General features: G+C 65.1%; 57 protein-coding genes and 7 pseudogenes (1 of these 64 only partly in view). 24 read left to right on the top strand and 40 right to left on the bottom strand.

The window, feature by feature from the left end:
* The 4 genes and pseudogenes from ACWEV3_RS33900 to ACWEV3_RS33915 all read right to left on the bottom strand — a co-directional run.
* Positions 1–1,629, bottom strand: a pseudogene (locus ACWEV3_RS33900) (hypothetical protein); the annotation flags it as partial.
* A 78-nt stretch (positions 1,630–1,707) separates the two neighbouring features.
* Entirely contained in the window at positions 1,708–2,226 is a 519-nt protein-coding gene (locus tag ACWEV3_RS33905; RefSeq protein ID WP_452617801.1) for a hypothetical protein, read from the bottom strand.
* A gap of 141 nt (positions 2,227–2,367) precedes the next feature.
* A complete protein-coding gene (locus ACWEV3_RS33910; RefSeq protein ID WP_452617802.1) occupies positions 2,368–2,640 on the bottom strand; it encodes a WXG100 family type VII secretion target in 273 nt (90 codons plus the stop codon).
* A gap of 75 nt (positions 2,641–2,715) precedes the next feature.
* Positions 2,716–3,147 (bottom strand): WXG100 family type VII secretion target, encoded by a 432-nt coding sequence (locus tag ACWEV3_RS33915; protein WP_452617803.1) that lies wholly within the window; start codon positions 3,145–3,147, stop codon positions 2,716–2,718.
* Between the two features lie 229 nt (positions 3,148–3,376).
* Between ACWEV3_RS33915 and ACWEV3_RS33920 the strand changes: the two genes are divergently transcribed.
* Together ACWEV3_RS33920 and ACWEV3_RS33925 are read left to right on the top strand one after the other, a co-directional pair.
* Positions 3,377–3,742, top strand: coding sequence for a hypothetical protein (locus tag ACWEV3_RS33920; protein WP_452617804.1), 366 nt, complete (start codon positions 3,377–3,379; stop codon positions 3,740–3,742).
* Positions 3,743–3,833: 91 nt separating this feature from the next.
* The gene (locus ACWEV3_RS33925) at positions 3,834–4,058 is read left to right on the top strand and encodes a hypothetical protein (protein ID WP_452617805.1); all 225 of its coding nucleotides are present in this window, start codon (positions 3,834–3,836) and stop codon (positions 4,056–4,058) included.
* An 888-nt stretch (positions 4,059–4,946) separates the two neighbouring features.
* On the opposite strand, the gene ACWEV3_RS33930 is transcribed toward ACWEV3_RS33925, so the two are convergent.
* The 3 genes from ACWEV3_RS33930 to ACWEV3_RS33940 all read right to left on the bottom strand — a co-directional run bounded on the left by ACWEV3_RS33930 (position 4,947) and on the right by ACWEV3_RS33940 (position 11,038).
* On the bottom strand, positions 4,947–5,489 hold the full coding sequence (locus ACWEV3_RS33930; RefSeq protein WP_452617806.1) for a helix-turn-helix domain-containing protein: 543 nt from the start codon (positions 5,487–5,489) through the stop codon (positions 4,947–4,949).
* A gap of 1,074 nt (positions 5,490–6,563) precedes the next feature.
* Entirely contained in the window at positions 6,564–8,888 is a 2,325-nt protein-coding gene (locus tag ACWEV3_RS33935) for a hydantoinase B/oxoprolinase family protein (RefSeq protein ID WP_452617807.1), read from the bottom strand.
* On the bottom strand, positions 8,885–11,038 hold the full coding sequence (locus ACWEV3_RS33940) for a hydantoinase/oxoprolinase family protein (protein ID WP_452617808.1): 2,154 nt from the start codon (positions 11,036–11,038) through the stop codon (positions 8,885–8,887). Before ACWEV3_RS33940 ends, ACWEV3_RS33935 begins: the two co-directional genes overlap by 4 nt.
* Positions 11,039–11,214: 176 nt before the next feature.
* Here ACWEV3_RS33940 and ACWEV3_RS33945 point away from each other — a divergent pair, with 176 nt between their 5' ends.
* From ACWEV3_RS33945 to ACWEV3_RS33980, 8 genes and pseudogenes are all read left to right on the top strand, one after another.
* A complete protein-coding gene (locus tag ACWEV3_RS33945; protein ID WP_452617809.1) occupies positions 11,215–12,768 on the top strand; it encodes an FAD-dependent monooxygenase in 1,554 nt (517 codons plus the stop codon).
* The gene (locus ACWEV3_RS33950) at positions 12,765–14,450 is read left to right on the top strand and encodes a (2,3-dihydroxybenzoyl)adenylate synthase (RefSeq protein WP_452617810.1); all 1,686 of its coding nucleotides are present in this window, start codon (positions 12,765–12,767) and stop codon (positions 14,448–14,450) included. The genes ACWEV3_RS33945 and ACWEV3_RS33950 overlap by 4 nt, the downstream gene beginning before the upstream one ends.
* Positions 14,451–14,652: 202 nt before the next feature.
* Positions 14,653–15,423, top strand: a complete 771-nt coding sequence (locus ACWEV3_RS33955) for a TetR/AcrR family transcriptional regulator (protein ID WP_452617811.1) — start codon at positions 14,653–14,655, stop codon at positions 15,421–15,423.
* A gap of 708 nt (positions 15,424–16,131) precedes the next feature.
* Positions 16,132–16,782: a VOC family protein gene (locus ACWEV3_RS33960; protein ID WP_452617812.1), complete on the top strand. Its 651-nt coding sequence runs from the start codon at positions 16,132–16,134 to the stop codon at positions 16,780–16,782.
* Positions 16,779–17,027: a hypothetical protein gene (locus ACWEV3_RS33965; RefSeq protein ID WP_452617813.1), complete on the top strand. Its 249-nt coding sequence runs from the start codon at positions 16,779–16,781 to the stop codon at positions 17,025–17,027. Before ACWEV3_RS33960 ends, ACWEV3_RS33965 begins: the two co-directional genes overlap by 4 nt.
* On the top strand, positions 17,024–18,280 hold the full coding sequence (locus ACWEV3_RS33970; protein ID WP_452617814.1) for an alpha/beta hydrolase: 1,257 nt from the start codon (positions 17,024–17,026) through the stop codon (positions 18,278–18,280). Before ACWEV3_RS33965 ends, ACWEV3_RS33970 begins: the two co-directional genes overlap by 4 nt.
* Before the next feature lie 475 nt (positions 18,281–18,755).
* Positions 18,756–18,950 (top strand): annotated as a pseudogene (locus tag ACWEV3_RS33975) (transposase); the annotation flags it as partial.
* A 134-nt stretch (positions 18,951–19,084) separates the two neighbouring features.
* A pseudogene (locus ACWEV3_RS33980) lies at positions 19,085–19,528 on the top strand (hypothetical protein); the annotation flags it as partial.
* Positions 19,529–19,608: 80 nt separating this feature from the next.
* Here ACWEV3_RS33980 and ACWEV3_RS33985 read toward each other — a convergent pair.
* On the bottom strand, positions 19,609–21,045 hold the full coding sequence (locus ACWEV3_RS33985; RefSeq protein WP_452617815.1) for a hypothetical protein: 1,437 nt from the start codon (positions 21,043–21,045) through the stop codon (positions 19,609–19,611).
* Positions 21,046–21,536: 491 nt separating this feature from the next.
* Here ACWEV3_RS33985 and ACWEV3_RS33990 point away from each other — a divergent pair, with 491 nt between their 5' ends.
* Positions 21,537–23,138, top strand: coding sequence for a benzoate-CoA ligase family protein (locus ACWEV3_RS33990; protein WP_452617855.1), 1,602 nt, complete (start codon positions 21,537–21,539; stop codon positions 23,136–23,138).
* Between the two features lie 917 nt (positions 23,139–24,055).
* Here ACWEV3_RS33990 and ACWEV3_RS33995 read toward each other — a convergent pair.
* The 3 genes from ACWEV3_RS33995 to ACWEV3_RS34005 all read right to left on the bottom strand — a co-directional run bounded on the left by ACWEV3_RS33995 (position 24,056) and on the right by ACWEV3_RS34005 (position 26,447).
* A complete protein-coding gene (locus ACWEV3_RS33995; protein ID WP_452617816.1) occupies positions 24,056–24,436 on the bottom strand; it encodes a cytochrome P450 in 381 nt (126 codons plus the stop codon).
* A gap of 365 nt (positions 24,437–24,801) precedes the next feature.
* A complete protein-coding gene (locus tag ACWEV3_RS34000) occupies positions 24,802–24,993 on the bottom strand; it encodes a hypothetical protein (RefSeq protein ID WP_452617817.1) in 192 nt (63 codons plus the stop codon).
* A gap of 620 nt (positions 24,994–25,613) precedes the next feature.
* A complete protein-coding gene (locus tag ACWEV3_RS34005) occupies positions 25,614–26,447 on the bottom strand; it encodes an SDR family NAD(P)-dependent oxidoreductase (RefSeq protein ID WP_452617818.1) in 834 nt (277 codons plus the stop codon).
* Positions 26,448–26,904: 457 nt separating this feature from the next.
* On the opposite strand from ACWEV3_RS34005, the gene ACWEV3_RS34010 reads away from it, so the two are divergent.
* The 3 genes from ACWEV3_RS34010 to ACWEV3_RS34020 all read left to right on the top strand — a co-directional run bounded on the left by ACWEV3_RS34010 (position 26,905) and on the right by ACWEV3_RS34020 (position 28,882).
* Entirely contained in the window at positions 26,905–27,039 is a 135-nt protein-coding gene (locus ACWEV3_RS34010; RefSeq protein WP_452617819.1) for a hypothetical protein, read from the top strand.
* A gap of 317 nt (positions 27,040–27,356) precedes the next feature.
* Positions 27,357–27,578, top strand: coding sequence for a hypothetical protein (locus tag ACWEV3_RS34015; RefSeq protein WP_452617820.1), 222 nt, complete (start codon positions 27,357–27,359; stop codon positions 27,576–27,578).
* A gap of 173 nt (positions 27,579–27,751) precedes the next feature.
* Positions 27,752–28,882 (top strand): IS30 family transposase, encoded by a 1,131-nt coding sequence (locus tag ACWEV3_RS34020; protein ID WP_452617856.1) that lies wholly within the window; start codon positions 27,752–27,754, stop codon positions 28,880–28,882.
* A 119-nt stretch (positions 28,883–29,001) separates the two neighbouring features.
* On the opposite strand, the gene ACWEV3_RS34025 is transcribed toward ACWEV3_RS34020, so the two are convergent.
* The 6 genes and pseudogenes from ACWEV3_RS34025 to ACWEV3_RS34050 all read right to left on the bottom strand — a co-directional run bounded on the left by ACWEV3_RS34025 (position 29,002) and on the right by ACWEV3_RS34050 (position 32,012).
* Positions 29,002–29,160 (bottom strand): hypothetical protein, encoded by a 159-nt coding sequence (locus ACWEV3_RS34025; RefSeq protein ID WP_452617821.1) that lies wholly within the window; start codon positions 29,158–29,160, stop codon positions 29,002–29,004.
* A gap of 152 nt (positions 29,161–29,312) precedes the next feature.
* Positions 29,313–29,657, bottom strand: a pseudogene (locus ACWEV3_RS34030) (1-deoxy-D-xylulose-5-phosphate synthase N-terminal domain-containing protein); the annotation flags it as partial.
* A 73-nt stretch (positions 29,658–29,730) separates the two neighbouring features.
* Entirely contained in the window at positions 29,731–30,021 is a 291-nt protein-coding gene (locus tag ACWEV3_RS34035) for a hypothetical protein (protein ID WP_452617822.1), read from the bottom strand.
* 139 nt (positions 30,022–30,160) lie between these two features.
* A pseudogene (locus ACWEV3_RS34040) lies at positions 30,161–30,638 on the bottom strand (4-hydroxy-3-methylbut-2-enyl diphosphate reductase); the annotation flags it as partial.
* Positions 30,638–30,961, bottom strand: a complete 324-nt coding sequence (locus ACWEV3_RS34045; protein ID WP_452617823.1) for a hypothetical protein — start codon at positions 30,959–30,961, stop codon at positions 30,638–30,640. The pseudogene ACWEV3_RS34040 and the gene ACWEV3_RS34045, both read right to left, overlap by 1 nt.
* A 10-nt stretch (positions 30,962–30,971) precedes the next feature.
* Positions 30,972–32,012, bottom strand: a complete 1,041-nt coding sequence (locus ACWEV3_RS34050; protein ID WP_452617824.1) for a family 2 encapsulin nanocompartment cargo protein polyprenyl transferase — start codon at positions 32,010–32,012, stop codon at positions 30,972–30,974.
* Positions 32,013–32,993: 981 nt separating this feature from the next.
* Between ACWEV3_RS34050 and ACWEV3_RS34055 the strand changes: the two genes are divergently transcribed.
* Complete coding sequence (locus ACWEV3_RS34055; RefSeq protein WP_452617825.1) at positions 32,994–34,178, top strand: ISAs1 family transposase; 1,185 nt, start codon at positions 32,994–32,996, stop codon at positions 34,176–34,178.
* Here the strand turns inward: ACWEV3_RS34055 and ACWEV3_RS34060 are convergent.
* From ACWEV3_RS34060 to ACWEV3_RS34070, 3 genes and pseudogenes are all read right to left on the bottom strand, one after another.
* Positions 34,144–34,350, bottom strand: coding sequence for a hypothetical protein (locus ACWEV3_RS34060; protein ID WP_452617826.1), 207 nt, complete (start codon positions 34,348–34,350; stop codon positions 34,144–34,146). The genes ACWEV3_RS34055 and ACWEV3_RS34060 overlap by 35 nt on opposite strands.
* Before the next feature lie 20 nt (positions 34,351–34,370).
* Entirely contained in the window at positions 34,371–34,931 is a 561-nt protein-coding gene (locus ACWEV3_RS34065) for a helix-turn-helix domain-containing protein (RefSeq protein WP_452617827.1), read from the bottom strand.
* A 152-nt stretch (positions 34,932–35,083) separates the two neighbouring features.
* Positions 35,084–35,193, bottom strand: a pseudogene (locus ACWEV3_RS34070) (IS5/IS1182 family transposase); the annotation flags it as partial.
* Here ACWEV3_RS34070 and ACWEV3_RS34075 point away from each other — a divergent pair.
* A pseudogene (locus tag ACWEV3_RS34075) lies at positions 35,193–35,327 on the top strand (1-deoxy-D-xylulose-5-phosphate reductoisomerase); the annotation flags it as partial. The pseudogenes ACWEV3_RS34070 and ACWEV3_RS34075 sit on opposite strands and share 1 nt — an antisense overlap.
* A gap of 396 nt (positions 35,328–35,723) precedes the next feature.
* Positions 35,724–35,825 carry a hypothetical protein gene (locus tag ACWEV3_RS34080; protein ID WP_452617828.1) on the top strand — a complete coding sequence of 34 codons (102 nt, stop codon included), beginning with the start codon at positions 35,724–35,726 and terminating at the stop codon, positions 35,823–35,825.
* A 243-nt stretch (positions 35,826–36,068) separates the two neighbouring features.
* Here ACWEV3_RS34080 and ACWEV3_RS34085 read toward each other — a convergent pair whose 3' ends face one another.
* Positions 36,069–36,704: a DUF305 domain-containing protein gene (locus ACWEV3_RS34085; protein ID WP_452617829.1), complete on the bottom strand. Its 636-nt coding sequence runs from the start codon at positions 36,702–36,704 to the stop codon at positions 36,069–36,071.
* Complete coding sequence (locus ACWEV3_RS34090) at positions 36,701–38,110, bottom strand: LVIVD repeat-containing protein (RefSeq protein WP_452617830.1); 1,410 nt, start codon at positions 38,108–38,110, stop codon at positions 36,701–36,703. The genes ACWEV3_RS34085 and ACWEV3_RS34090 overlap by 4 nt, the downstream gene beginning before the upstream one ends.
* Positions 38,111–39,115: 1,005 nt before the next feature.
* Here ACWEV3_RS34090 and ACWEV3_RS34095 point away from each other — a divergent pair.
* The 5 genes from ACWEV3_RS34095 to ACWEV3_RS34115 all read left to right on the top strand — a co-directional run bounded on the left by ACWEV3_RS34095 (position 39,116) and on the right by ACWEV3_RS34115 (position 43,246).
* Positions 39,116–40,084, top strand: coding sequence for a hypothetical protein (locus ACWEV3_RS34095; RefSeq protein ID WP_452617831.1), 969 nt, complete (start codon positions 39,116–39,118; stop codon positions 40,082–40,084).
* A gap of 11 nt (positions 40,085–40,095) precedes the next feature.
* Positions 40,096–40,776, top strand: coding sequence for an O-methyltransferase (locus ACWEV3_RS34100; protein ID WP_452617832.1), 681 nt, complete (start codon positions 40,096–40,098; stop codon positions 40,774–40,776).
* A 41-nt stretch (positions 40,777–40,817) separates the two neighbouring features.
* A complete protein-coding gene (locus ACWEV3_RS34105) occupies positions 40,818–42,260 on the top strand; it encodes a tryptophanase (protein ID WP_452617833.1) in 1,443 nt (480 codons plus the stop codon).
* Positions 42,261–42,787: 527 nt separating this feature from the next.
* Entirely contained in the window at positions 42,788–42,922 is a 135-nt protein-coding gene (locus tag ACWEV3_RS34110; RefSeq protein WP_452617834.1) for a hypothetical protein, read from the top strand.
* Between the two features lie 180 nt (positions 42,923–43,102).
* Positions 43,103–43,246: a hypothetical protein gene (locus ACWEV3_RS34115; RefSeq protein ID WP_452617835.1), complete on the top strand. Its 144-nt coding sequence runs from the start codon at positions 43,103–43,105 to the stop codon at positions 43,244–43,246.
* A 645-nt stretch (positions 43,247–43,891) separates the two neighbouring features.
* Here ACWEV3_RS34115 and ACWEV3_RS34120 read toward each other — a convergent pair.
* The 18 genes from ACWEV3_RS34120 to ACWEV3_RS34205 all read right to left on the bottom strand — a co-directional run bounded on the left by ACWEV3_RS34120 (position 43,892) and on the right by ACWEV3_RS34205 (position 54,138).
* Positions 43,892–44,023, bottom strand: coding sequence for a hypothetical protein (locus ACWEV3_RS34120; RefSeq protein ID WP_452617836.1), 132 nt, complete (start codon positions 44,021–44,023; stop codon positions 43,892–43,894).
* Between the two features lie 21 nt (positions 44,024–44,044).
* On the bottom strand, positions 44,045–44,659 hold the full coding sequence (locus ACWEV3_RS34125) for a non-canonical purine NTP pyrophosphatase (RefSeq protein ID WP_452617837.1): 615 nt from the start codon (positions 44,657–44,659) through the stop codon (positions 44,045–44,047).
* The gene (locus ACWEV3_RS34130; RefSeq protein WP_452617838.1) at positions 44,656–45,594 is read right to left on the bottom strand and encodes a hypothetical protein; all 939 of its coding nucleotides are present in this window, start codon (positions 45,592–45,594) and stop codon (positions 44,656–44,658) included. The genes ACWEV3_RS34125 and ACWEV3_RS34130 overlap by 4 nt, the downstream gene beginning before the upstream one ends.
* Positions 45,570–46,175, bottom strand: coding sequence for an AAA family ATPase (locus tag ACWEV3_RS34135; protein WP_452617839.1), 606 nt, complete (start codon positions 46,173–46,175; stop codon positions 45,570–45,572). Before ACWEV3_RS34135 ends, ACWEV3_RS34130 begins: the two co-directional genes overlap by 25 nt.
* Positions 46,162–47,091 (bottom strand): hypothetical protein, encoded by a 930-nt coding sequence (locus ACWEV3_RS34140; RefSeq protein ID WP_452617857.1) that lies wholly within the window; start codon positions 47,089–47,091, stop codon positions 46,162–46,164. The genes ACWEV3_RS34135 and ACWEV3_RS34140 overlap by 14 nt, the downstream gene beginning before the upstream one ends.
* Positions 47,091–47,804, bottom strand: coding sequence for a cytidylate kinase family protein (locus ACWEV3_RS34145; protein WP_452617840.1), 714 nt, complete (start codon positions 47,802–47,804; stop codon positions 47,091–47,093). The genes ACWEV3_RS34140 and ACWEV3_RS34145 overlap by 1 nt, the downstream gene beginning before the upstream one ends.
* A 304-nt stretch (positions 47,805–48,108) precedes the next feature.
* Complete coding sequence (locus ACWEV3_RS34150; RefSeq protein WP_452617841.1) at positions 48,109–48,354, bottom strand: hypothetical protein; 246 nt, start codon at positions 48,352–48,354, stop codon at positions 48,109–48,111.
* A 350-nt stretch (positions 48,355–48,704) separates the two neighbouring features.
* Positions 48,705–48,965, bottom strand: a complete 261-nt coding sequence (locus ACWEV3_RS34155) for a hypothetical protein (RefSeq protein WP_452617842.1) — start codon at positions 48,963–48,965, stop codon at positions 48,705–48,707.
* Positions 48,966–49,029: 64 nt separating this feature from the next.
* Positions 49,030–49,275 carry a hypothetical protein gene (locus tag ACWEV3_RS34160; protein WP_452617843.1) on the bottom strand — a complete coding sequence of 82 codons (246 nt, stop codon included), beginning with the start codon at positions 49,273–49,275 and terminating at the stop codon, positions 49,030–49,032.
* A 123-nt stretch (positions 49,276–49,398) separates the two neighbouring features.
* On the bottom strand, positions 49,399–49,794 hold the full coding sequence (locus ACWEV3_RS34165; protein WP_452617844.1) for a hypothetical protein: 396 nt from the start codon (positions 49,792–49,794) through the stop codon (positions 49,399–49,401).
* Positions 49,794–50,339, bottom strand: coding sequence for a hypothetical protein (locus ACWEV3_RS34170; RefSeq protein WP_452617845.1), 546 nt, complete (start codon positions 50,337–50,339; stop codon positions 49,794–49,796). Before ACWEV3_RS34170 ends, ACWEV3_RS34165 begins: the two co-directional genes overlap by 1 nt.
* Positions 50,340–50,436: 97 nt before the next feature.
* Positions 50,437–50,817 (bottom strand): hypothetical protein, encoded by a 381-nt coding sequence (locus ACWEV3_RS34175; RefSeq protein ID WP_452617846.1) that lies wholly within the window; start codon positions 50,815–50,817, stop codon positions 50,437–50,439.
* Between the two features lie 575 nt (positions 50,818–51,392).
* Positions 51,393–51,902, bottom strand: coding sequence for a hypothetical protein (locus ACWEV3_RS34180; RefSeq protein ID WP_452617847.1), 510 nt, complete (start codon positions 51,900–51,902; stop codon positions 51,393–51,395).
* A gap of 152 nt (positions 51,903–52,054) precedes the next feature.
* Positions 52,055–52,381: an RNA polymerase-binding protein RbpA gene (locus ACWEV3_RS34185; RefSeq protein ID WP_452617848.1), complete on the bottom strand. Its 327-nt coding sequence runs from the start codon at positions 52,379–52,381 to the stop codon at positions 52,055–52,057.
* Positions 52,378–52,797: a hypothetical protein gene (locus tag ACWEV3_RS34190; protein ID WP_452617849.1), complete on the bottom strand. Its 420-nt coding sequence runs from the start codon at positions 52,795–52,797 to the stop codon at positions 52,378–52,380. Before ACWEV3_RS34190 ends, ACWEV3_RS34185 begins: the two co-directional genes overlap by 4 nt.
* A gap of 86 nt (positions 52,798–52,883) precedes the next feature.
* Positions 52,884–53,006 (bottom strand): hypothetical protein, encoded by a 123-nt coding sequence (locus tag ACWEV3_RS34195; RefSeq protein ID WP_452617850.1) that lies wholly within the window; start codon positions 53,004–53,006, stop codon positions 52,884–52,886.
* Complete coding sequence (locus ACWEV3_RS34200; RefSeq protein ID WP_452617851.1) at positions 53,003–53,212, bottom strand: hypothetical protein; 210 nt, start codon at positions 53,210–53,212, stop codon at positions 53,003–53,005. The genes ACWEV3_RS34195 and ACWEV3_RS34200 overlap by 4 nt, the downstream gene beginning before the upstream one ends.
* A 650-nt stretch (positions 53,213–53,862) precedes the next feature.
* On the bottom strand, positions 53,863–54,138 hold the full coding sequence (locus ACWEV3_RS34205) for a hypothetical protein (RefSeq protein WP_452617852.1): 276 nt from the start codon (positions 54,136–54,138) through the stop codon (positions 53,863–53,865).
* Positions 54,139–54,557: 419 nt separating this feature from the next.
* Between ACWEV3_RS34205 and ACWEV3_RS34210 the strand changes: the two genes are divergently transcribed.
* Positions 54,558–55,988, top strand: a complete 1,431-nt coding sequence (locus ACWEV3_RS34210; protein ID WP_452617853.1) for a helix-turn-helix domain-containing protein — start codon at positions 54,558–54,560, stop codon at positions 55,986–55,988.
* Positions 55,985–56,288, top strand: partial view of a GNAT family N-acetyltransferase gene (locus ACWEV3_RS34215; RefSeq protein WP_452617854.1) — the 5' portion only. Its footprint extends 245 nt past the window's final position; only the first 304 of its 549 coding nucleotides appear in the window; its start codon is at positions 55,985–55,987; its stop codon lies off the right edge, out of view. Before ACWEV3_RS34210 ends, ACWEV3_RS34215 begins: the two co-directional genes overlap by 4 nt.

The following is a 56,288-nucleotide window of genomic DNA, read 5'->3' on the forward strand; positions in this document are numbered from 1 at the left end:
CTCCACCTCACCACCGAGCAAGCCCGACGCATCAGAACGCTCCGGCTGCCCGCCGCCCGCACCGGCCGGCGGAGACATCGGCGGCATCATCGGCATCCCCGGCACACCAGGCGAAGCAGTGCTGGTCTCCGACGAAGCCGACCAGTCTTGCGGCTTGCCTTCCGGCATGTCCGCGACGCCTTCCGGCTCACCAAGACCAGGAACGTCAACGCCCTCCCACGGCTCCACCTCACCACCGAGCAAGCCCGACGCATCAGAACGCTCCGGCTGCCCGCCGCCCGCACCGGCCGGCGGAGACATCGGCGGCATCATCGGCATGCCTCCGGGCATGCCGATGCCGCGCTGGTCGGGGGCACCGGTGGACTGTGTGCCCTCGCCCGCGGCCCAGTCGCCGGCGTCCGGCATCTCTGACATCGCCGGCGGCGCGGTTGGCGTGAACGGCTCGATGCCCGGCTTTTCGAGCTCGGGCATACCCACGCCGGCCCCGGTTCCTGGCTTCTGCGCCGACGGCGGTTTGATGCCGGGACCGCTGCCCAGCGACGGCGGCGAGAACGGCGGCACGAACGGCGGAATGGTGGGGACGTTTCCGGGGGTACCGGGCGGCGGTTCGAACGCGGGCGAGTCAAATGGGGGCGGGATGAGGGCACCGGGGTCGTTGGGGCTGACCGTGCCCGGGTCAAACTTGGGCGGGTCAAACGCGGGCGGGGTGAAAGCACCGGGGCCGTCGGGGCCGACCGTGCCCGGGTCAAACTTGGTCGGGTCAATCTTGGGCGGGTCAAACTTAGTCGGGTCAAACTTGGGCGAGTCAAACTTGGGTGAATCAAACTTGGGTGAATCAAACTTGGGTGAATCAAACTTGGGCGGCGGCGGCGCGTTTTTCAAGAAGTCCAGGGGCGACTTGCCGGGACCGTCGGGCACGTCGTCGAGCGCGTTCGGGGTGGGCACGGACATCAGCGCGGTGTCGAACACGGTCTCCTGGTATTGGCCAGCGAGGGTCTTCAACACCTGGCGCATGTCCCGGTTCATCGCCTCGACTACCTCGGGGAACATGCTGACCTGGACCAGGCCGTTATCCATGACCGGATCGGCGTGCACGGTTTGGCCGTAATATTCGTTGATCCTGCGAACGATCTCTATCGTCGCATTAGCGTAATAGTGGTCGATCTCGTTTACTGTATTCCGGGCCCAGTTGAGGTAATCGCCGGCGGCCCACAACTGCTCCGGAACCGGATTGATACGGGCCGGGCCGCCGTCGATCTGCTGCGCGTGATTGGTGAACGCCTTAGAAAACTGCTCCATCAGGCCGAGGAACGCCGTCGCGGCCCCGCCCTGCCACGGACTTCCCTCGCCCGCAAGAGCCCTCGCCTGGTCAAGGACGCTGCTACCGACCGCGCCCAGGATCTCCATGGCCGCGCGGAAGCTGAGCGCGGCCTGCCACAACGTCGTGGGGTCGGACGTTTCGTTAGTGGTGTCGACCTGATTGCCCTTGCCGACCGCAGCGGACCCCGTGATCGCCGCCTTGATGTATTTCCAGTCCCATGTGTTGTAATCTGCCCGACTCCCACCCGTTCCATCGCCGACCGCGATGACAGAGCCGTCGTCCCGGGTGACAATTTGCCCATCAGCCATTTCGCAAAGCTTTCGTGTTAGACGGGAATGATGTCCCCGACGGGGACGGTCCTGCGGCGAATCGAGGCGGAGACTGGCTCAGGCGACGCTGGTGGGGCCGTTGACCGCGGCCGTGATGTAGTTCTTGGCGTCCTGGATGTGCTCGCCGAGGTCCTGGCCAGTGGCCGCGTTGAGCTCCTCGGCAGTCTGGTACTCCGACGCGAGGCGCTCAAGCTCCTCGGCGGTCTTGGTGATCGCTTGCTGCGCGGTGTGGATGAAGTTCAGTGTGGTCGGCTGGATTCCGTCGCCCTGGCCACCGAAAACCCTGCCGGTCAATTCGGCGGCGTCAAAGAAGGTACCGGGCGCGAGCTTCACCGACTCGACGTGCCACTTGGCTGCGTTCAACGGCCCGAGCATCGAGCGAAGGTTCGTCGCGAAGGTCCGCAAGGCCTCGGTGCTGACGCGGACACCAGGCCCAGTGTTCTCGCCGCTGACCGGCACCTTCGGCCAGTCAAACTGGCCAGCGAAGAAGCCGTCGGCGGGACCGCCCCAGTCTCCGGTCACCGAGACGTCGGTTACTTCGAAAGGATCGACGTGCTCAAGGTCTTCCGGAAGCACGGAGAGTTTATCAGGCCCACCCATAGTATCTAGAGTTTCGCGGGTTCCCATTCAAGCTCCTTAACGGTCAAAACGTGGTTGCTGACGCATGGGGGGATGCCACCGGGCTCGCATGGCGTCCCGGTGGCACCGTCGGGCTCACTAGACGCCGTAGCCGCCCCACGCGTTCATGCCGGTGTGCTCAACCTTGAGGTAGCCGCCCGTGATCTGGTCGAGGGCTACCTCTGCGGAGTTCAAGCTCTGCCACATGCGCCGCGCCGCGGTGTCCCACTGCGACTTCGCGACCATGTACTGATCCTTCGCGCCGCCCTGCCAGTCCTGCAGGGTGGAGACGATCTGCTGGTGCATGTCGTCCAGCTCGGTTTGCAGGCGCCGGGTGACCTCGGCCATATGGTCGCGGACCGAGTCGGCCATGCCGCGGTCAAAGGTATAAGTAGCCAAAGCAAATGTCCTTTCAATCGCTCAGCTGAGGGGGCACATCGCGCCGGGTCACAGACCCTGCAGGCCCGGGCCGGCCGGAATGCGGGCTGCGGTCTCGACGTTGGCCTGCTCGCCGACCGTGATGGCCTGGCGGTTGCCGTTCATGATCTCGATCATTTCGCCGAGCTTGTTGACGATGAACTGGCAGTCGTCCATCCACGCCCTCATCGAGGAGTCGAACGCCATGGACGCGTCACCGGTCCACGTCGACTTCAGCGCGGCGAGTTCGTCACCGACGCTCTGCACACCTCCCTTGGCCACACCTTGAGTACTGGTGAGGCGGTCCGCCGCCTGCCGCATTCCCGGGGTTGTAGTCGACACTCCGGCCATTGGGCAACTCCCTTGTAAACGAACTACTCGTGTCACCCGGCAAACGAAGCTTGCACAGGTAAAATCCCTTCGGAGGCAGTTCACCACGAACAACGCTTCCGCACGACGCATTGGACGGTTGTTTGCCCTTCTACACACCCGTCATGGCACGCGCACGCTTCTCCGGCCACACAGCGTCGCACTTGCCGCGCCTTAAAAGGTTGTCCAGTAATCGCGACTCTGGGCGGTAATGGATCATGTACGGGCGCACGTGATCGGGGTTGACAGCCGGCGTGGATACCGACTTTCACAGGGCTGTCGGTGCGGCAGTTCGGCAAGCTGGTGGGCATAGTGCGAGGTCGTGGCGCCGAACAGACCGGTGCCGGTCGTCGGTGGGGTCTGTCGCTACGATCGGGTGCTGCTGGCGGCGGTGTGCTACCGCATCAACCTGACTCTTCGGCAGGGCATGTTGCTATTCGATGTCTCCAAGTCCGCGGCAGGGCGGGTCGTGGACCACCTTGACCCCTATCTCGCGTTGTCGCCGACCAAGCGCAAGCACAGCCCGGACACTGTGCTGATCGTGGACGGCGCCCTGGTGCCCACCCATGCCCGAAGCGTCAGTGCGTCGTCGAAGAACTACCGGTACTCCACCAACCTGCAGGTGGTCATCGACGCCAACACCCACCGGACCGTCGCGATCGGAAAAACCCTTGCCAGGCAACCGTAACGACTGCCTGGCCTACGCTGAACCCGGTATCGGCCAAGATTGCTCGGGCGTGCAGGTGATGGCTGACAGCGGCTAACAAAGCAACCGCGAGGTGATCACGTCGTACTGCAAACCCATTGACGACAGCAAGCTTCCCGAGTGCAAAGAAGAGCTCAACAGCGCTCACAAGTCAGTCCGTGCCCGCGTCGAGCACACCTTGGCGCACATGAAGTGCCTCGAACGCTGCGCGCAGTTCGGCCGGCATGCCCGGCAGATCCGTCTCAAGGTTGAGGTCGTCGACGTTGGTCCAGGCAAGCTGCGTCCGTCTACGGCGTAGGTGAGGCTGGCGTCGGCGTTGATGGAGAGCATGCTCGTGGCCGCAGTGGACCCGTGGGTGGACAGCTCCGTCGTATCGTCAGGCGAGGTCGATCCGGAGTCGTCGTAGATGAACGTCCACGCGCCGATGCATCCTGCCAGCTCATCGGCGCCGCGGGCCGCGGCTGGCAGGGAAGTCCAGTCGTCCGGCTATTCCTGGGCAGCTCGCAGGGCCGGAACAACCGTGGTTTAGCGCCTAACGCTTCCAGCGCGTCCGCTGGTTCGAGTTCGCGGACCACGCACACGGTGTCGTGCCTGTTGTAGCAGGCCAACTCGCTGGTCCAGAGGAGTCCAAGGAGCAGAGGCGGACCGGCCTGATCAGTTACTCTCTGCAACCTGCAGTTGGTCATCGGTGCCAATGCCTGCCTGACTGCCACCGGCAGGAAAACCGTTGCAAGGCAATCTAGATGACTGACGCGCCTGCCGCGGGTCCGGTGTCGAAGAATGTGCCGGGACGTGCGTGTGACACGCCGGTAATCCCATGGTGATCACGCCAGACCCCACGACGGCAGCGAACTTCCCGCCTGAGAGCAGGAGTTCTACACCGTTCACAAGCGTATCCGAGCCCGCGCAGAGCACGCTTTGGCAGCTGAAGCCCTGGAACTTCCTCCGCAACTGCTGGCGCACAGGCGAGGGCGTCTGGGATGCCGCCCAAGGCTGGCTCTCATGCGCAACCTCGCCATGACCCACCGGCGCCAGCCATCCCGCCAGAGATGCGCTTTCCTTATCTCGCACCACACTTGATCTTCAAGGGACAACTTCAGCTGGAAACCCGATCCGGGCCGGCCCCCACTGGCGGCCCAGCCGGATTTCAAGCATGGTCCCGCGCAAAGGTCACCGCGCCGCAGCGTCAGATCAGGCCGTGCCGCAGTGCATAGGCGACCGCGTGCGCTCTGTTGCGGAGGCCGAGTCTGCTCATCAAGCCATGCAACACGTTCTTAACCGTGCGCTCGGAATACATGAGCTTCTCCGCGATCTCGCCGGTGTCCAACCCATCCGCAAGTAGCCGGAAGACCTCGATCTCCCGCGAGGAGAGACCGCTCAGCTTCAGGTCGCGCGGACCCAAAGTGATTTCCTGCAACTGCTTCATCCCTTGCAGCACCGCACCCAACTGCTGGGCGGGCAGGTCACCGCGGCCCTCACACGCATCGGAGATGGCTTGCAGCAGCCGTGTTTTGGTCGTCATCTCCCTGCGCGGCACCAGCACGATCAGGCCGTGCTCGATGGCGGTCAGCAACTCGGCATGCCGCAGGTCGTCGGCGATGAGCACGAGACGAGAGACCGTGATGTTGCTGAGGAGATTGTGCAGGCCGGAGTCGTCGGTGACCGCGACGGTGACTTCGGCTTCCGCGCAATCGGCGACGAGATCGATGCCGAAAGTCGGACGGAGCATTGCGTGCAGGCCTGAGACTACGAGTGGATCGATAGCTCGTATGGCGACCCGAATACTCGTGCGGCGTGCCTGCGCGTTGGTAGCGACGGGGCGGGGGGAGCTTGGCCAGGCGGTGTGCGAAGTCATGTTCACAGGAAACCTCGTCGGTGTCTCGGCTACCAGTCTTTTAGGGAGGCAGCTTTCTGCACACTGAAAGCTGCCGGTTGAACGCCAATCGAGTCGCCCGTAAGCATCACATGCATTCGGTCGCAACCCTTTCAGCCAGTCGTCCACAACGGTGTGCCAGCGGCATTACTTGCAGACGAGCAATGCGGCACGCGCAGCGGATGAGCTCAATCCTTGTACGCGTCGTTGTCACACCCGAACCTGAAACGAAGCGCCGCACAAAAATACATTCATGGCCGCGTGAAAAAATCTATGGTGATACGGCGGACGTCATCCCGATTCCCCGAGCCCAGCAGGCCGGGCAGAACTCGGCGTGACGATGCCATTCGGCTCGAAGCGGAGGAGGCGAATGGGACGTGCTCCGAGCCGGCACACGCCGACAGCACTAAGGCTCTCGGCGTCGATCTTCATCTGCACGGCGTCATACTCCTTCGGCGTGGACTACGGAGCGGGTCTGCCACAATTTGTGGAACGGTGCAGAGGTGCGCTTCTCGGGGCAATCGACGCCGGGAACCCGGCGGTACCACCGACATCACCCAGCGTCGCGCGATGAACCGCACGTGCCGGGCTTGACACTACCAGGCCGCCTCGGCGAGGTTCAGCACCGCTTTGGCAATGCGACGAAGAACGTAGTCCCCGTCCAACGTGCTGAACATTTCTCCGAGTTCGCAACCGCTGCATAGTTCGTTGCCTCGCGCCCACGGGTCAGCGCGGAGGAGGATCTCGGATGCTGCGACGCGAGCAGGATGGGACATCGAGGAACAGGGATTCGGCGTAGTCACCGGATCGTACGCTGACGATGGATCGCATCGTTACATTCCTAAAATTCGCATTTCGGGATTCCATGATTCGCGCCTCGTCTGTCCACATCGGGCGATCGAGCAGGCGTTCCTGCCCGCCAACAGTTCCTCAACCGGACGAGCCCCGCGCGAGCAGTCGGGCGAGGGAGGCCGTGGTGTCCGCGTGGCCGGCTGGCACGACCGCCGAGTACAGGGCAGTCCAACAGGACGGACAGCAGTACTGCCGGAACACGACCGGCGCATCGACGTAGTCGGCGGGATCGGCGAAGATCTGCCGGCCCGCCTCCGTCGACGGGCCTTCGTAACGGGCGAGTACCAGCTGGTCGCTTGCGGCGGTGCCGCCGAGGATCTCGGCGCAGTGGCGGCACGCCACGAGGGTCTCGCCGTCACCGGGAACCTCGACCAGGTTGTCGTCGATCCGTTTGGCAGCGGTCATCTCGGCGGTGCCCCGCGTCGTGCCCGGGACCAGCGACCGATCCTTGCGCCGGGCTCGATGACGGTCGCGCTCCAGGGCAGTGGCGGCGACGTCGACGACGTCCTTTTCGATGACGACGCCGTAGACGTCGAGGGCGCTCGCCGCAGTGATCTTGTGTTCTCGAAGGTCGTGAGCGACTGCTTCGGGATCGCGTTTCAACGGGTCGCCGTAGCCTCCGCCGCCCTGCCAGGTCATCGCGAACACCTCACCGGGTGCGAGATAGCTCGAGGCGTAGTTCTGCCCTGGTTCGAGCGTGTCGCTGACTTCCTCCAACTCGGTCGGGATCCGTCCGGAAGCGAGAACTTCGGCGACACGGCTCTGCCTCGCGACCACATCGAGTCCGCTGTTGCCGGGGTACCCGCCGCAGAGTCCGCCGTTCTGAGCCACGGCCTTGCCCGCGGACGCCAGGACGAGCCCCATCGGAAGGCTTGTTCCGTGCGGGGTGATCGCGATCGACGCGCCGAGCCCGCCCCGGTGGCGCCCCGGTCCACCGGAGTCCGGCACCTCACGCCGCCATAGCGTCAGGATGGGATAGAGGAACTCGGTCATCTCGACGTCCGGAACGCGCCCCATGGGGATGCAGAACAGTCCGCCGGTGTCGATGCCGTCGGTGTGCGGCTTGGCGCCGTATCCGCCGGCCATCGGCTCCATGATGATGTTGAGGAACGGCACGGGCTGTTCGCCGCGCTCGTCGAGACCGGCGATGACGGCCGTGTCCCAGGTGCCACAACAGGTGGCCTGCACGTTCTTGCCGAGCTCGAGATCGCGGTCGAGCATCTGCGACAGGCACTCGGCGACGAGGCTGCCGGTGAGCCAAGCCGGGCCGATCGGGCCGCGGCCCACGGCCGCTGGGAACGTCGCGTTGTTGAGGGTGCCCTCCTCGGTGACCAGGTCGAAGCAGCGCATCAGCCCGCCCGCGGACCACGGGATGTCGTTGGCGAGGATCGGCAGCAGCGCGAGCATGACACCGCCACGCATTCCGGCGTAGGTGCAGTTGATGACGCCGGCCTGCGGGTCGGTGCCGCTGAAGTCGAACGTCAGATGGTCGCCGGTCTTGGTGGTGGTGACCGTGATCTTGTGCAGGTTCCGGTCGCCCTCGTGCGACTGGTCCTGGTAGCCGGTGGCCGACCAGCTGCCGTCCGGGAGCGCGGTGAGCTTGTCGCGCAGTCTCGTCTCGGCGTCGGACATCATGCGCTTCATGACAGCCTTGACCGTGTCAGGGCCGTACTGGTCAATCAAAGTGTGCAGGCGCTCGGCGCCCACGTTGTTGGCGCCGATCTTGGCGCGCAGGTCGAGACCGACCAGCATCGGCACGCGAGACCGGCGTGTCCACATGTCCGCGATGTCCCGCTGAAGTCGGCCTTCGCGCACGACCTTGACCGGCGGGGTGGGCAGGGACTCGGAAAACACGTCCTGCGCTGCCGGGGAGAACGAGCCGAGGCCGACGCCGCCCAGGTCGGGCTGGTGCGCGATGGCACTGGTCCAAGCGAAGAGCTTCCCGTCGTGGAAGACTGGCTGGTACACGATCACGTCGTTCTGGTGCAGCCCGCCGCCGACCCAGGGGTCGTTGCACAGGAACATGTCGCCCTCGGCGATGCCGGGGTTGACCGACCGGTGGCGCAGCGTCCAGTAGATCGCCAGGTCGACCGCGCCGACGAGCATGGTGTTGTAGAGACCGACCTGGACCTCCTGGCCGAGCTCGTCGGAGATGGCGAAGTCGAAGTCGTTGGCGTCGGTGACGATCGGCGAGCCGGACATGCGCTTGAGCGCCTCGCCCATCTCGTCGGTAACCGACCACAGCCGGTGTCGGATCACCTCGTAGGTCAACGGGTCGAGCGCGTCGACCTGGCCCTGGGCGACCGTGTGCACATCCAAAGTGGACGGCAGTGAGCGCCGCAACTCGGCGGGGTCGACTGGTCGGCTGGAGTAGACCTCCGAGCCGGGCACCGGCATGGTCACGACGTGCTCCCTGCGGTAACGGCGGTGCGAGCGGGTTGGATGGCGCGGGCAGCGTTGGTGCGGATGATCACGTTGCCCAGGTGGTCGACGCTAGCGGTGGTGCCGTCGGGCACAACAACGGTCGTGGTGGGCACCTCGACGATCGCGGGACCGGTCAGCACGTGCCCGGCGCGCAGCTCGCGGTAGTCGTATATCGGGGTTTCGACATATCCGCTGCGGATGTCGAGGCAAACCGGCCGCGTGGCGATCCAGGCGCCCGACGGGTCTGTGGAGTCCGCCGCAGGCACCCCAGGCAGCTCAGGACTGAACGGCAGCACGCCGGTGCCACGCACGCGGAAGGTGACGGCCTGGATGCCTGCCTCGCGGAATCCTGTGTCTTCGCCGTACAACGCCGCATAGCGCTCCTCGAACGCGGCAGCGGCCTCCTCGATCGCGGCCATGTCGAGCGGTCCGTTCGCGACCTGGGCGGTGACCTCGGCGAGCTGCATCGTGTAGCGCATATCGATCTCGCGGTGCAGCTCGATGTTCTCAAACCGGACGCCCTGGCGGCGGAGGCCGTCGAGAACCCGCTTCTCCAGCTCGGCGAAGTCGCGCTCGGCGCGCGCGGGATCGAACGGCACGATCGTCGGGTCGGATAGTTCCGCAGTGAGCACGATGTCGGACGAGGCGAGCCCGAAGGCGGAGAAGGCCGACGCGACCGGCCCGAGCGGAACGACGACTTCGCTGACCCCGATCTCGGCTGCGTAGCTCGCACAGTGGGCGGGACCCGCACCACCGAACGCGTAGAGCACGAAGTCACGCGGATCGTGCCCGGCACCGACCACGGTCTTGCGCAGCAGATCGCCGGTCTGGGCATTCTGCACCGTATAGATCGCGGCCGCGGCCTCCTCGACGGTGAGCCCCAGCGGCTTGGCGATCCGGGTCTCGATCGCTCGACAGGCCAGCTCGGTCGACAGCGGTTTGCGGCCGCCGAGTAGACCCCGCTCGGGCAGGATGCCGAGCACCAGGTTGGCGTCGGTGTTGGTTGGCTCGGTGCCGCCGTTGCCGTAGCACGCGGGGCCGGGAACTGCCTGCGCGCTGCGTGGCCCGATGCGCAGGTTGCCGCCGGCGTCGAGCCACGCGATTGCGCCACCGCCGGACCCGATCGCGTCGACCCGCAGGGTAGGCACGTTGATCGGGTGGTGGTTGATCACGGTCGTGGTGTCGCGGACCGGTTCGCCATCCACGACGAGACCGGCGAGGAAGGTAGTCCCGCCGACGTCGGTGGAGATGATGTTGCGGTGACCCAGCTGGCGGCCCAGCGCGACCGAGCCCACCACGCCGCCGGTGAGCACGGAGCCGACAGTGCTGATCGCGGTGGCCGGGGCCTCCTGCGCAGCCACCGCGCCTCCGTTGCTCTGCATGACCAGCAACGGCCCGGCGAGCCGGTTCTCACGCAGCGCAGCCTCGAGCGCGGTCAGGTAGTCGTGCAGGCCCGGCCCGATCTGGGTGCTCATGATCGTGGTGGCATTGCGGGAAAACTCGCGGATGCGGGGGCTCACCTCGCAGGACAACGCGACGAAGACGTCGGGGTCAGCCTCGGCGACCAGCTCCCGCAAGCGCCGTTCATGCACGGGGTTGCGGAACGACCACAGCAGGGACACTGCGATCGCACGTACGCCGTCGTCAAGGAGAGCGCGGATGGCGGCGCGTGCCCCGTCCTCGTCCAGGCCCACCACGACGTTGCCGTCCCGGTCGATGCGCTCGGTGACCTCGAGGGCATGCCGTTTCGGCAGCAGCGCGTGGTCTTTGGCCTGTCCGAGGACGTTCTGCAGCTCGTGCGGTGAACGTCCGAGGTAGCGGCCCTCGACGTTCATGATGTAGATCGAGTCCCGGTGCCCCTTCGTGGTCAGGAGACCGACCGGCGGCACGTTGCCCGTCACCAGCGCGTTCAGCGATGAGGTCGTGCCGTGCGCGATGTGGTGCGTCTGGGCGAGCATCTCCGGTAGCGACATCCCGAGCTGTTCGGCCAGTAGCCCGAGCACGTCCAGGACGCCTCGCGAGTAATCCGGCGGAGTGGACGGGGCCTTGGCGGCGAGCACGGTCCCGGCGTCGTCGAGAACGGCGTCGGTGAACGTTCCCCCGACGTCAACGCCGATGACAAAGGCCATGACACACGCTCCTTGCGACGACGGGCACCCTTACCAACGGGACCGTAGACTATTAAACACTTCGTTCGAGACATAGCCCCAACGTGACCAACCACCCAATTGGAGTCAAGGCCTTGACGCCGCGACTTCTAGTACGTCGAATAGTCGACTCATGCGTCAAGACACTGGAGGTCCGGATGCAACTACGTCGGGCCGCTGTACTGGGCGGGGGCCCCGGCGGGCTCTACGCCGCGCGTCTGCTCAAACTTGCGTACCCCTCCTGCGACGTCAGCGTGCACGAGCAGGGAACGCCGGACGCGACGTTCGGCTTCGGCATCGGTCTGGCCGCCGGAACGCAGCGCAACCTCAAGGAAACGGACCCAGACACGCTGCGCGACATCGTCGCGGTGGGCTGCCGCCACGACATGACGATGCAGGTCGGCGGACGCACCGCACGCGTGGACAACAACCGCCTCGTCGGCATCGCTCGTACGGAGCTTCTCTCGGTGCTGCAATCGCACGCGGAGAAAGTCGGCGTGCGGCTGGAATTCGGCACGCGGCGTACCGCAGACCAGCTCGACGCGGACATCGTGATCGCCGCCGACGGGATCAACAGCACGACCCGGGAGTCCGGGCCGTTCGGCACGCGGATCGACACGGGGCGCGGCCTATATCTGTGGTGTGGCACCGACTTCGCCCTCACCGACGCCATCTTCGCTCCGGTCCGCACCGAGCACGGCATCTTCGTCACGCACGCGTATCCCTATTCGGACGGCCGCAGTACCTTCTTGATTGAGACCGACGAGGCGACCTGGCGCCGCGCCGGTTTCGACGCCTCTACCGCGGAGACGCCTTCTGACACCTCTGACGAGAAATCGTTGCGCTACCTGCAAAAGGTGTTCGCCGAACAACTGCGGGGCTATCCACTGATCGGCAACCGCACCCGTTGGCTGCGGTTCCGGACCGTACGTTGTGCACGCTGGTCCGCTGGCCGCACCGTGCTGCTCGGCGACGCCGCGCATACGGCGCATTTCTCGATCGGATCCGGCACGAAGCTGGCGATGGAGGACGCGATCGGCCTGGTCGAGGCTCTGCGCGACGAACCAGACAGGGCCTCAGCATTCGCGCGCTATGAAGCCATCCGCCGTCCTGCTGTCGAGCGCCTGCAGGAGCTTGCGCGCCGCAGCCAGCTGTGGTGGGACTCGTTCCCCTCCCGACTGCATCTGCCGGTCGAGCAGCTGATGGTCGCCTACATGACCCGCGCGGGCAACGTGCCGCTCGACCGGTTCGCCGTCACGAGTCCCGACGTCGTCGCCGCCGCACTCGAGCAGTACGCGGGCAGCGCCGGCCCTGCTGACCCGGCCGGGGTCACGACGTGGGTACTGGACCGGCCGCTGATCCGCGACGGCCAGCACTTCCCTCGTCGCCAGATCGATCACCCCACCAGGAATCTCGTCACCATCAGCGACGTGCTCACCGATCCGTGGGGCGATACCGGAGATGCGGTGGTGGCGCGAGCGCGCCGCGCTCTCGAAGATGGGGCCGAGGGTTTCCGTGTCACCGGTCCCCCGGACCGGTCCGCCTTGCTGACTAGGCTGGACCTAGCCGAGCGGATCCGCACGGAGACCGGCGGTCTCGTCGTGGTGGAAGGGCCTGCTGAGCTGCGCGACGACTTCGCCGCCGGCCTGGTGAGCGCACGCACCGACCTGGTTGCGTTCACCGGTGAGCCGACCGAAGAGGAGAGTGCATGAACACCGCGCACTGGGGCGGCAAGGTCGTCGACTACCCGCCGGACGCGGTGCGGGCCTACCGCGATGCCGGGCTGTGGGGCACCCGCACGCTCGCCGACGAGCTGCACCAAGTCGCGCTCGCCCACCCGGACCGCGACGCGGTGGCGGCGCTGGACGGGCGGCTGAGCTACCGCGAACTCGACGAGCGCAGCGATCTGCTCGCCGCCGGGCTGCACAGAATCGGCCTGGCGCCCCGCGACCCGGTGCTGTTCCAGGTCACCAACCGACTGGACGCGGTGGTCGCTTGGTACGGGGTGCTCAAGGCCGGCCTGGTGCCGGTGTGCACACTCGCCGCGCACGGCGGCCATGAAGTCGGTGCGATCAGCCGCCGGGTCGGCGCCACGGCGCACCTCGTCGAGGCAGGCACCCGCGGGACCGACCTGGTCGACTTCGCCGTCGAGCAGCAACGCGGACACCCGACGTTGCGGCAAGTCCTGATACTCGGCGGCCGGGACGGCGACCCCCGCGGTGCGGCGATCGAAACACTCGGCCGTGATCTCGACGCGCAGACGGCCCGCAAGACCGTCGAGGGGATCCAGTCCGGTGTCGCCCCGGACGACGTCGCGGTGTTCCAGCTCTCCGGCGGGACCAGCGGCGTGCCGAAGATCATCCCACGGCTGCACGCGGAGTACTGGTACAACGCGGTGGCCTACGCCCGCTCGTGGGGCTGGGACACCACGACGCGCGTAGCTCACCTGATCCCGATCATCCACAACGCGGGAATCACCTGTGCCGTGCACGGCCCGCACAGCGTCGGAGCATGCCTGGTCCTGGGCACCCCAGACCTCGACGAGTCCCTGCCCCTGATGGCCCGCGAGGGCGCGACGCACGTGCTACTCGGTCACGGACACTTCAACGCCGTCGCCCATCCGGAGTTCACGGCCGCGACGACAGCGGTGAGCCAGGTCGTGCTGTCAGGAACCAAGGTGCCCCCCGCCCTATTCGACGACCTCGAACGCCGCGGCCTGTGGTCCGGACAGCTGTTCGGCATGGGAGAAGGCCTGTTCCTCACCACCCGGCCTGGTGCTCCCCGCGCCGCCCGTGCGACCACCGTCGGCACGCCACTGTCCGAAATGGATGCGGTTAGGATCCTCAAGCCTGGCACTGAGACCGAGGTGCCCGACGGCGAGACCGGCGAGTTGTGCTGCCGCGGCCCGTACACCTTGCGCGGCTACTTCGACGCCGCGGACCACAACGCGAAGGCCTTCACCTCCGACGGCTACTACCGTACCGGCGATCTAGCCTCGATCCACCTGGTCGAGGGCGAGCGCTACGTGTCCATCGAGGGCCGGATCAAGGACCTCGTCAACCGGGGCGGCGAGAAGATCAGCGCTGCCGAGGTCGAGCTCTTGCTCCTGCGGCATCCTCGCGTCACCGCGGCCGCCGTCGTGGCGATGCCCGACCCCCGCCTCGGCGAGCGAACGTGCGCGTACCTGGTGGTCGAAGGCCAACCACTCGATCTATCCCAAGTGCGGCAACACTTCGCAGACCTGCAGGTGGCGAAGTTCAAATGGCCCGAACGCATCGAGCATCTCGCCGAGATCCCGCGCACGCTCATCGGGAAGGTCGACAAGAACCGACTGCGGGCCGACATCGCAGCGAAGATCACCGCCGAACGTGAAGACTCGAGGAGGAACTCATGACCAGCCACCGAATCAGACTCGTCGTCCCCAGCTCGAACGTCATACCCTCCCCCGACCTGGTCGCACCGGTCGAGCAGGAATCCGGAATGCCGGCGGTGGCCTCAGCCGGCGCGTACAGCCTGCTGCGGGACCTGCGACTCGCGGCGGAGCTTCCCGGCGAAGGCAGCCTTCTCCCGACAGCAACACCTCTACCATCACAGCCATGAGCGGCGGCACATCCCGGGCAAATGCCCGCAAGAAAGCTGGAGAGGCGTCGTCCCAGCGCGGAAGCGACGGCGGGGAGCCCGGTGCGCGGGTGAACACGGCGCGACGCGAACTGGTGGAGAACGAGCTCTACGAGCACGCAACCCGGTTGTTCGCCGAACGCGGGTTCGCAGGCACGAGCCTGCAGGACATTGCCGACGCACTGGGCATCACGCGGCCCGCGCTCTACTACTACGTCAAGAGCAAAGACGAGCTGCTGGCCAAGCTCGTCACCGAGGTCACCAACGGGCCGCTGGACGAGCTCAGCGAGCTGGCCGCACGGCCGGAGCTCGACCCAGTCGCGAAACTGCGCGGCGTCGTCGAGGTCATAGTGGCGCGGCGGGCGACGCAGCCCGCCCGGTTCCGGCTGCTGATCCGCTCCGAGGCCGAACTGCCCGAAGAGCTCACCGCTGCCTACGCCGACAGCCGCCGAGCCGTCCTCAAGACGATCGCCGGCGTCATCGAGGCAGGCGTGCGCGCTGGACAGTTCCGGCCCGTGGACTCGCGCATCGCCGCGCTCGGCGTACTCGGCATGTGCAACTGGGTCGCCTGGTGGTTCAACCCCGGTGGCCGCGACACCACTGAAACCGTCATCGAGCAGCTCTCCGACATGGCCGTCGGCGCACTGCGACGCGCCGATCATCATGCCTTGGACGGCGCAGGTCCCACGGCCGCGTTGAAGATGCTGCGCGAAGACCTCGACTACCTGGAACGCATCCTCGACCTCTAGCTGGCACCTAGGAGGATCTGAGGAACGGTGCTCGGCGTGCCGGGCACCGTTCCTCGGCGGTTGAAGCCCAGGCGCCGTACGTCGTCGGTCTGCTCGCATTTCCTGACCTGCCCATCCCTGACGTCCCCAGCGACGCGCCAGGTGTTCTGGCCAATCCCATCAACTGCGAGCCCCCTGGAGCGCCAGGCAGTCCGGCCCCGCCGGACCACGGGCCTGTCCTGCCCTCGCCGGACGCATGACAGGCGGACAGGCGAGTTGGTGCTGGCGGGCCGGCCGCCCAGCAACAACTCATCCAGCTCATCGAGCCAAGCTGATCCGCCAGGCCGAGTCACACACGCCCAGGCAGACAATCAGCTGACCGGAACCGCAGAAGCCCCCAGCACTCGCCGAAGAACTTCCTGTGCCCACTGGTCAGAGACCGAGGAAGTGCGCCACGGCCTTCGATGCGGAAACTTGATCTTGCCCCCGAACGTGTTGCAAAGGCAGCGTGTCCAACAACGCTGCGACTGCCCTTTTCGTAGGTCCGGCCACTGTGGACCCCGAGCCGAACCGCAGGCCTGCCTGGCCTAATGCCCGGCTGGGTGTGTATTTCTTGCTCGCACATTGCGCACACGCCAAGTTCAGCTCTTCCGTTGAACCATTGACTCATTCGTTGAATCTTGCGTAAGGTCCAGGATGCCCGCATGCGCGACGTCGAGGAGGCAGCCAATGGCAGAGCTGGACCACCGGGTGCAGGGGGTCGATCATGTCGCGTTCCCGACGTTCGACCCGGCAGCCACAGTGCGCTTCTACCGGGACGTGCTCGGCTTCCCGGTCGTGCACTCGATCTGCGCGGCGGGGTGGGGGCCGGAAGACCACCCCGACTTCATCCACTTCTTCTTCGACATCGGCAACAACGACCGAATCGCGTTTTTCTACTACTTCGGCACCGGCACGGAGATCGGCGGCACCGCCGGAACGAAGGGCGACGTGTACGCCCGCTTCGGCGAAGAGGTCCCGGAGTTCTTCGTGCGCTCGCGGCACCTGGCTATCCACGTCGACAACGAGGAAGACCTGCTGGAGTACCGACGCCGGCTCGACGCGAGCGACTGGCCCGTGGAAATGCAGGTCCAGCACGAGACCATCGAGTCGATCTACACCCACGACCCGAACGGCTATATGTTCGAGATCACCAGGGCGCTGCGGCCGGTGACGCCACAGGAGGACCTCGACGCGAACCTCACCATCGACGCACTGCTCGACGTCGTCGGCGACCCGGAGCCGACGTTCAGCAAACTGCTGCTCCGCAAGGCGGAGCTGATCGTCGAACGCGCGGCGAACTGGAAGCAAGCACGCTACCGGCAAGAGGCCGGGCGATGACGACGCTCTACGTCCTCGACGTGCCTGAGAACACCGCACTCGCCGAGGTCGCCGCCGAGGATTCCGACGTGACCATCGGGCGGATCGGCCCGTACTTCGAGATATACGCGACTGGCCCGATCGTGATCGACCGGCGCGCCACCGGCTGCCGGCACGCGGTCTGGTACTCCGCCATCGGGGGCGTGGCCCGCAACAGCCGCATCACCCAGCACGACAAGAACGCGTTGCGAGTGGAGCCAGCATGAGCGACGGCGCGCCACCGACGCGGCTCGGTGCGGACCGCTACGTCGCCATCGAGGAACGGCCAGCAGCCACGGTCACCTCCGTGCACAGGCTGACCACCTCCGACGGAGCCACAGTGCATGGCGTGCTGGCCACTGTGCCCAGTGCACGCACAGTCGTATGCCTGATGCACCCGCGCCAGGACGTCACGCACCACCCATTGGTGCCGCTGCTGCTGCGCGCCGGAGCGGCCGTCTGGACCCAGCAGACCCGGTCGGTCAACAACGACCTCACCCTCTTGCACGAGCAGGCGCTGCTCGACGTCGCGGCCGGACAGGTGTTCCTGCGCGAGCGGGGTTTCGAGTCCATCGTCACGCTCGGCCACTCCGGCGGCGGCACACTGTTCGCGTTCTACCTCGAACAGGCCGCGCGCTCCCCCGGCGCGCGTATCGCGACCACTCCCGGCGGCCGGCCGGTCGAGCTTGCCGAAGCCATAATGCCTCTTGTGGACGGAGCGATATTTCTCGCTCCGCACCCCGGCCAGGGGCAGCTGTTGCTCGCGTGCATCGACCCGTCCGTCGCCGACGAGTGCGACCCACTATCCGTAGTCCCCGAGCTCGACCTGTTCCACCCGACGAACGGGTTCGCCGAGCCGCCGACGAGTTCCAGGTACAGCGAGGAGTTCCTCCGCCGGTACCGCGCCGCCCAACGCGCCCGCGTCGCCCGGATCGACGCCGTCGCCCGCGAACACCTTGCCCGCACAGCTGAAGCCCGCTCGACCTTCAAGACCAGCGGGCGCGCCGTAGACCGGCGCCGCTCACTGGCGCCCCGCATCATCACTGTGTTCCGCACCGACGCCGATCCGCGCACCGTGGACCTCTCGCTCGACCCGAACGAGCGCCCGTACGGCTCACTGTTCGGCAGGAGACCCGATCTGATCAACTACGGGCAGGTCGGGTTCGGCCGCCTCACCACCCCCGAGGCGTGGCTGTCGACCTGGTCGGGACTGAGCACGAACGCCGAATTCGTCCGCTGCGCGCCTCAGGTCACCGTCCCCACTCTGTTCATCGAACTCACCGGCGATCAAGCAGCCTTCCCCAGCGACTCCCGCCACATGATCGACGCGCTCGGCACCCACGACCTCACCACAGCCACGGTGCGCGGCCTGCACTTCGGCCGCCCCATCAACCCTGGTGAGCCCAGCGGCACCGAACTCGCCGCAGCGGAGATCACCACATGGCTGGACCAGCGCTTCCCGCTCACACCGCCGCGCTAACCCGGAAGAACTTCACGCTCCTGATGAAATCCATCACCGCATGCCAGGCAAGCTCGCCTTGAAGAACCGCTCGGCAAGCAACCTCGAAACACGTCCGGCTCAGTTCTCTCGTCTCAGCGTGGAGCTGCGGCGCCGCGGTCGACGGATCAACCGCAAAACGCGTCGAGCGGGTCATGCGCGGACGCGGGATCACCGGCCACACGCGCCGCCGCCGAGGAGCCCTGACCCGGCCAGACTCGGCCGCACCGCCGGCACCCGATCTCATCCGCCGGGACTTCACCGCCGGCGAGCGGTTCGTCGGTGACATCACGTGCCTGGCCACGAAGGAAGCTGGCTCTACCTGGCGACCGCACTCGACCTCTGTACACGAGAAGCGGCCGGGCACGCGATGGCCGATCACGTGCGCAGCCGATCTGGCCTGCGACGCGATCGACCTGGCCCAGGCGAGGAACCTGACCGGCAATGGCGCGATCTTCCCTGGCAACGCGGGACCAACGAGAACACGAATGGCCTACTGCGTCAGTATTTTCCAAAAGGAACCGACCTATCGCGGCATAGCCGCAGCGATCTCGACGCTGTCGCCGCCGCGCTCAACGATCGTCCACGTAAGACACTCGGATGGAAGACGCCAGCCGAAGAACTGAACGAGCTGCTACTCTCACATCAATAAGCCGATGTCGCGACGACCGGTTGAACCTGAGCAGTACACCTCGGCCCAGTTCCGTACCACGCTCACCAACACCGGTATACGCCCGCCGATGGGCAGGGTCCTGCTAGGGCAACGCCGTCGCCGAATCGTTCTTTGCCACACTCCAAACCGAGATAGGCACCCAGGACTTCGACACCCGAGAACAGGCACAACAGGACGTGCTCGCCTACCTCAACTACTGCAACCACGACCGTCTACGCTCGACCCTTCGGGTATCGAACACCCCACGAAACCCGCATCAGCTATCGTCAACCCGCCGCCCATGCGCCATAAAACCCCATGTCCGGTTCTCGGGGGACCTCACCGGTCCGGCACACGTACAGGATCGCGTTGACGATTTCACGAAGGTCGTGCACCCTCGCCGCCACGCCCAGCCGCGCCGCGCGTCACGCCAAGCCGTCAACGTCGGCTCGATCAACGCCATTGGGTATCGGACAGGTCGCTGGGGTACGCGCGCCGGGCACTCACAATTCGATCAAGATATCAGGCTTCATCCGAAACGGACAGATCGCCACCAAACAAGATCAAATGTCCTCTGAGGAGAGGCACCCGCAGTCCAGGGAGCGTCTGAGGTTCCGCCACCCACACCGCCACGCAATACGAGTTCCACGACAGTCCCTCAGGAGTCGAACAGAGCGCCGTTGGTCGGGATACCGCGGCTTTCCAACGCGTAGACCACGTCGAGCGTGACCTTCCGGTTCGAGGTGACGAAGACGGAGTCGGCCCGGAACCCGACAGCGGTCTGATAGGTCAGCGTGACCATGTCGGGCTTCTTCTCGACCGAGGTGTCGACGATGAGTGCGCCGGGTACGAGCTCGAAGATCTCATCGACCAGTTCGCCGCCGAAGGTTTCGCGCGGGTTGCGCGCCACCCACAGCAGTGCCGTTTCCAAGTGTGGCGTCGTTTTCACGCGGCCGATCACCGAGGTGAGGATCGGGCCGATGCCGCTGCCGGTCGCGACGAACAGGACTCGTTCGAAGACGCGCGTGATCCGGCCCAGCGCACTGATCGACGCCGCTTTTGTCCAGACATGCTCGGGCGGATTGTCGACGAACTTCGACGTCCAGTCGCCGGCCCGCGACAGCACGACCCGGTATCCGCTGCCACCGGGAGGTGGGTCGATGGCGGCGAAGGCATGCCATTCGCCTAGCGGACTGCGGCTGAACACAGTGCTGGAGCTGTTGAACGGCGCCCACCGGTAGTGGAAATTCACGATCGCGACATGCGAGGAAGGACGAGTGACGGAAATTCCGACCTTGCGCAGGTTCTGCCACGGTGTCAGGATGCATGCGCTCACCAGAATCAGGACCCACGGCTGCGGTTCGTCGAGCAGTTTGCCCCACGAGAACGCGCCGGACGCGTCTTGCGCCCCGACCGTGAGCGTCTGCAGCCAGAACAGCCCCAGCGTGAGCCAGCCGAGGTAACGATGGCTGTGTTCGAAAAGATTGTGGCAGGTGCGGCGGATCATGGGTAATGCCAGCAGACAGATCGTTACCAGGACAGCGGCGATCGCATAGGTGAGAAAATAGGAAAATGAGAGCAGAAGCGCCGCATTTCCCGCGGCGTCGGTAACCATTCGGACCAGCAGCAGGACATACCAGAGCGTCGCCGAAATCGCCGCGCCGACATGGATACCCCCCGCGTGGTAGACCTTGGACGCAGTACGCCGGGCCCACAACGGCCAGCTGGTAGGGATCCGCCGGACCAGTTCGAAAAGCGCATTCAGGACGTGCCGGTGCCGGATCAAGACGGCCGCGGTCAGGTTCACCAGCACCGCGTTGCTCGCGAACTCCGCACCGACGCCGTTCACGGCGATCGCGAGATTGCCGGCGATGATGAACACGATGAGCCGGTTGTAGTGAAAGAACAGCGGGCGCTTGGCGAATCGCTGCCAGCGCGAGGCCGGTGGGAGCGCCGACGCGTTGCGCCGTCCTGCGCCAGGCTGATCCGGAACAACCCCGGTCTTCGAGGCCGCCGGCGCTTTGACGGTCGCGGGGAGGACGCGGAGGCGCACCCTACTCTGCTCTTCGGTTACTGCTTCCTCATTCGTGGTCATCGGTGGAATTTCCTGTCACGAGCAACTGAACCGGACTCGATGCAGCGCTCCCGCAGAGGCCTGCCAACCGGATCTCGGGCGAAGGCCGCGCCGCACTGGACACGAGCAGCTTCAAGTGCCGCCCGCCAGCGGGCCACAGCACGCGCTATCGAACAGACGGACTGCATAATTCCCATTCCTGGACAACACTGGGAGAGTTCCGGACGACCTCTATGACCGAAAGTACTCTTAGTTGCGGTGTGCCTGCCACGCACTTTCCGTGCGGAAGTCTCTTCACGCAATGTTCTTTGCCCTAACCCACCTTGATCGACACCGTCGGCGCATTCGGCCACTACGGTGTCCCTGGGGCGGGCCATGTCACGGCCCGCCGTCGGCTGATCGACGCAGGTGCGGAAACGGTCATTCCTCCGGAAGCCCCGAGAAGGATCGCCTTCCACCGCGAAGTGAACCCAGCGACGCCGCATCCCGGACTGCCCGGACAAGGAGGCCTGATGCCAACCAACAGCAGCGAGGTGTTCAACGCAGCGGATTACCTGCTGAGCCAGGGAGATCCAGTGGCACCGGCGGTCTCTTCCCCGCGCCGGACCCTGAGCTACGCCGAACTCGCGTACGAAGCCTGCAGGTTCGCGTCGGGGCTACAGGCACTCGGCGTGCGCCCGGAAGAGCGTGTCGTCTTCTACATGGTCGACGATGTCGAACTGGTCACCGGCGTCCTTGGCACGATGCTGCTGGGCGCGGTTGCGGTTCCGTTGTCCACAATGGTTACCGTCCCGGATCTCGTTGCGATGCTTACGGATTCCCGCGCTCGGGTGTGCTGTGTGTCGAAAGAGTTCACGGAAACGGCGAAATCCGCGGTCTCTGCGGCTCCCGCTGTCACCGACGTGGTGCTGGACCGCGCGGACCCGGCCGGATTCCCCGTGTGTGTCCGCACCCACCGGTGGGCGGACGTCACCGCAGCGGGCGGAGACCACGTCGCTCCTGCCGCCACCGACGCGGACTCCCCGGCGCTGTGGCTATACACATCCGGCACGACCGGGCAGCCCAAGGGCGCGATCCACCGGCATGCGAGTATCCGCGCGGTGTGCTCGGCGTATGCACACGGCGTGCTGAGCGCCGAGCCGCGCGACCGGTTCTTCTCGATCGCCAAGCTGTTCTTCGCCTATGGAATCGGCAATTCGCTGTTCTTCCCCCTCGCCTCGGGCGGCACCAGCCTGCTGGACCCGGCCCGCCCAACCCCCGATGCTGTCGCCGCACGCGTACGCGCCGACCGGCCGACCCTGTTCTTCGGGGTGCCGACCTTCTTTGCCGCATTGCTCAACAGCGACATCCCCGATGACACGTTCGCGTCGGTACGCCACGCCGTATCGGCAGGGGAACCGCTACCGGTCGCCCTGCACAACAGGTTCCGCGATCGGTTCGGCGTCGAGATCCTGGACGGGATCGGCTCGACCGAGGCCTTGCACATCTTCCTGTCCAACCGTCCTGGCTCGGCCCGGCCCGGCAGCACAGGAACCCCAGTTCCAGGCTACGCAGCGGAGTTGCGCGACGAACGCGGCGCCGTGGTCGACGAGTTCGGCCGTCCGGGCGAGCTTTTCGTCTCCGGGCCGTCGATCGCGAGCGGCTACTGGTCGCGGTACGAGACCACGAAGCGGGTGTTCCAGGGCGAATGGCTGCGGACCGGTGACAGCTTCGTCCGTAATGTTGACGGCACGTTCACCTCCCTCGGCCGGCTCGACGACATGATCAAGGCGGGCGGAATCTGGGTGTCCCCGGCGGAGGTCGAAGAAGTCCTGCTGCGACACCCGGCCGTGGCACAGGCGGCGGTTGTCACGGCACCAGACGCCGATGGCCTCGAAAAACCGGTGGCTTGCCTCGTCGCCGCGGGCACCACGTCGGTCGAAGAGGCCGAGCTGATCGAGTTCTGCCGAGCCCAACTGGCGGCGTTCAAGCGACCGCGAGCGGTGCTGTGGCTCGACGAGATGCCCACCACCGCCAACGGCAAAATCCGCCGAAACGTCCTCCGCGAACGAGTACGCGACACCCTGTCTAACGTAGCTGAAAGCACTTCCCTACCGGAACAAGTACCCGCCTGAGCCTTGAACAATCGGCTCGACCCCGCCAAGACGGGACTTTCCGCGCTCTTCTCCGGATTGGGAAGCTTTCCCGCGTTGTAGTCCTCGATGAGGGTAGTCACCGTTTCCCGGACGCAGGATTTGTTCGTGCCGATGAAGCCTGTCGGGCCTCGTTTGATCCAGCCCGTCACATACGTACCCGGCACCGGGCGGCCGGTATCCGGGTCACAATGCTTCCGCCGTTGTTGGGTGCCTCGTCAAACGATAATTTCGGCAACGTTTTTTGTCGACGTCAGCACAAGTCCCGCCGCTACCATCTCATTCGGACCGGCCGGTTCGCCGATCGCCGGGCCGTCTCCGGCGTCGATGCGCTCGTTTCGCTCGAACTCGATCCCTACCACGCGGTCCGCGTGCCGATGATGCGCACCGGCGACAGCCGATACCTGAGCTCAATCCGGCGTGGCGATCGGACTTCCTGCGCAAGGCCTCGTGACAACTTGAGTCTACGATCCGCTATGGCCGCCGCGGACAGATCTTCCGGCCGGACCACGAGCTCACCCCCGCGCACCGATCGCAGGCCGACCACCTCCGGGAACGTGAATGCCGACTGCACCGGCCCCCGCGACCGAAAGGTCTCATCTTTTTCCGGTCCCGGAGTTGAACAGTCCACAGTGGCGTAGTCAGCTGGCTGATTGATTTCTATTGGAGCCGCAGCCGCGACGCCTCACACGACAACGATGTGATCTGCCGTAAGCACGCAGCGCTCATTAAACCCGAACCGATCCAACGTCTCACCCCAGTCTGTCAGGGAGGATCGGGCGAGCGACATCGAACACTCGCCGGGCGGCAGTTCGCATCTCAACGTTCCCCAGGCACCCGCGGCCGGAGTATCACCGGCAGCGACTGGAAACCACAGCCGATGAACGAGGTGTGAGGGATCAGCTCGTTGGGTGGGACAGCGAGTTCGAGGTCAGGGAAGCGGGTGACAAGCGCTTGAGCGCGATGGCCCCCTCGATGCGGGCCAACGGTGCTCCGACGCAGTAGTGCACAGCGTGCCCGAAGGCCAGATGGTCCTTCTCTCTGCACGTCAGGTCGAACTCGTCCGCGTCGACGTGCCAGCTCAGGTCTCGTCCTGGCGCGCCGAAGGCCAGGATGATCGCTTCACCTTGCTTGATCGTCATGCCTTCCAGGCCGATCTCCCCTACGGCGAACCGCAACGGCACATGCATGACCGGACCGTCCCTGCGCAGGGACTCCTCCACCACGTCGTCCCACCCGACCTCGCCAATGACGGCGAGCCGACGTTGAACCGGATCCACCACCAGCGCGTGGGCGGCGTTGGCGACGTGGTTGGAAGTAGTGTCGATGCCCGCACGAGCATCGTGATGAGGGTGTGGATAAGGACTTCGTCGGTCATCGACGGATCAAATTCCTGGCCCTCCAACAGATCGAAAGCCAAATCTTGCCCGGGAAGAACCCGTTTGTCCGCAAGCAGTTCCGCCGCGCAGGAGACCATCTCGGTGAAGGCAGCCCCGGCTTCCTCAGGCGTCGCCGCGGTTTTGTAAACATGGGCAAGCCCGACGAGAACCTTGCACGCAATGAATCCGGCAGGCCGAACAGATCCCACATCACCTCAGCGGGCACCTGCGCGAAGTGCTCGCGAAAGCAGATCGGTGTTCCCGCGTCAGCGTCCATGTCCGTCGATCAACCGGTCGACGATCTCCTCGATGCGCGGGCGGAGCAGTTCGAGCCGCCGCTGGCCGAAGGTACTACTGAGAGGCTTACGGAGCCGTCGATGGTCCTCGCCATAAGCGGAAGTCAGCGACTTCAGCTGCACAAACGCGTTCAACGGCCAGTCAGCCGGAACCGTCGCCATAGCCGGCCAGTGCCGTCGCGGGTCTCGCGACACTCGTGGGTCGCCAGCGAGCCTCTTGATCAGATCGGGGCGCGTGACCGACCACGCCCCAGACCTCACCGGGCAGCAGAACCAACGTCGCCGGACCGCCCTCACACAGCCGGGCGACTTCCCCGTGCACATCACGACCGGTGGGATCGAGTTCCGTCACAGACACTTCAGCCACAGCGGGCATCCTGGCTGACCAACGAAAACAGCAGCGCTTCTCGCCTTCAGATGTACCACGTCTCGAAAGACGGACCATCCGGCGCAAGGCCAACGCCAAGCCGCTCCGCCTGCACTAACGTGTCGAACATTCTGCGCGGCCCGTCATTCACCGCAACGCGAGGTCGCACGACCTTCGGAATTCCCGATTCCAGAACTCCTGCGACGGCATCACGATCCCTGATTCCCGGCTCCTCGGGAACTCGGGAACTCGGGAACTCGGGAACTCGGGAACCAAGCGTCGATTGCAGGCAGCGGCGGCGTGGTGACCGGCATGCGGAGAACGAGGCCGCTGCCGAGATCGGCAAAAACGATCACGACGACGTACGCGGCGGCGACTAACAGCGACCAGGCATTTCCGTTTCCTACGTCCGGAGTCAGTCCAGCTCGTCGGGTACGGCCGCCCTACCCAGGTCACGCATGTCAGGCACAAAGGGTTGCTGCGCCAGCATGCCGTTGTCCGCTCGGACGTGTTCGCCGTTGATGGAACCGGCGTCATCCGAGGCGAGAAAACAATAGAGTTTGGCCATCTGCTCCGGACCACTGAGCTGAGGCGCAACGACATGCCGTCGGTAGATCGCCATCATCTCCGCGGGCAGTCGCAACGCAGGAGGCGTAATGGTGACGCCAGGGCACACCGCGTTGCACCGGACGCCCTCCCGGCCATATTGCGTGGCGGTGTACGCGGTCAGCGCCAAGATGGCCGCCTTGGTCGCGCCGTACGCGGTAAGGCGGCTGTCACCGGCGAACGCGTGCGTGGACGCGGTATTGACGATCGCTCCACCGATCTCGCGCAGGTGCGGAAGCGCATATTTCGTGGCCAGCATCGTGCCGCGCAAGTTCACCGCCATCACGTCGTCCCACACATCGACCGACATGGACGCGAGATCGCCGTCACCGACCGGGAAGATTCCCGCAACGTTGATCAACACGTGCAACCCACCGAACGCACTGACCGCAGTGGCCACCAAATGCTCGACCTGGTTCTCGAAGCGGACGTCGGTCGCGACGGCGAGCGCGGTGCCAGGACCGTGCTTCTCGTTCAACATGGCCGCAAGCCGTTCCACGTTCTCAGTGGTGCGGCTCGCAACCACGACCCGCGCGCCGCGCGACGCCAACTCGGCCGCCGCGGCACCTCCGATGTTCACTCCGCCCGGTTCCACACTAGTCGCCCCGGTGATGATGGCCACCTTGCCGCCGAACGAACCCACGCCGACCTCCGAACGACCTTCGTGCCTGCGATCGGGGACACTACGCCCGCCACCAGCCGCACCGCGTGAACGGCTCGTCAACGCTGCTCGCACGACTTCTCAACGCTGCCCGTTCGCTCATCAGTCCGACGACACATCACCAGATAACCGCGCGATGGAGTACGGTCCGCTCGGAGAACTCGCCCGGACGCCGAATCCATCCATAGTGGACAAGAATGCTCCTATAGATCGTCAAGTAGTGCGAGAGGTGACGGGGCTGCTGGTTGGCTGGCAGAGGATTGTGTAGATCTCGCGGGCGAGGTAGCACTCAGAGAGGCCACCCCGAGGTCGGCCTCCGGGCCTCGCCCGGCCCGTCCCTCTGTCGGCAAGCGTCCCGCCTCCCATGGCGACACGCCTGACAGCGCCCTGGCGCCGGCTTGCTCGCGGAAGCGTCAGTCGATCTCGCTACCGTGCGCGCATGACAACTTCGCGCCGTCAGGGCACCCCGATGCCCGACATCGTGAAGAAACTGATCACCAAGGCCGACAAGAACGCCGGCCAGCCCCCTTCGGTCGCCTCGCTCTACCGCGCCCTCGCCGACAACGACGCCTGACCAGGCCCTATCCGACCACTTGGCAGTTTCCCCTATCCCTGCGATGCCCCCGCTTCGGCCGGACTGCGTTGAGGATGCCCACGCCGTCGTCGGTGGCGGTCCTTGCGGACGACCGCGTTCCCGGCCTTGGTGGCGATCAGGTCGACTGGCGTGCAGCGATGCATTCGTGCACAACGGAAGCGCCAGTAGGGCAACTTTGCAGAACATGGATTGATCCGTACGAGAGTTCACGGCAAGATTCGAGATGCCAACTTGGCTACTAGCAATAAACGTCAGCATTATGACCATAAACGAATTATGGAAAATTAAGGAGTCTCATGATCAAGAAGCTTGCGGTCGCCGCCGCGATCGCCGGAGCCTCGATTGCAACTGCGGCGCCGGCCTCATCCGCTGCCACCAGGGATTTTGGTGGAGTGCATCCGAGTCAGGCTGCCGCAGAGGCTTTTTGTAAGGCCGGGCAGCAAGACGGGCGCTGGAACAGCTGCTCGTACGAGAGGCGTATTGGCGGCGGCGGCGTCTGGCTCTGGGTCTACGCGTGACGTGATTTGTCATCCCAAGAGCCCCGCGCCAACGGCTTGGGTTCTAGGAGTCGTCGCAACACCCCAGCTCAAGGGGTGCGATGGACTTCGAGATCCGGAAGGGGCGTAAGCCGCAGGGGCCGAGGAAGCTCGTCCGTGAACGCGAGGCTTACTTTGATCTTGTGCGTCAGGGTGTGAGCAACGCGGAAGCGTGCCGGATCGTCGGGATTAACCGGCGGACAGGCAAGAAGTGGCGCAACGGCCACCACTCGCCGGGCAAGGGCCTGAAGCCGAGACCTCCCGCTAACCAGGAGGTTCCGCCTTCAGGCCCTTCTCGCTACCTGCGGGAAGAGGAGCGGATCCACATCGCCGACCGGCTACGGGAAGGAGCAGGGATTCGTACCATCGCGGCCGAGCTGGGCCGCGCGCCGTCGACGATCAGCCGTGAGATCCGCCGCAACCGGCATCCCGGCGGTGCCTACCGGCCGCATGCCGCGCAGGCCCGCGCCAACGCCCGTCGACCCCGCCCGAAGACCGGCAAGATCGCGGGCAACGCAGACCTGCATCAGGCCGTCCAGGCGCTGCTCGACAAGAAGTTGAGCCCGGAACAGATCGTCTGGAAACTGCGCCGGGACTTCCCTGGCCGGCCGGACATGCATGTGACCCACGAGACGATCTACCAGGCGCTTTACCAGCAGGCCCGCGGTGGACTTCGGCGCGAGCTGGCCAAGGTGCTGCGGACCGGGCGGGTCATGCGCAAGCGGCGCCGCCACGCCAACCAGCGCATCTCTCGCTACACGCACCCGATGGTCATGATCACCGAGCGACCCGCCGAGGCCGTCGACCGTACTGTCCCCGGCCACTGGGAAGGTGACCTGATCATCGGCAAGGGGCACAAGTCGGCCATCGGCACGCTGGTCGAGCGCTCCACCCGGTTTGTGAAGCTGGTCCACCTGCCCGAAGGCCGCACCTCAGCGCGGTTCAACGACGCCCTGACCAAGACCATTACGCCCCTACCAGCTGAGCTGCGGCGGTCGCTGACCTGGGACCAGGGCGCTGAAATGGCGGCTCATCACGCCTTCAGCACCAGCACAGGCATCCCGGTCTACTTCTGCAACCCGGGCAGCCCCTGGCAGCGCGGCTCGAATGAGAACACCAATGGCCTGCTGCGCCAGTACTTCCCCAAGGGCACCGACCTCGCCCGCTACGACCGCGAACACCTGAACCAGGTCGCCGCCGAACTCAACACCCGACCACGAAAAACGCTCGGCTGGGATACCCCAGCCGAGCGCTTCGCTAGGCTCCTAGCCGCCAGCAGCAACTAGCCGCCGTGTTGCAACGACCCCTTGAATCCGCCCGGCTGGCGCGGGGCTCACTACTTTGCGGCTCACAGTAGACTGACACAGACGCCGCGTACTGATCAGGTGTGGTGGGTTCCATGAAGTCAAGCGACTGGCCGAAGAGTCCGGCCGGTGAAGGAGTACTTGGCGAACTCGGTGGCCTCCACCCGCACCTGCAACGCCACGTAGTCCACCGCGGCGGCCGGGATCTCCACTGGATAGGCCGGAAACCGGGCCTCGATCTCGAAGAACTTCAGCAGCAACGGAACCCGAGCCGAGTCGCGCCGGTCTTGTTGCCCACCAGACGCCAGTTCTCACCGACCAGCGTCCACAGATCAACCAGCTCGTCCGTTTCCCAGTTCTGGCGCACACGCGGACGCTAGCGCCACCTCCCCCCAGACACGAATGGGTGATCACTCGCTACTTTGCGGCTCACGGGACCTTCGGGAGAACTGGGCCGCGACGGGTAGCCCGACAGGCCGCCGTACTGCCGCAGCGAGGCGAACCCGGTGGCGCGGCCGGTGACGAGCTTGTGCACGTACGCTTGGTGCCCGATGTCGAACAGGATGCGGTCCTGCGGCGAGCGGAACACCCGGTGCAGGGCCAGGGTGAGCTCCACGATGCCCAGGTTCGGCCCGAGGTGACCACCGACCGCGGACACCGAGGTCACCAAGAACTCACGGATCTCGGCGGACAGTTCGGACAGGTCGGCATGGTCCAGCCGACGCAGGTCGGCGGGCCCGGCGACGGTTTCCAGCAGCGCCGTGCGCTGCCGTGGCACGGGAACCGACGCGATGAAGTCGCTGACGATGGTCACGGTCGCTCCCGAAGGGTCAGGACAGCGAGCGAACGGCGCTGAGAAGTCCGAAACGGATGATTTCGGTCGTCGTCTCAATCTGCCGCACGTCCAGCGGGCCGAACCCGCCCAGTGCGCGCACGATCTCGTCGATCAGGTTCGGTGGCGCGGACACGCCCGCGGTCAGCCCAACCACACTGGCCTCCGCCAGCCACTCCGGTCGGATGTCGCTGACGTCGTCGATCCGGTGCGCCGGGGTGCCGCCGCGCTCGACCAGTTCCACCAGAAGAACCGAGTTCGACGAGTTGGCGGAACCGACCACCAGCACCAGGTCGGCCTGATCGGCAACCGCAGCGAGCTCTGCCGGTTCGTCGTCGCGTAGCAGATGTCGTCGGAGGCCGCGCCACGCAGCGCGGAGAACTTGGCGCGCAATGCCGCCACCACGTCGGCGTCTCGTCCACCGCGAGCGTGGTCTGGGTCAGGTAGGAAACCCGTGACGGGTCGTCGATGTCCAAATGCTCCACATCGGACATCGTTTCCGTGATCACGGTCTGGTCCGGCACCTCGCCAAAGGTACCCTCCACCTCCTCGTGGCCACAGTGCTCGATCAGGAATACGATGTCACCGCGACCGGCGTGCCTCGGAGTGCACTTTGGACACCAGCGGGCGGGTCCCGTCGATGACTCGCAGACCCCGCTGGTCGGCCTCGTCGCGGACAGCGGGGGGCACGCCGTGCGCGTAGAAGACGACCGTCACGTCGTCGGGCACCTCGTGGAGCTCGTTCACGAACACTGCGCCGCGCTCCTCCAGGTCCCGCACGACGTGCTTGTTGTGCATGATCTCCTTGCGGACGTACACCGGGCTGCCCTCGGCCTGCTCGAGCGCTCGTTCGACGATGCCGATCGCGCGCTCCACGTCGGCGCAGAACGAGCGCGGGCTGGCCATCAGCACCGTGCGGGGCGCGGCCACCGACACCAACTTTTGAGCACACTGTCCACTATGGTCCGGCTGCGCTGGTCGGCGCCAATGGCGAGCAAGTCGATATCGCCACCACGCGGCGCCGACGCGATCTGCTCACCGACGCCCACGTCCACATGGGTCGACACAGCGCTGATACCGTGCCGGCGCAGCTCACCGACCAGCAGCGGTGCCGCCGCGCAGTCCGACAGCAGCCGGTCGGCGAGACTGTAGCTGCTCACAACGAGGACCGCGTCGCTCGGCGCCGGATCGGCGGGCGTTGCCCTGATGTGCCAGACGAGTGGGTGCACGACCTTCTCCTCAGCTGTTGCGACGGGTGACGAGTTCGGCGAGTACAAGCAGTTCCGATTTGGCCTGCTCGTCGAGGTGGGCTGCCTCCAGCGCGGCGAGGGCATCGGCGAACTGCTCCCGGGCGTGGCGCTGGGTCGCCTCGCGACCGCCGGCCCGTTCCACCAGCAGCGCCACCTCGGTGACCTGCTCTGGCGTGAATGCCTCGGGCTGGGCGTAGCGTTCGGCCAGTTCGGCGGCAGCCGGGCCGCCCGCGCGCAGCGCGCTCACCACGGGGTAGGACTGCTTGCGCCGCACCAGGTCCGCGCCGGCCGGCTTGCCGGTGACCGCCGGGTCGCCCCAGATGCCAAGTAGGTCGTCGATGAGCTGGAACGTCAGGCCCAGGTGCTCGCCGAAGTCCCGCAACGCCTTCCGCTGCTGCTCGTCCCCACCGGCGAGCATCGCGCCCAGCTCGCACGAAGTGCCCAGCAGCGCGCTCGTCTTGCCCCAGGCCATGGTCAAGTACTCGCCGGTGTCAACGTCGTTGCGCTCCTCGAAGGACAGGTCGGCGCTCTGCCCCTCGCACAGCGCGCTCACGCACTGGGCGAGCACGTCCACCGCGCTCGCGGTGCAGGCGGGAGCCCCCGTGGCCGCGAGCGCCTGGAACGCGGCGGCCAGTATCACGTCGCCGGCCAGGATCGCCTGGTTGACGCCGAAGACAGACCAGGTGGTCGGCCGGTGCCGACGCATCTCGTCGGCGTCCATCACGTCGTCGTGCACCAGTGAGAAGTTGTGCACCAATTCCACTGCGACAGCCGCGCCGACCGTGGCCTCCGGTGCGCCACCGACCGCCTGGGCGGACAGCAACGTCAGCGCCGGCCGGATCGCCTTGCCAGCCGGTGCCCGACACGGCTCGCCAGTCGCGTCCCACCACCCGAGGTGGTAACCGGCCAGGTGCAGCATGGAGTCCGGCAGCCGGCGCACCGCGGCACGCAGTACCGGTTCGATGGTGGTCCGGCTCCACCCGAGGACCTCGCTGGCTGATCGGTGTGCCGATGTCGTCGCAAGAGTCACGGCATCCTCCTTTCGCAGAGCTGGTTGGAGTGTGGCCGCCGTCTCGCGGCGACACCGAAGAACTCGAAGCAGACCGGGGCTGCCATATCAGTACGCGATACGTACGCTTGTACTGATTCTGGTCATAAGTTCGCGGTCGCGGAGGTTAGCCCGGACATACGTAGGTGAGCGCAATTGCCGAACTACTCCCCGAACCAGGTGAGAACCCTCCACTCGAGGCAGGTCTAGGTACTTATCGAGGCTATCGCTTTTGTGATCAACGAATGTGACCAAGCCAGACTGTGTGCCAGCTGGGTATTTCGCATTGAAAGTGTCAACAGGTCCAACCAGGACAGAACGGGCTAAGCGACCAATTGCAGAGCCCAATGTCCACAGTGGCTTGACGGCCCGCTGTTCCGGAGGAGTCGTGCGGGGTCGTTCTCGTTCGTGATCCGCTCGTACATCTCGAAGAGGTTGCCGTACTTGGCCTTCACCGCAGCCACGCCCGACCCCGCGGCCCTAGTCGCAGACGTTCTTGGCGGCCCGCGAGGCGATGCCCCTCGGCACCAGGTTGCCGAAGTTGGCACCCACACACCCTGCCGTCGTTGCGCAGTGACTCGCTCATCAGGGTGAGCTTGGACTGGTGTTCCCCGCTGACCGGGATGCGCGTGGGATGGATCTCGCTCTCGCCGCCGACCTGCTTGAAGAAGCTCAAACAAGCCAAAAGAGACGCGCCTCTAACCAGCTCTCTGCGTAGATATACCCCCTTCCAGCCACGGCATCGCTTCGTCGTACTGCGAGTTGCAGCGTTGCGAGGGACTCAGTGCAGTAGACTGCAAAAGATAGCGGAATGCCTTTTGAGCAGACTGACTAGCCTCAGGGCGCCGTCGAAGTCGGGTTTGTGTGGTGTGGCCTGGGGTTTCGTAGGTGTGTGAAGCGGGCACGGCGTGATCAGAGATGATCTTGGTTACCACACCTGATCGTCTATGAAGGATCGTCGCCGTGCCCGCACGCTCATCATCTCGTGTCCGCATCGTCGGTGACCAACCGGCCTCGCTCGCCGGGGTCGGCGGTGGTGTTTCGGCCGGTCAGGCGCTGGCATCAGCCGGCGTGCTGGGCGCGTTGACGAAGGTCGCCGATCCGCGCAAGCCTCGAGGGATCCGGTACCCGCTTTCCGCAGTGCTGGCCGTGGCCTTCGCCGCCGCGATCACCGGAGCACGTTCGTTCACCGCGATCGCCGAATGGGCCGCCGACGCACCCGTGGAATCGTTACGGCGCCTGGGAATCACGCGGCGCGCACCGTCGGAGCCGACGATCCGGCGTCTGCTCACGCTGCTGCCGGGCGACGCTCTTGATGCGGCGATCGGGGCGTGGATGTGGCTGCGCACCAGCACCATCGACGGGCGCCGGGTGATCGCCTTCGACGGCAAGACCCTCCGAGGAGCCCGCGACACCGCGGGCAATCTCGTACACCTGCTCGCCGGACTCTGCCAGCACACCTCGGCCGTATTGGCCCAGATCGCCGTCGGCGCGAAGACCAATGAGATCCCCATGCTCACCACACTTCTAGACACCCTCGATCTCGACGGCGCGGTGGTCACCGCTGATGCGCTGCACTGCCAGCGCGACACCGCCCAGCGCATCCGCGACCGAGGCGGCCACTACATCCTCACCATCAAAGGCAACCAGCCCAGTCTCCGCAAACGCGTGAAAAGCCTTCCCTGGAAAGACATTCCCCCGCTCGCGGTCTCCCGCGAACGTGGGCACGGCCGACAGGACACCCGCACCCTCAAAGCCACCGAACTGTCGACGAGTATCGGATTTCCCGGTGCGGCCCAGGTTCTACGGCTGACCCGCACCCGCACGATCCGCGCCACCGGCAAACGTACCCGCGAAACCGTCTACGCCGTCACCAGCCTCACCCTCGCCGAAGCCCGCCCCGAGCAAATCGCCGCCTGGATCCGCGGCCACTGGCTCATCGAGAACCAACTCCACCACGTCCGCGACGTCGCCTACGACGAAGACCGCTGCCAAATCCGCACTGGATCAGCACCCCAGGTCATGGCCACCCTCCGCAACACCGCCATCAGCCTGCTCCGCCTCACCGGCCACACCAACATCACCGCCGCCACCCGGCACCACGCCCGCGACTTCAACCGCCCCGTCGAACTACTCCTGACATGCTGAAACACAACTTTGACGCAGCCCTGTGACTAGCCTCCATTCGGATCGCATCCAAATTCATCGAATCGACCGGGCCCGCGACGGATAACCCGGCCACAATCCGCCTATCCGCCCCAAGGATCGGGACCGCAACCTCAGCTTCCCCGCGAAGGTATTCACCATGTGAGTACGCCACGGATTTCCGGCGAACATTCGTCAGCTCACAGCTGAGATGCCAACCTTTGTAATCGTCATTGCCGTGAACCTTTTCAGTTCCCGTTCGGCGAGCCCGGCGATGGCGTCACGATCATGCGCGAGGAGAAGTTTGCCCACCGCACTGCAATGCGCCGGCACCGGCTGCCGGAAGCTGTCGTCATGCCACTGACGATGCAGTCGATCCGAGTAGAACACGTAGCCCCGGTGCAACACTCCAATGCTCACCGCACAATGCGTCCGCTCGTATAGCGGCAACAGTAATGGCATCAGCTTCCGCTGCAGTGCAGCAGCCCGAATTACCTCCGGTCTCAGCTGCAGCATTTGGTTACCGAGCGTGTAATCATCACCTGCTCTTTCCGCAAACCCTCGCGCAACGAGCGTGTTCAATATCCGGTGCACGGTTGCCTTGGAGAGCCCAGTAACACGAGCAAGGCCGGACAGGCTGGACGGCGAACCGTGTGCTGCCAAAGCCTCCAGAAGCGACAACGCTCGATCAACGCTGCGCGTGAAGCCTCTTTGCGTCTCTGCATGACCCGATGCCTGGCATGGCTGTCCTCTCATCGTCACATGCTCCTCGTTTGCAGGATTGAGGGAGTTACAGGCTTGCCCAGACGCAGGAGCCGCAACAGGCCTAGATATAACTCCGTGCCCTTTTGGTCCCCCTGATGGGGCCGCGCGGACAGATTAATGATCTTCGTGAATAGAGACGTATCTTATTTCGCGAGTTTCCTGGAGCAGGTGAGCGCGGCGGCGAGGATGAGGAAGTGCAGAAGTGATTGGTATAGCGTTCGTAGCGGATCGTCAGGCGTCGGTAACCGGCCAGCGCGTGGCCAGCTCGTGCAAGCGGCCGCCGCACCCGGTCAGCTGGTGCCGGTCAACTCGGAACACGCGGCAATGGCTCAATGCTTGCGCGGAGGCCGCGCCGAGGAGTTTGCCCGCACTCACATCACCGGCACGATCGAGCGCGTGTGGACCGAAGCTGATGACTGGCACGCCGAACCCACGGCGCTAGCAAACGTAGCTGGCCGGAGAGCGTTGGACGCGTGCTCGTACGACCGAGCTGCTGGCGGCCAGCCGTGCCTGACGTCACGGTCCCAGCCAAATTCAATCTCCAACTGGCTGCCGATGACTTGCGCAGCAACGGTTTCCACGACCTGGTCACGGTCTGGTCTTCCACGCCATACCGACCCTACGACGGGCGTTACGCTCAGCACCACCTGCTTCGACATCACCGTGTGTGGCGAGGGCAGCGACATTGTCCCAACAGCACCGGGCAAGCTTGCCGCACGAGCGGTGTCAGTGCTCGCGTGCCACGCTGGCATTCCGTCCTGAGTAGACTCTCCCGGTACACACGTGGCGCTGCACAGGCGCATCCCGGTCGCCCGCGGCATGACGAGCGGCAGCGCCGATGCAACGGCCACCCTGGTCAGGTCAGCTGATCCGTCACATGTGTGACCCGACGAGAGGATGCGGAGGAACAGCGGTCTCACGGTTGCTCGCGATCGAGTTGAACGGCCGGATGCGGCGGAGGCCTAGGAGCACTGCTGCATGGGCGGTCGCGTCCAGCGGCTCGTTCCGGGGTGCGGTCGGCTGCGGCGACTTCCGCCGTAGCGTGCCTATGGGCGTTGCATTGGGGGCAAGGCCAGGACGCTCACCGTCGCAATGAGTCGTCGCAGCCAAGACACCACGCTTCTCTCCTTATGGGACGCGTTGGCTGAGGAAGGCAGTCAACTGCTGGCTTTCCTTGGACTGTTCGACGGCTATGCGTTGGGCGAGTGCCTTAACTTGAGGGGTAGCGGCGTGGGTGGCCGCATAGTCCGCCATGTGCACGCCGCCTTGGTGATGGCGCACCATGAGTTGCAGGAAGTAGACCTCTTTCGCGCTACCGGCGAGTTCTCCCAGTCGGTTCAGCTCGTCCTGCGTTGCCATACCGGGCATCGCACCGTCCTGGCTACCGTCGTGGTGGGCTTGGTGGCCTTCGGCACCGCCAGGCATCCAGCCCATCGGTGCGCTCGAAGAGATGAGCGGCTTGTCCCATACCTGCAGGAAGCCCGTCATCTGGCCGATCTCCAGGAGTTGGTTGCCCCGCAACACGTCGGCCAGGCCGGCGATCTCAACGCCCGCCCCGCTACGAACCATCTCGCTCATGGTCACGGCCTGCTGATGATGGACGATCATGTCCTGCAGGAATCCCACGTCGACAGCGGAGGGCATGGTGCCGCCGCCTGACTCGTGGTGGTGGCTGTTTGGAGGAGCGGCCGACGCAGCACCGATGAGCGCTGCGCCGACCACGAGCGCGAGCCCGCACAGCGCGAGCAACAAGCGCCGGGTCATCCTTGAGCACCGTTGGTGAGTTGCAGAGCCAGGAACCCGTTGTCCTGGCAGGTAACCCAGAGCTGATCCGAACCGGCGAACCGCGGGGGCGAGCTGCACCAGTCGGCGGTCAAGTTGGACCCGGTGAGGCCGCCCCCGATGGGCGCGCCAATGCCGTAGGCGTGTTCGGACCCTTTGAGCTTCGCCTTGTTGTCGGATTGGGCGGGTGGGTTGTAGTAGGCAATCTCCTTGACCTGGGAAAGATCACGGATGTCGAAGACCCGCACGCCGGACTGGAACCAGCCACAGGCGAGCTTGCGCGGCTCATCGGCACGGTCCACCGAGCAGTAGTGAGCTTCGTAGCCGAAGAAGCCATTGCCGATGGTGTCCTCGATTCGCTCGGCTGCGTGCTCGGGAGCATTGATCCCGAGCTTCAGCTGATGGGTAACCTTCGGGTTGCGTTCGTCGCTGATGTCGATGAACCGGACGCCGCCGTTGTTAAATTCATCGACTGCGACGAGGTAGGGCTTACCTTGGTACGTGATGGGGATGGTGTGTTGCGTGAACAGGCCGTCGCTCCAGGACACGCCCCCGATCTGAATGATCGCCGGGGCCGGTTCCCTGTTCTGGATGGCGCTGACGTCGAAGATGTCGACGCCCGGAGGAGCGGCCCGTGTCATGTACAACCTGTTGCCGTCGGCGCTGAGAGAGAATCCGTGGTTGGCCGGGATACCGGCGAGGCCAGTGAAGACCATGCGTGGTTTGGTGGGATCGGAGACGTCGATCGCAGTGAACGAGCCCCCGACGAGGCCGCTGGCATAGTAAGTATTGCCGTCAGGGGCCCACTCGCCCTCGTGCCCGAGCACGTTCGCCGGCATTGTCAGGTTGGTGCCGTTGGCGCCGTTGAGGATCCGCGGCCTCGCACAGTCCTGGGAGATGTCGTAGACGTCGAAGAACAGCGCCCCCAACGCCCCTCCGCCCGACACTCCGGCCAGCAGCCCACGCTTCTCGTTCACCTTGAGGCTTTCCCAGGGCGAGGTGAACATCGCAGGACTGGTGAGGTTGGTGGAGAGCCGAGGATTCCGCGGGTCCGAAACGTCGACGACCTGCGTGCCCTGCGACCGCTTCCCCAGTGTCCCAAGGAACGCGGTCGCCATGTACGCGCACGTGTCGTAGGACGGGTTCACCCACGCCGCGCCTTCGCCCTGATAGCCACCCAGCCTAACGAGATTGCACCAGTAGCCCAGCTTGTTCCGCCCACTGTCACGGTCAGCCTTGGGCACCTGCCCCTGAACACCTGTCTCCGGCCGCGAGCCGGGGCCGCAGTCGGCTTCGGCGACCCGGCTCACCAACAGGGACTCTGGCTCGGCAGCAGCGCTCGAGGCCGGTAAGCCGACCGTCGCGGTGGCGATCGCCACCCCCAGCACGACCTGCCTGCTCCACCACTTCGGTGTCGTACCCGACCGGAATCGTCTTCGTACCACTTCGTACACCCTTTCCATGACGCATTCGCACGGATATGCGCGCCGTTCTGCACACCGCGGTGGCCGGCAGATTCTGCGCTGAACTCGCTCTTGACTCGGCTCGATCGGCCGGACATGAAATCTGGATTGCCGAAGTTTGCCGATCGCTTGGACGCACTGTCAAGACGGCTGTCACTGCACTGCGACTAACAAGTACCAATTCCGGCTTCGGAGGCGGTAGATCGACCTCAAGCTCGCCGAACCGATCCCGAAGACGGGAAGGAACGACGTACCGATCAAACCGTCGGGTCGGTGCCGAAGGTTATCAGTTCACCGCGATCGACGACTGCACCCGACTGCGCGTCACGAGACTTACCCGCGCAACGACCAGAAGACCGAGATCCAGTTCCTCGGCTGCGTTCTCTCCCAGCCGCCGTCCGCCGTGGAGCACGTGTGGAGCGTTCCTGCCGCAAGGTTTCTACCGACTCCTGGACAGCGTTGTCAACGACGTCGACTTCTTCAACGCGCGCCTCAAGGAGCCGACACCCATCAGCGGCACACGCGGCAACGCCGCCGACAGCAGCACATCGCCTCCCTGTCAAGTCCAGACGGTCACTTTGTGATGACCTATCGGGCATCCCTTGTGGAGGGATGTTGCTTCGAGAAAGGCGGCCAGGAAAGGATCCGGACGTGCCGCGGTCCCCGATGCGATCGCTCAACGACCCAAAACTCGGACACATTTCGGTAGATATTACTAATAGTACTTTTGCGTCATTATGTTGAAGGGGCCCTTGCAGATGTGGCATGTGTTGACACACCAAGCTACTCGGCTATCGGAAGCATCGACTTCCGCGAAAATGGTCGTATCTATCGATCCTGACTAGGCACGGGACAAGTAACTCCACCGCATCGTTAGGGGCTTCGACCACAGCAACGGTGAGCCGTTTGCCTCGCACCAAGGAGCAACTCATGAGATCTTCCACCACCAGCGACGTGTGCTTCCGCGTTTCCGCTCCTACCGCGCACGGTGACGTTGCCCCCCTTGTGCTGACCATGCCGGAAGAGGAGCCCTCGCCCTGCCCCCACGCGGCAGAGGGCACGTCAGGGTGCACCCAGCCAACCGAAGAAGATTTGCGCACACTACGCCACGCTGCACACGGTGGACAGCCTTCCGTTCTGCAGGCCCCGCTCGACCTGGTGGAACGGATCCGCTACCGATGGATGGTGGGGCACCACGCAGCGTTCGGCGTCTGGCAGATGCAGACCCGATGTTTGCAAGCAATTGCCGATAATCCCGCCCCCACGACTGATGACGTCCATACAGCGGCGCGACTGTTCGACGCGTACTCCTTGTTGTTCCTCTACACAGGAAGCTGCTCGGCCAAGCACTACGCCGCGACTGTGCGGGCGGACATGATGGCCTGCAACGCGGCTTTCAGCGGCAAGTGGGCTCGCGACTACGAGCCGATTACGCTAGCCCTGCGGGGGATCCGAGACAAACACCCTGAATCTGTCATCGCGCCGCTGACAAACGCCGCCAGGCGCAATCATCGGCTGCACATGGCCGTCGCCAAGAAACTTGTTCCGAATGGCGCCTCCCTCTTGCGGAAGGCTGGGCACCACCCGGGGCAAGCACCGACCGGGGCCGAACGTGATGTCTTCGATGCTTTCTTCCAGGTCCAGCGACGTCCCTTGTGCCGACGAGCATTCGCGGCGCAGCTCGTCCGCCGCTTTGCCCAAGTGATGTGCGACATCGCCGCCCACAGGTTGAGCGGTCCAGCTTCTGCCCCCGCCCGGCAGGATGCTATACCGACGCCGCGCGACGCGGCGCTGCGGGATGCTTTCGAACAATTCGAGGAAGACGCCGGAGACCTACTGCTGAGAATCAGCGAAAACGTCATCTCACAAGAGGTCATGCTACCTCGACAGCGCCGATGAAGGGACTGCCCATGAACACCACCGCAAACGATATCAAAACGCTTCAGATCACTCCCCCTCTTTATCAGTACCTGGTGGAACAAGCCCAGCCTCCCACACCAGCGCAGCAGTACTTGATCGACCGGACTCGTGCTCTCGGTGGCTGCGCCGAGATGCAGATCCCGCACGAACAGGCAGTGTTCTTGAAACTGCTCACTCGCCTGATCGACGCCAGGTGGGTCGTCGAAGTAGGAACCTTCACCGGTTACTCCACCCTCGCCTTCGCCCTGGGGATGCCTAGCGTCGGTCGAGTGACAACCTGCGACCTGTCCGAGGAGTGGCTGAGGATCGCGCAGGACGCCTGGGAACAGGCCGGCGTCGCTGACCGCATCGAACCTCTGATCGGGCCCGCGGCGGAGACCCTCGAAACGTTGCCCACCGGCCAGATGATCGACTTGGTGTTCATCGATGCCGACAAGCCCGGGTACGAGGCCTATTGGGAACTGCTGGTTCCCCGAGTGCGCCCCGGCGGGCTACTACTCGCGGACAACGTCTTGTATTACGGCGAAGCGGCCAACCCGGACGCCACCGGTAATGCCCGGGCTATCCGGGCCTTCAACGACCGGGTGCGAGACGACGAGCGCGTCGAGTCGGTCCTGCTTCCGATCGCCGACGGACTAACCATCGCCCGCAAGCTGCCCGAACGCCGATGACCAGCGCAGCCCCATTCAACACAAGGACAGAGGAGACGAACGTGACCGTGCCCTATGCAACCGAGCCCTGGCGGATCAAGGTCGTCGAGCCGATCCGAATCCCTGCCCGCGAGGAACGCGAGCGAGCGATCCTGGCCGCCGGCTACAACGTCTCGCTGCTGCGCTCGGACGAGGTCTACATCGACCTCTACACCGACTCGGGCACCAACGCCATGTCCGACCGGCAGTGGGCTGGGATGATGGTCGGTGACGAGGCCTACGCAGGATCGTCCAGTTTCTACCGCCTGGAAGCTGCCGTCCAGAAGTACTACGGCTATCCACACGTCATTCCCGTTCACCAAGGCAGGGGTGCGGAGAACATCCTGTCCCGGTGCCTGGTTCGCCCTGGCAGCCACATCCCAGGGAACATGTACTTCACCACCACCCGCGCCCACCAGGAGCTCAACGGCGGCTCCTTCCACGACGTGATCGTCAGCCGGGCACACGATCCCTCCTCAGAGCATCCGTTCAAGGGCGACGTAGACCTGGATGCGCTCGAGCGGCTCATCCACAAGGTTGGCGCAGACACCATCCCGTACGTCAGTGTGGCCGCCACGGTCAACATGGCCGGTGGACAGCCGATCAGCATGGCCAACCTGACGGCGCTACGCGAACTGACCGCCCAGCACCGGATTCCGGTCATCCTTGACGCCGCCCGCGCCGTGGAGAACGCCTGGTTCATCCAGCAGCGCGAACCAGGCTGGGGTGAACGCAGCATCGCCGAAATCCTCTGGCAGATGTGCGCGCTGACCGATGGCGCCTGCATGTCGGCGAAGAAGGATAGCTACGCCAATATCGGTGGCTGGCTGGCCGTGCGCGATCCCGGGCTCGCAGAGCAGGCCCGCAACCTCGTCGTGGTGTACGAAGGACTACACACCTACGGCGGAATGGCCGGGCGGGACATGGAGGCAGTGGCCCGCGGCATCGAGGAGTCGGTACAAGAGGACAACATCCGGGCGCGGATCCAGCAGGTCGCTTACCTGGGGGAACGGCTGATCCAGGCAGGTGTGCCCGTTGTACGGCCGATCGGCGGGCATGCAGTCTGCCTAGACGCCGCCGCAATCATGCCTGCAGTCCCACGAGACCAGTTCCCCGCCCAGACCCTAGCGGCCGCGCTCTACTTGGACTCCGGCACCCGCGGCGCCGAACGCGGCGTGGTCTCCGCCGGCCGCGACCCGGTCAGCGGCGAAAATAGGCACCCCCGGCTAGAGCTCGTGCGGCTGACCATCCCGCGCCGGGTCTACACCCGCAGCCACCTCGATGTGGTCGCGGACAGTGTCATCCGCACCGCCGAGCGCAGCGCGGCCGTCACCACCGGCCTGTCCTTCACACACGAACCCGAGACCCTGCGCTTCTTCCAGGCACGCTTCGCACCAGTGCCCGCGGGCTCGGCCGACGGGGCCTCCGGACCGTACACCGCGCTGACAGCGGCCCAGAAAGGCTGACCATCTGCAGCACGCCCATCCAGGAACACCAGGCGCAGGGCAAGGCAAGCACCTTTTCTACGCGCTGCTGGCAGAGACCGGCGTGTTCGGTCCGAACGCGCCCATGCGTCTGGAGGCGGTCATGCTGCCGGGCCAGCTGCCCCCTGCCCAACTCGTCGTCCATCGCCACGTCGCCTGCCGGCCGCCCCGCGATCTGCTGGTTGACTACCTCACCGAACGCGCCGCCGAGCTGGACTACGCCTCCCTCGACGGGCTGGCCAGCAACGTCGTCGGCCTGTTCTGGCGAGACCTGAAAAAGCATCACCCGGGCATTGAGTCACTGCGGCTGGCCCCGGAAGTCGCGGCCGCATGGAAGGACCGCGTCCGGATGATCTGGGACAAGGCGGGACGCCCGCTGCGGCCCAGAGTGAACATCCACAGCGGCTTCGCCCATGTGCGGGCGTTCTACCAGGATCAGGCCAGATGGGCCACCGAGAATCCCGCCAGGCGAATACAGCAAGGCGGCTCGTTTGCGGAGCAAAGCCGAGATGGGTCAGCGCACCCGCACCCTGCTGCCAACGCTGCCTGTTCTGGTGGACACGGTCGAACGCCTGCACCAGCAAGCCCAGCGGCGGCTCACCGCCGCTCGCGACGTCCCACCCGGCGGCGCCTTCACCACCTGAACCGGACGGCTGAAACAACCCACCACCCGATCCAGGTGAACGCTGCCCCCACAGGCGCTGCCTGGGGCCTGCAGCAACTACCGGGCCGGACTTCCGAGCAGCATCCCCGGTGCCCGGCCCCGCCCTTGGGGCTGGGTCCACACACGATCGCCCCCGGGCCTCCCCAGGAGGCGAGGTCAGATGATCGTGGAGGCCGCCAGCGCTCGCTGCGACCGTCCGAAGCTGCGCACCGCCCTCGGCATGCTCAAGCCTGGCGACAAGCTGGTGCTCTACAGATTGCTTGTCGAGGCGTGTGATCGACGTTGTTGGGCAAGGCTGGAATAGTGAGGCGTTGCCCCTGCCGCCCAGCTCTATCCAGTAACGTCCAGAAGCTAGGGAAACCGGTGACGACTCCGCTGGAAATGCGGTGCCTTCACGAAGCAGGGAGATCGCCTGCTTCTGGTCAGCGACAGCGTGGCCCCGCTCGGCGAGCAGGCAACGAGCGACGCCCAGTCCTGCCATGTCCGCGCTCAGCCACCCCCATGGGCGGGTGCGGCCCGACCGCGACCGTGATCTGGGCCTCGATGAGGTCAGCGAGCAAGCTGGATGCCTCGGCCGGCAGCGTCGCTCCGGTCCGCAGCGCGTTGATCGCACTGTCTATGTCTTCACCACTAGCCAAGTCGATCTCCCCACCGTCTTCGAAGGCTTCCGCCAACGCATTCTCCGCGTGTCCTATTGCGACACTCCGATCAGGACCGTCGTAGCGACGAGCTCACCAGGAAACATCGGGGCGTATATCTCTGGCCACGGGCCGTCACGATCCGGCCGGGTCGCCGCACTGTGCCTTGTGGCTGTGGGGATGTCCAGCAAAAAGCGCTGGACATCCCCACAGCCACAAGGCTTTCGCATTCGGCGAGCACGTGAAAACCTGCCAGCTCGCGCCGGTTCGGTGCAGGCTGGCAGGTTCGGTTCCGGGAGCGCTCCGCGGTGTCAGCCGGGCACGGTGCCCAGGTTCGTGGTGATTTCCCGGGCAAGCCGGACGGTGGTCTCCGTCGCTTGCTGCCGCGAGATCTGCACCAGTTCGCCTGCGCGGTCGGAGTCGTGTCCGGAGTATGTGATCACCCAGTGTTTCAGACGTGAGGGTCATCGGTCGGCGGGACGATCCCACCCGTCGCACTCATCCGCAGGGCTCGCCGGTTCGATATCGGGGAAGACGTCGATGAGAACTTCGCGGAGTTGGTCAACAGCCTTGCGGCGATGTGAGATCTCATTCTTATAGGCCGGGTCCATTTCCGCGTAGGTGAGGGGTTCACCTTTGGGCTGGAAAATGGGGTCGTAGCCGAACCCATTGCTGCCGCGGGGCTCGGTGGTCAGTGTTCCATCGAGCGACCCGACGAACACTTGGATGCCGTTCGCGTCGGCGTAGCCGATGGCCGTGGTGACAGTGGTCCGCCGGTCGGTCACGGTTGCGGCCATGTCCAGAAGTCCCTGCGCTCCCACTTCCTTGATGACCCATTTGATCAACGCGCCGGGGTACTCACCCCATGCATGAAGGTACAGCCCTGTGTCGTCAACCAGTACGGGAGATCCAACGGTGTTATAGGCAGCGGCGGCTTTGCTTCGGACGACTTCAGCGACGTCGAGGGATTGGATCTCGACTAGGTCGGTTTTGAACGTGGCGACATCGATCCCCAGGATGTCGGTGAACTCGCGCGCTTTGTTGGCGTTGCCGGTGATGAGCGTCAGGGTGCTGGTCATCGGGTCTCCGCAGGTTCGATGATGGTGAGCCAGTGTCGGGTGAAGTGTGTGAGGCGAACCGTACCGGTAGAGGGTAGGAAGCTACCGCGCACCGACACGCGATCACCGAGGCGGACTGGGGTGGTGAACTTCCACCAGAACACGACGACCTCGACGGGGCCGGCGTCACCGTGGATGGTGAACGCGACCGGGAACAGCGCGCTGTGATCGACGTCCGTCACCTCTCCGGTGAGAACAACCTCGGTGAGGCTCGTGGCCGGCGAGGCCACCAGGTTCATCGGCACGGTGCGCGCTGGATCTCGTAGGCGAATGGTGGTCACCACCTGTGGGGAGAGCTGGAGCGCGGTCCACCGTCGAGAGATGACGGTGGACAGTGAGTTGTTGGGGTGGCGGAACACCTTCTGGTAGCGGACGAGCTGCCGCTGCTGGCGATCAACGGTGACGTCGGTGAACCCCAGCTTCGACCGGATTTCAGGCAGCCGTTCGGCAAGGACGGGAACCGTGTCCGCCGTGTTGCCGTGGATGACGAAATCGACGTCCTTGCGGATGCCGCCGTGCTCAGTGAGGTGCATCCCCAGCATCGCGGACCCGAAGACACCAACAGCGTCCTCGCCAAACACGCTGGCCAGCTCATCGTAGAGGTCTGCCCACACCGTGGATCCCAGCTTCGCGCGGCGGTATCGCGCCGCTGCTACGGGGTCGTGATGCTGGGCGACGTCATCGGCGGGAAGCAGCTGGTAGAGCCGGAGTACATCGTCCGCAGCGGCGGTGTCCTCGAAGTTCTTACGGTACTGCTTGCCCTGGTACGCCCGGTCTCCGTCAGGGTGAGGCGAGTAGACGTTGTAAGCCAGGAAGCGGGTCGCGTCATCCAGGGTTCCAATCACCCGGTGGATACGCCCGTCGTAGGTCACTACGTGATCGCAGTCGATGAACATGACCACTCCTCGGTGGTGGTGATGGGGATGCCGTGCTCGCGGGCGTCGCGGATCAGGTAGTCCTGGATCACGAGCAAGATCTCAAAGTGGTCGACCCAGGTCTTCCGCTCAGCGAGGGATGTTCGTTCGTTCTCCTTGCTGTGTATGCGTTTCCGAAGCTCGTCGGCAGGCTCGGCAACCAGCAAGCCCGCGTGGACGCGGGCATCTTCGAGGGAGGAGCGGAGCGCGCCGATGATGCCGCTGTGGAGGTGAGCCCCTTCGATCACGGCATCGAACCCGTCTCGGGCGAGTTTCGCCGCCACATGCCGGATCGCCGGCGCGACCGCATCAGCGTGATCACGGAATCCCGCTTCGATATTGACCCGCGTGGGTGGCCCGTGTAGTTGCCACGCAGAGTGTGTCACCTCGAACAGCGCCGGATGCTGATGCGGCGAGGCGAACGCTCGCTGTGTTTCGCGGAGACAATCCGTGGGCACCACCGTGCGAATGCCACGTTGGTAGGCGAACTCTATTGCCGCCGTTGACTTCCCCACACACGGGATGCCGTACAGGAGGTGCAGGTCAACTTCACGTCGCGTCATAGCGGTGCTTCCGTCCGTAGGCGACGACCTGGTCTAACTCGGTGTCGTTGAGTCCCGAGAGACGGAGTTCGCGATCCAGATCGGTGCTGAACAGCATCGGGTCATCGGTATTGATCGTCACGGGAATACCGAGCTCCAACGCGCGGCGCGCTGGACTGGTCCGGTGCCAGTTGACGATCCCGAGCGTGGTGTTGCTGGTGGGGCACATGTCCAGGCAGATCCCATGCTCGCGCACCAGGGCAACAAGGCTCGGGTCTTCCAGGAGCAGGACGCCGTGCCCGATGCGGTCCGGGGTGAGCCGGTCCAGGAGGTAGCGGGACACGGTGTTGTCGAACAGCTCACCCAAATGCATGTTGATCTTCAGGCCATCGTCTTGCAGGGCGCACAGGGCCGGAAGGTACCGCTCGAACTTCGGCAAATCGCCTGGTAGGAGGTTGATGTCGATCCCAGCCAGGCGGCTCGCCACGTCACCATCGGTGGTCAGGACATCGATGGTGCGGTCGAGACGATCCTGCGACCTCGTGAGATCCACACCAGCGAGTAATGACACCGAAAGCCCGCCATGCTGAGCAAGTTCGTCCCGGAAAACGTCAATGCCGTCAGCGGCGCTACGCATCCACACCCACCTGCGCATGATCGGCCCGATGCGCAGGTCGACGTGCTCCACGTGCGATGCGGTCATCTCATCCAGGAACCGCCGAACGACCGACCGGAACACCTCTTCGGTGAAGAGGTGTTCTTCGCCATCAGTCAACCCCTGCACGGTGTTCCACAGCAAGTAGAGACGATCCGCTGGGCTGACACGGTCATAGAAAGGGGATGCGACGACGGTTTCTAGGTGCCTGACTTTGCGGGACCGCACCAGGGCGATGGCGCGGAGCGCGGATTCGAAGTGGCAATGCAGCAGGCTGTACATCAGCACCGTCCCATGGTCGACGTGTCCGGTACCGTGATGCGGTGGATTTCTCGCGGGTGTGCGCGAGCCAGCACCCGCGCGCTCGCGGTGTCCGCGGTCAGCACGGAGGTCACGGCAGCGTGGACGATCGGAGCGAATGCCTCGATCCCTGCCTGGGCGGCGGTGTCGGTTGCACGGGGAATGAGGTGGCTGTTGCAGAGGATCACGTCGTACCGGTCTCGGTCGGTGAACAGATCGAACCCGTGCCTCTGCGTAAACAGCTCGCGGTTAAAGCTATCTTTCTCGCCGAGCAGCTTCCTGCACTCACTAATACCGAGCTGCTGACTTTCCTGGGATATCAGGCATTTTCGCGCTCTGGATTCCACATCGGACTCTAACCAGAGGCGAACCAGCGGGGCGTCTCCGATCCACGCCAACGCCCATGTGTCGAACACCGTTGCCTGGCGTGTCCTGTTCGACTCCAGAAGCCGCTGTTCCAGCTCGGCGTCCACCGCGCCATCTCCGCGTGCTTCGTTGATCTCCTGGAGCCGGGTAAACCACACCTGGTCACTAGGGGTGTCGACCCCCAGCATCTCTAACAAGATGTCCGTGGCGGACACGTACTCGTATCCCAGCTCAGACGCGAGCAGCCGTGCGTGAGTGGTCTTTCCCGCCGCGGTCAGCCCTGCGAACGCGATATTGCGGGTGAACGACATCGTGATCATCAACTCCATCAGTCATCAGCGATCTTGAGCAGTTCTTGGCGATCCCGGTCTTGGCCTGCGGTGGTGGTGTACCTCCACGTTGGTGGTGTCCGGCCGCCCAGCTCTTGGGGAGTCGGCCGCTGGGCGGACGGAGATCACGCGGTGGGTCCCTGCGGCCTGACCGCAGGGACTCATCCCGCTACCGTCACTGCTTCTCAAGCACGAGAACCGTTTTCGGTCGATGGACGGCGCGGAGCACTGCGTCCGCTCCGCACCGACCGGCCCGACCTGTCCGCACACAGGACTCGCGATGGGGCCGCCGTGGCTCCGCGGGTCAGCCGGGCACGGTGTCGAGCTTCGTGCTGATTTCCCGGGCAAGCCGGAGTGTGGTCTCGATCACCTGCTGCCGTGAGATCGGCACCGGCTGCCCGGCGGCCAGGTCGCGACCGGAGAACGTCAGCCACACCAAGAGGTTGCCCGAGCGGAAATGCACCTCGGCCTGCCCCTGCGTGCCGCTGAACATCGCACTGTCGCCGACGTCAACCATCTCGGTGAACGCACCCGGTGCGGCGTCGGCCATCAGCCGCCGATGCAACTCCGCGGTCTCCGCCCCAGACGACCTGCTGGTCCCGCGGTGCACAGCCACATGCAGAGACACAGCCCGTTCGAACGGCTTGGCGTTTTCGGCGTCGAAGTCCCGGTGGGTCCAGGCGCAGTACCCAACATCACCCGGCACAAACGAGTCAGTCCGGGCGGGTTCACCGACGAATGCATGAATCGTCGCCGGCGAGACCAGGCCGCAAATGTCCGGTAGCGCGGTGAACCGGTCTCCTGCCGGATCAGCAGCCGGGCTAGTGCACCCCGCGGCCGCGGCGGCAAGTAGCGCCAGGCTCGGAAGCCATCCGTGCCGGGTATCTCGAGGCGCCATCGTCACAGCCTGCCCGCATAGCCCTCGGTGGCGTTGATCGTGGCACTGATCTGCGCCTGCACGCTGTTGATCACGTGCTTCACCTCGGCGAGCGAGCCGTGCGCGTGCTGTATCTCCTCCTGCGTGCTGCCCTGGGTCGCCGGCACCAGGGCCGCCTGCGCCTCTTCGAGCGCGAGGTTGCCCTGTTGCAGGGCGGCGATGCTTTCCTGCATCTTCTGGTTCGCCAGCACGATTCCCGCACGAACTTCTTCGACGCCTGCCATCGTTCTCCTTCTGTCGTCGCAGAGCCCGTCCTCTGCGGGTAGCGGATTGGTGTGGAAGTGCTGTCTACGTTCGGATTGCGGTGGCTTTGTCCCGCAACTGCGCAGCCAGCGCACCGAGTTGGGTGTTGATGTGCTCGGCAATTTGCGTGCCGGTGTTGGCGATGACGCCGACGACATCTGCGTGGCCGGTCTCGGCGACCAGGCTGCTGACTTGGGCCGCGATCGACTCCAGCTCGTTGGACACGACTTGTGCCGCCCCGTACGGAAGGGTGTCGGCGAGAGCCTCCAATTGGGCCGCCGCTTCACTCACGTCTGACATATGGCTTTCTTCCTGTGCTCGTAGCTGACAGGCAGCGGGACTTGCGCGTCACCTTGAGTCGGTAACTCGCCGGATGCTGGGGTACGCGCTGCAGTCGCTCGCGGTGCGAGCCGATCACGGCTCGGTGGTCGTGGCGTACTCGCGTTCAGCCCGGTAGGCAGCGTTGCGCTCGGGCGTCGTGTGCAGGTACGCGGCAACGCGGTCATCGTCGGGGACCACGTCCATCGACCACCTGCCGTCGAACCGGACGCCTTCCACACCGAACGAGGAAGCGAGGAGGCGTAGTGCTGCACCTGTTGCGATAGTGACGCCGATCTCGTGGTCCAGGTGCACCATCTCGAGTCTGATCAGCTGCTCTTCCAGATCGACCCACGATCCGTGATCGTCGATGCCGACCAGGCCGATCCACTCCTCGGTGACACGCTCGACGAAGATTTCCAGGTCCTCGCCGGTGACCGTGTCGACGGTGTAGTGGAGCACCACCGCAATAAACACTGGGGGCGAAGTCATTAGCGTCCTCCTGAGCAGTCAAGTCGCAGCGCGGCGTTCGCACGGTGCATGTCTTTCTGGCCTGAAGGCGTGGAGCTGAAGCCGGTTCGATGCTTTCCACAGGGACACCAAGCCGTCCAGTGACTCGTGGTCTTCTGGATGGCCCAGCCCTTCGCCTCCAACGCGACGAACGCCCGCTCAAGGTCTTTGCGGTTGTGGCAGGGCCGCTTCACGCCTTTCAGCTTGTGCGCTTTCGTCGAGCTCGCCGGCGGCGCCGGTTGGCTGGGCTGCGAGCCGGCGCGGTTGCTCACGTTCCGGATCGCTTGTGCGGTGTCCTGCAACGCCTTTCGCGCGCTGTCGAGCCCGCCGATCCCCGTGTCCACGATCTCGGCGCGCGCGCTGAGCACCACCGGCAGGAGATCGGCATGGGCGGTGTCGCCGACGAGCTCGTTCGCGAGCTCCGCAACGGTCTCCAGCTCGCCAGCGACACCGTGCACCACGGCGTAGGGCAGCTGGTCGGCAAGTCGCTGCAGGTGTGCGGCCGCCTCATCAAGTCGACTGCTCACCCTGACGGCACCTCGGAGCCGGGACAACGCCGGATGGCATGCGAGCGCTCGCACGCCGGCGGGTAACGCCCCGGCGGGCATGCCCGAGCACCGTGGTTCACGCTGTGCACCCCGCCAGCTCGTCAAGGAGCTCGCACACCTCTTTGGAGACCTCGGCGTCCTCCGACCGGCAGAGTGCCACGTCGATCGGGTCCCAGAACTCCAAATCGTCACGCAACACGCTCACAGGGAAACGCACGTACCCCCGGCCGTCCCGGAGTACCATGCTGCCCCGGACGACATCCGCTGAACGCAGGTCGTCTAAGGCGACAGCACGCAACCCCCGTCGAATCCAGTCACGACCGATGGCGTAGGTGCGCGACTCAACGAGGAAGACCCCGTGCACGACAGCGACAGCCAGGAACGGAACCACGAAAAACGCGGCGATCTCACCCTGCAGCGCCAGAGCAAGCCCCACGGTCACCTCGACGCCGACCACAGCGAACGCGAGCGCGAGCCACCGTTGTGGCGGTCTTCGCACATGCACGGGCGGCGTCGTATAGCCACGAGGGGAACGCGTAAAGAAACGAATCATGAAATCCCTATCCGCAAACTCAGCGACATTACGGCCTCAACGGCACCAACGGCCGTGATCTCGGCGCGGCTTCGCTGGGGTAATAATCTCGACCGACCAGAGGCGCGTGGACGAACTCAGCAGCGGAGGCCCACCCGGGAACTATCAATCCCGTTTCGTAGGCAACGACCACAAGCTCCGCACGACTACGGAGGTCGAACTTTCCGAAAAGTCGGTTCAGCCGTGACTTAACAGCGGTAGGCCCCAGCGCCAACGTGCTCTCAATATCCTCGTTGCGGCGCCCGTTGGCAACATCAAGAATAATGATTTCCTCGATTGGGTTTATGTACCGCGAGTGCTCTGGCTCGATTCGCGACCTGTTGCCGTCCAGCAGCAACCTACTACGCCGTAGTTGGCTCACAAGCATTGTTTCTTCCTCGGAACGCGAGGCGGAGGCACTGTGCCCGCTCCCCGGGCCCCTCCCCTGGCGTGATTTCGGCCTAGATCCCGGTTTCGCATACCGTGGGTCGGACTCTGACGATTCCTCTGTCCATGTCAGCCACGGTAGAAACAGCGCCGATCACCATCGAGACTGCGACCAGACCTTGCAAGACGACAGTTGCCAGCACGTGCCTCATTGCACCCCCTCGCGCCACACCCGCTTTCGTAGCAATGTCGACATCTGGCATATCAGGCGAACTTCCGGGTTCCCGATCCAAAAAGAACAAGAAAGGAACGGTCCCGACGAGAACAATTTGCAGGATCATCTCGATAGTCGCGCCACGCAAGCCGCCGTAGATCGCAAGGAAGGCACTTGCGACTCCCATCACCGACAAAGCGATTCGCGCCCAGTTCACCTGGAAGAGCTGGATGATCACAGCGAGCGCAATCGAGGCAGCGGAATGGACCACGACCGTCCACCACCAGGGCGCCTGACAAGGGGCGATGCTGCCCGCGCGCAGATAGATAGTCAGATTCAGGGCGCACAGCGTCTCCCAGAGATAACTCATGAGAACCACTCTCCGCCACGGAATTTCTTTCTTCGGCAACGCTACTCTTTCCTTCTCGCAATTTGGTCCTGGCCACCCGCACTTCGTTGTGCGGGTGGCCAGGTTCGGCCCGGCGACTCGGGGGGCAAGGCCGCCGGACCGAGCTGAGGGCGCTATTCGGTGCGCGAACGCAACAGCGCCAACCGCTCGTCGAGCAGCTTCTTCAACTGCGGGAGCGTGCGGCGCTCCCGCAGCATGTCCCAGTGAGTACGGGGCGGCTTGGCCTTTTTCTGCTCCGGCTCGCCGCCATCGATGATCTTCGACTCGGTGCCGTGCATGCGACACCCCCAGGCCGACGGAACCTCGGCGGCGTCGGAGAACGTCATCTCGAACTCGTGATTCTGGGGACAGGCGTAACGCACCGTCCGGCGCGGCGCCGCCCCCGGGTCACCTGGCCTGGAGAGGCGGGAATGAGCGCCCCGGCTCCCGCGAACCATCATGCGACCTCCCCCAGCTCGTACGGAGTTGTCGACTCTGCGATCGACATCCCGCTAGACTCCGCTCGCGTCCCCGGCAGGGTGGAACTGCCGGGGCCGTTTTCGTTGACGGGTCTTGCCGGCGGCACGGCCATCGCGCGCTCGAACGCCTTGATGCCCTGCGCGAGGCCCGGCATCCGCAGGGTCGTCACGGTCTCGATGGCGTGCCGCCCCGTGACCGCTTCTTCTTCGCCATACGGACGAGCGGCGCGCGGTTCTACGAGATCGGTGATCCATGCCGGGGCAGCGGCCAGGCACGCAAGGTGCGGCTGGTAGCCAGGCCAGCGCGACGCCGGGAGATACCCGGTACAGGTCTCCGGCTCGTCGGCCACCTTGTGGCCGCACGCCAGACCGGCTCCGGGAAAGTCGGCGTGGATCACTGACTCGCCCGGGCTCGCCACCCACGTCAAGTCTTCGAACTCGGCTAGCGCCACAGAAGACCACCGGTTCCACAGACGCGGGCCGCTCACTCTTTTCCCTCCGGCTGCTGCGATTCCACTCCGTTCGGGACGAGCAGCCACCACAAACCCGCTCCGAGCGCAACGGCGAGAGCCGCGACGACAATCAGGGCCAACACAAGATCGTTCATGCCCGCGCCGCCTCACGCCGCGCGGTCTGCAGGGCGGCGACCTGAATGCCGATCGCAACGTGCAAGGCCTCGGCCTGCACGAGGTCGAGCAGTCGCTCCTCACCGGCCACTCGCAGCCACACGGCCGAGGACATGTGACCGACCACGACGTCCCGGTCCCGGCCCGCGCGATCGCGACACGAGACTTCTCTCAACTCTTGCAACATGATTCCCTCCTCTTGAGAACGGCCGGGATACCGAGACGGGGGCACAGGCATCCGGCCGGGTCTAAGACCCCACGCACAAATGGATCGCTTTTGGCTCCATTTCCGTTGGTGGTTCGCTGGTTCTGCCGGCATGTCGCGGTGGTTTGTTGGTGGTTCAGGCCACAGCGGCAAGTTCGCCGCACTGCTCGTCGTCTTGCTCGTCCGGCGGCCACTCGATCGACTCGGGTCCGGAGCAGTGATCTCGGCGGTGCGACGCACCGCACCGGCAAGGACTCTGACCCGGAGCGTGGGTCGGTCTTCCAGGTCGACCGCTTTCGCGCAGGAGGCGCACGCACTCCGTCGGGCAGGGGTGAGGCGGTCCCGCCCTCGCAGCCAGGTGGCTGGTCCACGCCGGGCAGCACATCCGACCGTGCGCCGTGCACAGGTCCCTTCAGCTTCTTCCTGCAGGCCATTCGAGGGGCAGCCCCGCCGCTGACCGGGTGGTGCCAGATCGCCTCGTGGACGCTGGCCATCCAGCGCGGCAGCTGAGGTGAGTGCTGCATGGGGTGCTCCATCTCGGGCCTGGCCGGTGTGCCGGGGAAGGCACCGGCCAGGCCGGTAAAATCCCAGCCCGACGTGAATGTCGGAGTACGGCACGTCGGGCCGGGGGCTCAGTAGTAGAAGCGGTCAGAACGCAGGGGGCCGTGGGCGCGAGCAGACGACGTGCTGGCGCAGGGGTCGCAGAAGTCCTCGTAGCTGGTCGATCGCGGCTTCGGGCGCGTTCCGGGCTTGGCCAAAGCAAGCTCGCCGTCGCAGAGCTTCGCAACCGGGGTTCCGTCTGCCAGCTTGGTTGGGTCAGTGAGGGTCGCGTGCCGCACATCGGAGTCGTGGTCAATGACCCACCACACGACAACAGGTGTATCGGGATCGGCGATCGAGAGCGTCACAGGACCACCCGTCCTGTCAGCACTGGTCCGGAGGGGTGGCCGGTGGCGGGCATTCCTTCATCAGATGCCACGCGCTTAACCGGCCACCCCGCGCCGCCGCGCGCCAGATTGCTGCCGTCCTGTCGCATCGTGACGGCTGGCTCAAGTCCCTGCCGGTCTTCGTCCAGCTGGCGAAGAAGCAGCGGTCCAGCGAGCATCGCCAAGGCCACGAGAGTCAAAGTCAGTAGTAGTGCCATCACTTCACCGCCAGATCGCCGGACGTCACGTGCCGTGCTCGAAGTGTTTGCGGAGCTAGCACCTAGAGCGTCGCCCTAGACGCCACGTCTTGGAACGCTCTGGGGGCGTACCCGGTACGTACTCGGGGCGTACTCATGCGCCGCCTACTGGATGCCGTGCAGTGTGCGCGTCATGATGGGCGAATGCCGCCAATCGCTCGCTGGACGGGTCTCGAAGCGAAGCTGCTGCGCAATGCGCTACGGCTCACGGTGAACGCCTTCGCGGACTTGCTGGGGGTTCATTCCCGGACGATAAACAAGTGGGAATCGCGACTAGCCGAGATCACGCCACTTCCAGAGATGCAGTCGGCTCTGGACACTGCGCTCGAGCGCGCTCCCGAGGCCGCACGTGAACGGTTCTACCAGTTCAGAGGGGATGCTTCTTCTGCTGCTGCAGTCGATCCAGCTGCGCCGGTGCAGCTCGTCTCCACTGAAGTGGCGGGCCAGAAACAGCACGCTGTCGACAACATCATTGAGTTCATCGGGAGCGACATGGCAACGCGCCGGGAATTCCTGGAGCTGTCACTGCTTACGGGGGCAGCACTCGTGGTCCCCGTTCGGCAATGGGCAACGGAGGCCCCAATCGTGTCCATCAGACCTGACCAAGTCGGCCAGGATGAGATCCAAGGCCTTGAACAAGCGGTAGAACTCTTTCGCCGATGGGACGCGTCAGGACAAGGCGGTCTTCATCGCAAAGCTGTGCTCGGGCAGCTCAACGCCGTTGTCGAGGCGCTCCAGCACCGGCGCGCAGCCGCCGAACAACGCCGTCTGTACCAGGTGACGAGCGAGCTCGCCCAGCTTGCGGGCTTCATGACCTGGGACGCTGGCTTCCCGGTCGCAGCACAGCGCTACTTCCTGTACGGCTTGGAGGCATGTAAGCGCGCTGGTTCACTTGATTTAGGTGCCAAGATCGTCGGAGACATGGCACAGCTATCCAAGGCGCTTGGTCAGTGCGAAGACAGCCTTGCGATGGTTCGCACTGCCTTAGCCACTCTTCCGAGGAGCGCTAGTCCATTGGTGCGTTCCGAATTGCATGGCCATGAAGCTTGTGCCTACGCACGGTTCGGCCGCAGCGAAGCCGCGTGCACCCGTCGCGCTGTAGAAGCATCGTTGGAGGCTTTCGATCAAGCGACCCCAGGCTCGCAGCAGGCATGGAACAGGTACATGGATCGTGCTGAGGTCGAGAGCCTCGCTTCCGCGGCTCACGCGCAACTCGCGCTCCAGGATCCCACCTCCCAGCACTTGGACACCTACACCTGGCACGCCGAGACTCATGCGCTCAGAGCGGCAGAGAGCCGCCAGCAGGGCCGTCTGCGCAGCCGAGTCTTTGACGATCTCCGTCTCAGCAAGGTTCGACTCGCTCAGAGCGAGCCTGAGGAAGCGGCTGCACTTGCCCAGCGCGCATTGAGCCAGGCTCAGGAGATCAGCTCGTCACACGCGATCAGCCGACTGGCTGCGCATTCTGAGCGCCTTACGGCCCGCTACGGTGACGTCGTGGCTGTCGTTGACTTCCGAGCTAACGTAGCGGACCACGTGCACAAAGCCTTCCCAGGAAGAAAGGACGAGCTGGAGTGACTGAAGTCGAGTTTCGTCGTGTTCCTGTCGAGGAAGCAGGCCAGCTCGGTGACGAGCTGGGCGAGATCTACCGGGAGGTGTTCTCAGAACGTCCTTACCAGTACGGGGACGAGCACGTCCGGCTGTTCAAGGACCGCTTCGCTGTCCAACATCAGCGGCCGGGTGCCGGGCTGGTAGTCGCCCGCGACTCGACCGGCGAAATGGCAGGTTTCTCATTTGGCCTGACCATGCCACCGAAAGCTTCATGGTGGACCGACCTCACAACCGAGGTCGAGCCTGGCATGACCGATGAGCCGCCCG

This window comes from Saccharopolyspora sp. NPDC003752 (assembly GCF_053605825.1).

Bases quoted from the DNA above. Each gene is read 5' to 3' on its own strand.
- ACWEV3_RS33910 (WP_452617802.1), bottom strand. From the start codon at position 2,640: ATGGCCGACTCGGTCCGCGACCATATGGCCGAGGTCACCCGGCGCCTG.
- ACWEV3_RS33915 (WP_452617803.1), bottom strand. From the start codon at position 3,147: ATGCGTCGTGCGGAAGCGTTGTTCGTGGTGAACTGCCTCCGAAGGGAT.
- ACWEV3_RS33930 (WP_452617806.1), bottom strand. From the start codon at position 5,489: ATGCTCCGTCCGACTTTCGGCATCGATCTCGTCGCCGATTGCGCGGAA.
- ACWEV3_RS33940 (WP_452617808.1), bottom strand. From the start codon at position 11,038: ATGGCCTTTGTCATCGGCGTTGACGTCGGGGGAACGTTCACCGACGCC.
- ACWEV3_RS33945 (WP_452617809.1), top strand. From the start codon at position 11,215: ATGCAACTACGTCGGGCCGCTGTACTGGGCGGGGGCCCCGGCGGGCTC.
- ACWEV3_RS33950 (WP_452617810.1), top strand. From the start codon at position 12,765: ATGAACACCGCGCACTGGGGCGGCAAGGTCGTCGACTACCCGCCGGAC.
- ACWEV3_RS33955 (WP_452617811.1), top strand. From the start codon at position 14,653: ATGAGCGGCGGCACATCCCGGGCAAATGCCCGCAAGAAAGCTGGAGAG.
- ACWEV3_RS33960 (WP_452617812.1), top strand. From the start codon at position 16,132: ATGGCAGAGCTGGACCACCGGGTGCAGGGGGTCGATCATGTCGCGTTC.
- ACWEV3_RS33965 (WP_452617813.1), top strand. From the start codon at position 16,779: ATGACGACGCTCTACGTCCTCGACGTGCCTGAGAACACCGCACTCGCC.
- ACWEV3_RS33970 (WP_452617814.1), top strand. From the start codon at position 17,024: ATGAGCGACGGCGCGCCACCGACGCGGCTCGGTGCGGACCGCTACGTC.
- ACWEV3_RS33985 (WP_452617815.1), bottom strand. From the start codon at position 21,045: ATGACCACGAATGAGGAAGCAGTAACCGAAGAGCAGAGTAGGGTGCGC.
- ACWEV3_RS33990 (WP_452617855.1), top strand. From the start codon at position 21,537: ATGCCAACCAACAGCAGCGAGGTGTTCAACGCAGCGGATTACCTGCTG.
- ACWEV3_RS34000 (WP_452617817.1), bottom strand. From the start codon at position 24,993: ATGGCGACGGTTCCGGCTGACTGGCCGTTGAACGCGTTTGTGCAGCTG.
- ACWEV3_RS34010 (WP_452617819.1), top strand. From the start codon at position 26,905: ATGACAACTTCGCGCCGTCAGGGCACCCCGATGCCCGACATCGTGAAG.
- ACWEV3_RS34015 (WP_452617820.1), top strand. From the start codon at position 27,357: ATGATCAAGAAGCTTGCGGTCGCCGCCGCGATCGCCGGAGCCTCGATT.
- ACWEV3_RS34065 (WP_452617827.1), bottom strand. From the start codon at position 34,931: ATGAGAGGACAGCCATGCCAGGCATCGGGTCATGCAGAGACGCAAAGA.
- ACWEV3_RS34085 (WP_452617829.1), bottom strand. From the start codon at position 36,704: ATGACCCGGCGCTTGTTGCTCGCGCTGTGCGGGCTCGCGCTCGTGGTC.
- ACWEV3_RS34095 (WP_452617831.1), top strand. From the start codon at position 39,116: ATGAGATCTTCCACCACCAGCGACGTGTGCTTCCGCGTTTCCGCTCCT.
- ACWEV3_RS34100 (WP_452617832.1), top strand. From the start codon at position 40,096: ATGAACACCACCGCAAACGATATCAAAACGCTTCAGATCACTCCCCCT.
- ACWEV3_RS34110 (WP_452617834.1), top strand. From the start codon at position 42,788: ATGGGTCAGCGCACCCGCACCCTGCTGCCAACGCTGCCTGTTCTGGTG.
- ACWEV3_RS34115 (WP_452617835.1), top strand. From the start codon at position 43,103: ATGATCGTGGAGGCCGCCAGCGCTCGCTGCGACCGTCCGAAGCTGCGC.
- ACWEV3_RS34125 (WP_452617837.1), bottom strand. From the start codon at position 44,659: ATGACCAGCACCCTGACGCTCATCACCGGCAACGCCAACAAAGCGCGC.
- ACWEV3_RS34130 (WP_452617838.1), bottom strand. From the start codon at position 45,594: ATGTTCATCGACTGCGATCACGTAGTGACCTACGACGGGCGTATCCAC.
- ACWEV3_RS34135 (WP_452617839.1), bottom strand. From the start codon at position 46,175: ATGACGCGACGTGAAGTTGACCTGCACCTCCTGTACGGCATCCCGTGT.
- ACWEV3_RS34140 (WP_452617857.1), bottom strand. From the start codon at position 47,091: ATGTACAGCCTGCTGCATTGCCACTTCGAATCCGCGCTCCGCGCCATC.
- ACWEV3_RS34145 (WP_452617840.1), bottom strand. From the start codon at position 47,804: ATGGAGTTGATGATCACGATGTCGTTCACCCGCAATATCGCGTTCGCA.
- ACWEV3_RS34150 (WP_452617841.1), bottom strand. From the start codon at position 48,354: ATGGCCGACGCCGCACCGGGTGCGTTCACCGAGATGGTTGACGTCGGC.
- ACWEV3_RS34155 (WP_452617842.1), bottom strand. From the start codon at position 48,965: ATGGCAGGCGTCGAAGAAGTTCGTGCGGGAATCGTGCTGGCGAACCAG.
- ACWEV3_RS34165 (WP_452617844.1), bottom strand. From the start codon at position 49,794: ATGACTTCGCCCCCAGTGTTTATTGCGGTGGTGCTCCACTACACCGTC.
- ACWEV3_RS34180 (WP_452617847.1), bottom strand. From the start codon at position 51,902: ATGAGTTATCTCTGGGAGACGCTGTGCGCCCTGAATCTGACTATCTAT.
- ACWEV3_RS34185 (WP_452617848.1), bottom strand. From the start codon at position 52,381: ATGATGGTTCGCGGGAGCCGGGGCGCTCATTCCCGCCTCTCCAGGCCA.
- ACWEV3_RS34195 (WP_452617850.1), bottom strand. From the start codon at position 53,006: ATGAACGATCTTGTGTTGGCCCTGATTGTCGTCGCGGCTCTCGCCGTT.
- ACWEV3_RS34200 (WP_452617851.1), bottom strand. From the start codon at position 53,212: ATGTTGCAAGAGTTGAGAGAAGTCTCGTGTCGCGATCGCGCGGGCCGG.
- ACWEV3_RS34210 (WP_452617853.1), top strand. From the start codon at position 54,558: ATGCCGCCAATCGCTCGCTGGACGGGTCTCGAAGCGAAGCTGCTGCGC.